This is a genomic window from Tepiditoga spiralis (assembly GCF_014701195.1).
Classification (GTDB): Bacteria; Thermotogota; Thermotogae; order Petrotogales; family Petrotogaceae; genus Tepiditoga; species Tepiditoga spiralis.
This window is the reverse complement of sequence record NZ_AP018712.1, coordinates 288,356-346,026: the sequence shown is the minus strand read 5'-3', so window position 1 is coordinate 346,026 and position 57,671 is coordinate 288,356. Positions and strand designations below refer to the sequence as shown.

Genomic DNA, 57,671 nt, shown 5'->3' with positions numbered 1-57,671 from the left:
TAAATCACCTGAGCTTTTTATTTGATTGTTTATATCCATAATAATATCGCTAACTTTGCTCATTGCAGCGCCCATTTCTTCAGAACTTGCACTTTGTTCTTCAGAATTTGCAGTTAATGTTTCTATCATCATTCCCATTTGATCTACACTATTTTTAATCTTTTCAAACTTTGTTACTACACTTTCTATATCTATTCCAGCTTTGTTCATCATATCAGATGTTTTTGAAGTTACATTATTTACGTTAAGCGACATTTTTTTAGTATCTTCTAATATAACACTTATTTTTTCTGTAGCTTTTTTAGATTCTTCAGCAAGTTTTCTTATTTCGTCTGCAACAACAGCAAATCCTTTACCAGCTTCTCCAGCTCTTGCTGCTTCAATAGCAGCGTTTAATGCCAATAAATTTGTTTGTTCTGTTATGGTATTTATTGCATCAACGACTTCTCCAATATTTTTTGCATTTTCTACAAGTTCATTTACCGTTGTTTTTGCAGAATTTGTTTGTTCAATAGCTTCATTAACCACATTTACAACATTTGTTAATGATGTATAGCCATTTTCAGCATCTTCATTAGTTTCTCCTGCCAATTCAGAAAGCTCTCTTGCAGATTCAGAAACATTTTGTGCTGCCATTGAAACTTCATTTACACCCGCACTTACTTCTTGAACATTTGCTGCAACATTTTCAGAGTTGTTTTCTATTATTTTACTTTGTTCTGCAAGTTTTTTACCCATTTCTGCCGATTCTAATGATACATCAGATAGTACTTGTGAATTTTTTTGAAGTTTTAAAGATGATTCTTTTATTTTCAATAGAGCTTCTCTTAAGTTTTCAGACATATTTTTTATTGAATTTGCCATTTTACCTATTTCATCTTTTGTTTTAACTTTTGGTATTATTGTAAGATCTCCTTCACCAAAATCATCTATATTTTTAACTAATTCTTCGAGTGGTTTTGTCATTTTTCTAGTAAAAAAGTAAGATAAAATAAATGCTATAATTAATTCTATTATTAAAATAATTACTGTCAATCTTATTATATTAGAACTTCCTTTATTTGCTTCTTTTAAGGTAACTTCACCAATTAATGCCCAATTAATTTCAAAGTGTTTAAAGTTTTTATAACTGCTTATTACTTTTTCATTTCTATAATTTTTGGTTATCATCCAACCTTCTTGCTTATTAAAGGCTTTTTCAATAGGTTCAGTTTCTATCTTTGTTTTTAATATTGTTGGTTCTTTTGAAAATCTCGAATTACTTCTCATTAATTTGTCAGTACCAACTATATAAGTTTCTCCTGTTTCCCCAAGTCCTATAGTACTTGTTAAAATATTGTTTATCTTTTCTATATGTTCTTCAATTATTAAGTATCCTTGTAATTCTCCATCGTCATTTTTTAAAGATATACCAGCAAACATTTCAGGATTACCCGTTGGTGAATATGTTTCATAATCAACCATGTGTACATTATTATCATTAGACTTTTTTAATATATTGTATAGTTTTGCCAAGTTAGTATTTTTTAATTCATTGGTAACACTTTTTATTAAGTCTGTATTTTTATTTACTGTATATAGTATTACGCCTTCTTTGTTTAAAAGCAGAATATCTCCATACCCCATTTTATTTATTACTTTTCTCAAGAAAGGTTGATATGTACTATGATTAATATCGTAAAGTAATAATTGATCTCTTTCATCATCTGTTATTTTAGAATCATCTATAGTATCAAGTTTGTTTTTAGGTTTAAATGGATTCTTTGTAATATAGGCTCTTTTAAATTTTTCAACTAACCCATCTTTTCCATAAGTATCAACTATAGTTACATAAGAGTCTTCAAAATCAAAAATTGCTTGCTTAATATTTTCAAGTTCTGAATATAATTTTAATTCTGATTCTAAACTTTCAAAAAAACCATGAAGAGTATCATGTGTTTTGGAAACTACTGCTGTCATTTTATCTGCATAACTGGAAGTTAATGAATTACTACTTATTCTTACTACAAAAAATGTGATAATTAACAATGAAAAAAATATCATTGTTATCATCAAAAGTGAAAATTTTCCCCTTAAATTCATCCCAATACCCCCTTGTATTAACATACAAAATAATTATATCATACAAGTTAAGTAAAAAAAAACAAAGAATTTAAAAATTTAATAGTAACAATTTACTCAAATTGTTCATTATTTAAAATTATATCTAAAAAAACATCAACTAAATTTGCATCAAACTGTGTTCCTCTATTTTTTTGCAATTCTTTTATAGCATATTCAATATTTAAGGCCTCTCTATAAGGTCTATTACTTGTCATTGCATTCCAAGTATCAACAACCGTTATTATTCTTGATTCTATTGGAATATCTTTTTCCAATAATCCATATGGATATCCCTTACCGTCATATCTTTCATGATGATGAAGAACTATTTTTGCTATTTCTTCAAGTTCTTCTGAAGTTTTTAAAATTTCATATCCAGATATTGGATGTTTTTTAATTTCTTCAAACTCTTCATTGGTTAATTTTGAAGTTTTATTTAAAATAGTACTTGGAACAAATATCTTTCCTATATCGTGTAAAAGTCCAGCCCAATATATTTTTTTACATTTTTCCATATTTAAGTTGAGTTTTTTAGCAACTTCAAATGAATATTTTGCAACAAATTCAGAGTGTCCTTTTGTATAAGGATCATATATTTCAAGTATTTTTATTAATGAATATATTATTTGAGAATGTAATTTTCCTTGTATTTTACTGTAATTTTTAACTGTTAAAATGGAAGAAGAAATAGTAGATAATGCTTTCATAATTCTTTTCGAATCATTTCCAAAGTGTTTATTACTTCCTTTTAAAATATCTACAGATAAGTTTCCTATATAAGTTTCTCCAACATAAATTGGAGAAATTAAGGATTCACTTATTTCCTTTGTGGCTTTTTTAAACTTTTCAAATACTTCTTTTGGCATAATATTTATATTTTTATAGTTTACATCTTTTATTATAGTAATATCCTTAACTTTTATCATGTATTCTTTTTTTAATTCAATCTTTTGTAATTCTTTTAAGTTGTGTCCAACAGCTGCAACAAATTCAAACTTATCTGTTAAAAGAGCTATACTTCCTGTATCTGCATTTGGAATTATATCTATTGCAAGTGTTAATAAATCTGAAAAAATTTCTTCTTCATGAACGTTTGAATTTATTTGAGAAATTATAGAAATTAGTTTTTCAAATATAGTATTTAACTCTTCGGTTTTTATATACATACTTTCTAATTCTGTATTTAAATCTGAGAGCTCTTCATTTGAATTTAAGATTTCTTGATTTAACTTTTCAAGTTTTTCATTTTTTTGTTCAACTTCGTTTAATAATTTTTTTATTGAAATAGTCATCATTCCCAATGATCTTTCTATTGTACCAATTTCACCTTCACTATTAATATCAAAAGTAATATCAAAATTATTATTTTTTATCAATTTTATTTTTTTTGATAAATTCTCCAAAGGTTTTGTTATACTTTTACTTGTTATTTCAGCGTAATATATTGAAATTATAAAAAATAAAGTAAACATAATTAAAAGATTTTTATTAAAGTTTAATATTTTTTTGTATATTATACTTTTATTACTAAAGATAATATATTTCCAATTTAAGAATTGAGAATTTTTTTTAAGAACTAAATATTCATTATTATCTATAAGAGCAGATTCTTTTTTTAAATTAAGATCTTTTGAAAGGGTAGAAACATCTTTGAGTATGTTAGAATTATTGTAAGTGTTTATTAAAATTCTATTTTTTTCATCTAATAATATTAAGTAAGTATCTTTAAAAGTATTAATGGTTTTTAATAATAAATAAAAATTTTTTAAACTAACTCCTATTCCCACAACGCCTAAATTATTAACATTTTTTACTATACTAACCATTAATTCTTTACTTGCTAAGGTTAAGTAAGGATCTATTATTTCAACATCACTGCTATTTATAGCTTTTAAGTACCATGGCCTTACTCTTGGATCATAATCTTTACTTAATTTGGGTATTGGATACTCTAAATATTCACCATTTGAGCTTCCAAAAAAAGCAAAAGTTGTATTTTTATGATTATTAACATAATTTTTAAATAAATTCATTGTTGTCGATGATACTTTTGTTTCTTTAATTATGGAAGATAAAGATGAAACATCTGCTTTTTTTCCTTCAATAAAAAAGTTTATTGCATTATCAATTAATTTAATGCTTAATTCTGAGTTTTTAATGAATTCATTATTTGTATCTTTTTTTTCATTTATATAAAATATTGTTTCATAAGCAATGGATATAAATAAAACAATTAAGATTATTGATAATAATATTTTATTTTTTATTTTCAATTTTGTTTCACCTCCACTATAAATATTATACAACATTTTAATAACATTAAAAAATACTTTAATTTTTTAATTAAAAGTACTCCATCTTTTCTAATAAATTCATACGTATTTTTTTGAAAATTTCACAAATATATAACTTGATTATGTTATAATTAATAAATAGTATTGGCAAAATTTATTTGGAGGAATTAAATGAATAAAATAAGATATGAATTATTACACGTAGATAAGTATACTGGAGCTAGACGCGGTCGTATACATACTAAAAGAGGAATTATTGAAACACCAGTTTTTATGCCTGTTGGAACTAATGCAACGGTAAAAGGTTTAACTGGAAGAATGATTGAAGAAGTTGGATCAGAAATAATATTGGCAAATGCATTTCATTTGTTTTTAAGACCCGGTCTTGAAGTTTTAAATCATTTTAATGGAATTCATAACTTTATGAATTGGAAAAAACCTCTTTTAACTGATTCTGGTGGATTTCAAGTTTTTTCATTGAAAGGGAGAAAAATAACAGAAGAAGGTGTAACCTTTAAATCTCCATTAGATGGTTCAACAATAATGATTAGTCCAGAAAAGTCAATGGAAATACAACAAACAATAGGTTCTGATATAGCAATGGCATTTGATGAATGTGTTGATACCAAAATTACTGATTATAATTATTTTAAAGAATCTGTAGATAGAACATTTAGATGGGCTAAACGTTCTTATGAAGCTCATAATAGAGATGATCAAGCATTATTTGGAATAGTGCAAGGGGGACTTTATTCAGATTTGAGACAAAGAAGTTTAGAACAAATAATTTCCATACCTTTTGATGGTTATGCTCTTGGTGGTTTAGCTGTTGGAGAACCTTATCAAGAATCTGAAAAAGTTTTAAAAGAGTTTGCAAATAAGCTTCCACAAGATAAACCAAGATATATAATGGGAATAGGATCTCCAACAATGATGCTTTTGTCTGTGGAAAATGGAATGGATATGTTTGATTGTGTATTGCCTACAAGAATGGGAAGGCATGGAACTGCTTTAACTTGGAAAGGCAAACTAAATTTAAAAAATTCAAAGATGACATTTGATGATAAACCTATTGAAGAAGGTTGTACATGTTATGCTTGTCAAAATCATTCTAGAGGTTATATAAAACATCTATACAAAAGAGATGAATTACTTGCAAAAACATTAATTAGTATTCACAATCTTCATTTTAATATTTCATTTGTAAAAGCTATGAGAAAAGCTATAGAAGAAGATAGGTTTAGAGAATTTAAAGAAGAATTTTTTAAAACATCAACATATCCTTTGAAAAATTAAATTTTAAGGAGGGATTTTTATGAAGTCTTTTGTTAAGTATTTTAATGATTTACATGGAGCTTTTCATAATGATTTAAACTTACAAAAAAACATTTATGAGATCCCAAAACTTTTTAATAAACATGTATCGATACTTTTAAAAAGTATTTATTCGGATTTATCAAAAAACATTTTAACTGATATTTATTTTGATGAAAGTTCAGAAAAACATTTTATTATTTCTGATGAACTTTTAGAAATAATAAAAGAAGATTGGAATAATAGTGATTTAAAAGTCTTAATTGAAAAGATGGCTAAAGAAACTTATGATAGAATAATTCATTTAAAAAAAGATAATGATAAAACAGAAACTTATAGAAAAATTTAAAAAGGCACATCTTTGATGTGCCTTTTAAGTTAAAACTTGAGGTGATTCTATTGAAAAAAGAAAAGTACTTTTGGATTTTTTCCACATTAATATATATTGCTTTAATAATATATTTATCTGTTTCAAAACCTATAGTAAATTACTCTGATTTTAAAGGTGAAGATAAAATAATACATTTTATAGCTTATTTTATAGGTGCTGATTTAACTTTCATGGCTGTTAGTGAACTTAAAAAATTTTATTTAAAAATACTTACTACACTTAGTTATTTATCATTGCCTATAATTACAGAATACTTACAATCTTTTTCAAAGTATCATGTTTTTGATATAAAAGATATGTATGCTGGCTTTTTAGGTATGTGCATTGGATTTTTTTATTTTTTATCTAAAAAGATAGCCTTTAAGGATGTGGTAAAATGAAAAAAGTATTGGTCTTTATATTCATATTAATAATTTGTTTATCATTCTCAAGTGTTTATATAAAAAATGGATATTTAAATTTTGTTATAACAGGAAGAGATACTTCAGAAAATATTCAATTGGTCTTTGAAGATAAAAATTATGATTTTTTTTATATAAATGGAAAATTAAAGTGTTATATTCCACTTCCAAAAGATGGAATATATTCGTTTTATTATTTGAAAAAAAATAATAAAATTTTAGAAAAAACTATATTTCAAAAAAACAATAAAAATATAATTTATATCATCAATGGAAAAATCAGTAACCCAAATAGCTTTGCAAATACATATTATGTTCTTGAAAATACTAATAAAATAACTGCTTATGTTGAAAAAAATGATTTAGATTATTTTTATGATACATCAATTTTTGGAAATATAAACTTAATATCTCCATATTTTACTTTTAAATCTAATTATGATTTTGGATATTCAAAAACTCCATATGCTTATATGAGTTTTATGGGTTTTCTTGGAAATGAAACTTTAAATCTTGGTTATAAAAATACATTAATGACTGGGAGAGGGTATTATTTAAAGTATTATACGAATTTTTTTGAAAAAAAGTATTTTTTTTCAATAAGAGATTATTCTGGTGCTGATAAAGTTTCAAAAGAAAATTATGAGATTATTCCAGTTTATTTTTTTAATTATGATGGTTTGTTTGATATAGAATATCGTGCTTATGACAATCCATTAAACGTTGGTTCCTTATATACTGTTGTGGGTAATGATTTTAAAGTTGGAATGCTTTGGTCATCTTCTAAACAGGCAGATTTAAATTATCTTTGTCCTGAAAAAGAAAAAAAATCTCCACTATTAATCTTTTATGCAGGAAATAATGATTTGTCTTTAAATTTTGGATATTATAATTATTCAGAGCCATATTATCTTGCAACAAAGTCTATAGTTAAAGAAGGAATGAATACTTATTACTATTATTTTAATGTGGATTTTTTAAAAAAAGGATTAACTTTATACTTTACAATAAATTGGATTCCAGAAATATATGCTTATATAAATTATGCAGATGAGCTATGGGGTTTTTCTAATATTGCTTATAATTTTTATTTAGATAATTTAAGAATTTATCCGCTTTTACAAGTGTACTATTATAAGGATATAAAACTTCAGTTTAAATTGTATGGTGAATTAAAAACAAACTTTGGAATTTTTAAAGGCGGTATAGGAACAACAACCTATAATTCTGTATGGGATGGATGGACAATAAAAGAAGAAAAACAAGATTTGAAATTTAATCTAAATTATGAATATTCATTTTAATGGAGGTGCACATGAAACCAAAATATTCAATAATATATATAGATTTAAAACCAGATTATGCTAAATTACATAATTTACCAATAAAATTACCAGTTTTACTTGAAGATTTTCAAAAAGCAAGTAAAACAAACAAACTACCTTTAGATATAATATTAAGGGGACTTGAGGCTGCAAACGAAGTTTCAAAAGATGATTATTATAGATCATATTTAGTTTTTTATTATTTTGAAGCTTTTAAAATGAATCTTGAAAAAGATTTAACTTTGGCAAAAAAATATCTTGAAAAAGCAAAAGAAACTTCTTATGATTATAGATATCATTTTTATAACGCTTTGTATTTGAAAAAAATAAAGGAAGTTGAACTTTCTGAATTTGAATTTAAACAATCAATTTCAATGAATGGTAACTTTGCTTATTCTTACTATGAACTTGGCAATTTAATGTTTGAAAGAAAAATTTACGATGAAGCGTTTGAATATTATCAAAAAGCAATAGATGTGAATAGAGAATTTGTTCTACCTAATTTGAAGATAGCGGATGTTTATGCCGAAAATGGTAGATTTACTGAAGCGCTTGAATATTTAAAAAAATGCTTAGATATGGATAAGAATTTTATACCAGCTTATCAAAGAATTGGGGTTATTTTTAATCAAATACAAAGATTTATTGATTCTGTGAATTTTCATGAAAAAGCTCTTAAATTAGATTCAAAAAACTTTGAACTATATTATAATTATGCTTATGCACTTTCAAAATTGGGAAGACATAGAGATGCTATTAAAGCCCTTGAAAAAGCTGCTGAGTTAAATAAAAAAGATTATATATTTCATGAATTATCTTTAGAATATAAAAATATTGGTGAATATATTTTAGCTTTTGAAACCGAAAAGAAAGCTTTTGAACTTGCAACTGATAAAAACAAAGAATTAATAAGGATTACATTATTAAAGTTATCAACTATAATGGAAGATGAAGAATTATTTTTTAAACTCTATAATGAAAATGAAGATTTGAAAAATAATTATAAAACATTTAAAATGATTTTTGAACTTTCTTCTGGAAATATTGAAGAGGCAATAAAAGATTTATCATTTTTAAATACAGAAGGTTTATTTTTATCTTTACCTTATAGATTACAAAATATAGAACAATTTGTAGAAAAGTTAGAAAAAAATGTAAATAAAGATATTGAAAAATCTATATTTGAAAGCTTCAATGAAGAAGGTATATTAATACCAGAACTTTTAGCAGAAAAACTAAAAGAAAATAAATTTAATGGAACACATATAGGATGGTTAAAAGAAAAAAATACTGATTCAAAAATGATGCCAAATGGTTTAGAAATAATAACAAACTCATTGCTTTTATCGGGATTTAACTATGGATTATCTGAAAGAATTTCAACTGTATTGTCTAAATATTTATGGAAGGATGGACTTGGAATTGCTTTTGGAAGAATTTTGTTGAGAATTTATCAAGATAGAATATTTGGAGAAAATTCTACTGTTGAAGTTTTTGTTCAAAATACTATTGAAGAAATTAAAGACTTAAGCTTTAAATTTGCTAAAGTACTTTCTGAATACGAAAGTTATTTTATGGACTTTGATACTTTATTAGAAATAAAAATTAAAAGTTTTGAAGATGCTTTAAAGGTTTTAATTTCTGGTATGACATTGAATTTGAGCTTACAAGAAATATTAGACTCTGAATTTAATGATGATAAAATAAAAGAATTACTTAGATTTTTAGTCGTAATAGACTTTTAGGAGTGTTTTATATGAAAAAGTTAGGGTTAATACTTTTTGTATTGTTTTCTACCTTTATATATGGAGTATCTATACAAGTAATTTCTCCAAAAAATAATGATAAAAATGTTGATATAAAAAGTATATTTAGATGGAATATAGATGAAAAATTAGATATCAAGTACGATTTATTTTTATCAAAAGATATTTCTGATTTAAATAAAAACATTAAGCTTGAAAAGACTTATTCTAACTTTTATGCAGGAGATGTTTTAGAACCTAATACAACATATTATTGGAAAGTAATTGGTTACTATGAAGATAATAAAATTGAAAGTAATATTTTTAAGTTTAAAACAAGAAACTTGAAAAAAGGAGATATTTCTTGGATTTTTTTTGGAAATTATAAAAATGTTTTTAAAATAAAAGACATGTTTATAGGAATTAAAGAGACTTCAATTGATATAATAAAAGATAAAAATGTAATTTTTACAAAAAAATATAAAGATAAAATTATTGATGTTTCAATAAAAGATAAAATATATGTACTATTCAATAATACTTTTTCTATATTAGATTTTAAATTAAATGAAGAATTATTAAAAAAATTCAATGATACTTTTATAAAAATTCAAGATAATTTTATTTTATCTAAAAATGGAATATATCAAATATATGATGATAACATTGAAAAAATATCTGATTTAAATGCAAAAAAAATTATAAAGGTAAAAGATAAAATATATGTATTTACAGAAAATTACTGTTATCTTTTAAAAAATAACATTAAAAAAAATGTTTATAATTTAAATGGCAAATATGTAGATTCTTTAAAATTATTTCAAAATAATAATATATTGGTAATGACGAATAATGGATTGACTTTATATAATCCAAACTTTGAAATAATTTCTAAATATGATTTTCAAATTAAATATGATTCTTTAAAAAGAAAAATTTTTGATTTTTTAGGAACTTCAGTAATAATATCTGGAGATAGAACATTGATATTTTTTGATTCTAATTTGCAAATACAAAGTTCTAAAACTTTAAATCAAAAAATAGATTACTTTGTTCCAATAAATAAAAAAGAGTATATAGTGTTTGGTGAAAGTATAAAGTCTTATGATATATCTGGAAAAACACTTTGGTACTATGGATCTATTAATTCTTTAAAAATAGTATCAAAACCAAGAGTTTATAAAAATTCTGTTCTTGTTGGTATAAAAGATTATGTAACAAAGTACATTGAATTTTATGATTTCTTTGACTACATAAAAGATGTAGATAGTGATTTAAAAATCAGCATTCCAACAGATACCACAAAAAATAGTTCAAATACAAATGTTTCAACTAAAATTACATTAAATAGCTCAACTACTAATATTTCAACAGATACCACAAAAAATAGTTCAAATACAAATGTTTCAACTAAAATTACATTAAATAGTTCAATCACTAACATTTCAACAGATACTATAAAAACATCAGAATTATCAACTCAAACGATAAACAAAGTAATTAACACTTTAAAGAATAATAAAGAAATAAATAAAACAATAATTTATGCAAATAAACTATTAAAATCTTTATTTGAAAATAATAAAATAAAGATACAAACAAATTTAAAAGAAAACATAAACACAAGAAAATTTAATTTAGAAATAAACTCATCAAAGATAAAAAAGTTTGTAATGTTGTTAGAAACAAAAGATTCTTCTTTAACAACAATTGTGGGAACAACTACAACCCTTAATTTAGATGAAGAAAAAACTTATACCTTAAAGTTAAAACCTTTAAAGTATAAAAAATTTATTTATGTTAAAACCTTTAAAACAACTTTTTTTAACATTGTAAAAGAATTTATAAAACCATATGATCAATATTCTTATGGAGCAATTGCTGATAATGATAATTTTTATATGTATGGATATGAAGAAAAAAATGATTGGAATGCAAAGTTATGGATATTTAATAAATATTTAGAACCTAAAAAAGAAATGACTTTTGGTGGTCCAAAAACAGAATTTTTTAAAGATGCAATTATAACTCACGATTCTACTGTATCAACAAATATAATATTGGTTGGAGATACAACATCAGTTGGATTAAATGGAAATGCTTATATGGTAAATACTACAACAGATGGTACTGTAAATTATGAAACAAATTATGGAGATATCGGAAGAGATAGTGGAATTATTGTAAAAAATATAGATGAAAATAATTATATTATGGGAGGAAATATTTTTGTAAATAATAGATTATCAGATATTTTCTTAACCAAATATACAAATGAAGGTACAAGAATTTGGATAAACACTTTTGGAGGAAAGAGTATAGAAATATTAACTGATGTCCTTCCAACTAAAGATAACGGATTTTTAGTAGTAGGAATGACGAAATCATTTGGATATGGTGGATATGATGTTTATGGAATAAAATTGAATTATTATGGAAAAGAAGTATGGTCTAATACTTACGGAGATTCAAATGATGATAAACCAGTTGGATTTTTCAAGTATAAAAATACAATATATATTTTTTATGAAAATTATTCTGATACAGTAAATCATTGTTATGTAAAAATAAGTTCAAAAAATGGATTTGGAAGTTCTGTAAGAATAAAATCAAATTATAATGAAAAGATAAACGGTATAAAAAATATAGATGGAACTATATATTTATATGGGTATAGAGAAGAAAATAATATGAAAAACGGTATAATTTATACGCTTAACGTAAATGAAGGTACCTTATCTTTGGTAAAAAAATACGAAAATTTTGAAATAACAAGTTTATCAAAAATGAATACTTCTTTTTATATAAGTGGAAATACTTTAAAAAATAATTCAATGAATTTAAAAATACTTAAAGTTAATACTATAAAAGATGAGGTGGATAATTAATGGATTTATGTTCAGCATATGGAAGATGTGGTGCTTGTTCAAAACTTGATATAGATTATGAAAATCAATTAAAGGAAAAAGAGGATAAAGTATTAAAAATATTTGAAAATTTAAAGCTATCTCCAAAAAGATACCATGGAATAATTGGTTCTCCAGAAATATATGCTTATAGGAATAAAATGGAGTATACTTTTGGAAATGAAGCAAAGGATGCACCACTTATTGTTGGTTTTAGAGGTAGGAAAAAAAAGTTCGATGTTTTTTATACACCAGATTGTAAACTTGTTGATGATGACTTTAATAAGATAGTTGTTTGTACAAAAGAATTTTTTTCTTCAAGAGATTATACTTTCAGAAATTATAGAAAACATACAGGATATTTAAGGCATTTATCTGTAAGAAAAGGTATAAATACAAATGAAATATTGATAAATATAGCAACTGATTTTACCGATGAAAATGATGGCGATATACAATTATGGGCAGAAGAATTAAAAAATTTAAAATTAAATGGAAAGATAGTATCCATTTTGCACAGTAAAACAACCTCAAAAGGAAATGTTTTAAAAGCTGATAAACTTGAAGTAATCTTTGGAGATATGTTTTTTCATGAAAAGGTTCTTGATTTAAGTTTTAAGGTTGGACCATTTTCATTCTTTCAAACGAATACGCATGGGGCTGAAGTATTGTATTCAACAGCTATGAAATACGTTGAAAATGCAGATGTTGCTTATGACTTGTATTCTGGAACGGGAACAATAGCTTCATTATTATCAAAGTATGTAAAAAAAGTGTATGCAGTTGAATTAGTTGAAGAAGCAGTTAAAATGGCAAAATTAAATGCTGAAATGAATAATATAAACAATGTTGAGTTTTTATGTGGAGATGTTAAAGACAAAATAAAAGAACTTCCAAAACCAGATTTTGTTGTTTTTGATCCACCACGTGCAGGACTCAATCCAAAGGTTATTTCATTTATAAAAAGACAATCGTTTAAAAAAATAATATATGTATCTTGTAATCCAGAAACCTTAGCACAAGATTTAAAAGCTTTAGAAAATTTTTATTCAATAGAAGATTTACACATAGTAGACATGTTTCCACACACTCCTCATGTGGAATCAGTTTGTTTGTTGGTGAAGAAATAAATAAAAAAATATAATAAATTCTAAAAAAAACAGGATGAAATCCTGTTTTTTATATTTTAAAGTAATTTTGATATAATAAAATATAAAGAATTAGAATTGAGGAGATGATTCTATGAAACGATTGCCAATAGGACAAAGTGATTTTAAAACTATAATAGAAGAAGATATGTATTTTGTAGATAAAAGTTTGTTAATCAAAGAAGTTATTGAAAGTGGGAATGTTTTATTAATAACAAGACCAAGAAGGTTTGGGAAAACTCTCAGTCAATCTATGATGAAGTACTTTTTTGATATTACTCAAAATAACGATTACCTCTTTAAAAACTTAAAGATATACAAAGAAAAGAACATAATAGAAAAACATTTGAACAAACATCCTGTTATATACATCACCTTTAAAGATTTAAAATCTAACAACTTAAAAAAGATGCATGATTTATTAATTTCTGAACTTTCAACTTTGTACATTGATCATAAGTATGTTTTAGATGTTTTAGATAATGAAGAAAAAATTATATATGATAAAATAATGGATAGAGAAGCTTTAGATGCAGATTATGAAAACTCTATAAGAAACTTATCAAAGTACATGGAAAGATACTATGGTAAAAAGGTAATAATATTAATAGATGAATGTGATATTCCTATAAAACAAGCATATTTGTATGGATACTATGATGAAATAACTCCTTTAATTGGAAACTTATTTTCCTCTGCGTTAAAAGATAACGTATACCTTGAAAAAGCAGTGTTAACAGGTATAACTGGTGTAACAAAAGGAAGTATATTTTCTGGATTAAATAATATTGAAGTTTCAATCGTACTGAGTAATTTATTAAATGATAAGTATGGATTTACAAAAGAAGAAGTTGAAGAAACACTTAAGTATTATGAGCTTGAATATGAAGAAAAAGAAGTTATAGATTGGTACAATGGTTATAACTTTGGCGGTGTTGAAATTTACAATCCTTTTTCTATAATAAATTTAGTAGATGAAAAAAAGATAGGTCTGTATTGGATGAATACGAGTGGAAATTATTTAATAAGAAAGTTAATAAAAGAAGGAAGTGCTGAATTAAAAGATAAAATAGAAAAATTAATAAATGGTGAAGAAATTGAAAGTAAAATAAATGAAACTATGGTTTATGGTGATTTATACTTAAATTCAAATGAATCAATATGGACATTATTTTTATTTAGTGGTTACTTAAAATGGATTAAAGAAACAAAAGAAGGTTATAGAAGATACACACTTGCTATTCCAAATAAAGAAGTAAGAATGTTTTATGAAGATACAGTATTATTAATGCTTGAAGAAGGAAATATACAATTAGATAACATACTAATAAACTTAATAAATGGACATATAGAAGAGTTTAAAGAAGACTTTCAAAAACTAACTATGAACACATTGAGTTACTTTGATGTTAGCGGAGAAGAACCAGAAAGGTTCTATCATGGACTGATACTTGGAATGAGCGTTGGTTTGAAAGAAAAGTATATAATAAAGAGTAATAGAGAAACAGGACTTGGAAGAGCAGATGTTGTTTTAATACCAAAAGATAAAACAGATAAAGGAATAATAATAGAGTTTAAAAAGTTCTATAAAAATGAAAAAACACTATTAAATAGTGCTCAAAATGGATTAAAACAGATAAATGAAAAGAAATATGAAGAAGAGATAAAAAGTTATGGAATAAATGACATAATAAAAGTTTCAATAGCTTTTGATAAAAAAGAAGTTGAAATTGTTAGTAATTTAGATAAAGAAGAAAATAATGAAAGAAAAGATTTAGAGTATGAATTAAAGTTAAAATCTATAGAAACAGCAAAAAAATTAAAAGAAATGGGATTAACAAAAGAACAAATAATTCAAGTGACTGGTTTGTCAATGGAAGAAATAGAAAATTTATAAAATATAAAATTAAATTAATAAAAAATAAAATATTGTTGAGTAGGTGAATTATGACTTTAGATGATCTTTTTTTTAAGTATAAAGCAAATATAACTAAAAAATTTGATAACTTTCCTAAGTATACAAGAAGACAAACTTTAGCACGTTTTCTTGCAAGATATGAATTGTTTAAAAAAATTCAAAATGTAAAAGGTAATATAGTGGAATGTGGTGTTTATCATGGTGGTGGAGTAATGAGTTGGGCAAAATTTTCTACTATTTTTGAACCATATGCATTGTATAGAAAGGTAATTGGATTTGATACTTTTGAAGGATTTCCAAGTATTCATGAAAATGATAAAGTTAGAGAAGATATAAAAAATAAAAATTTAAAACCCAAGGGATTAAAGCCGAATTATGATGTTTATGAAGAAATGAATGAATTAATGGAACTTTATAATATGAATAGATATTTAAGTAACTTTCCAAAGGTTGAATTAATTAAAGGTGATGCAATAAAAACTATACCAGAGTATGTTGAGAATAATAAACATTTAGTTATTTCTTTATTGTACCTTGATTTTGATTTATATGAACCAACAAAGATAGCGTTAGAATATTTGTTTCCAAGAGTAGTAAAGGGTGGGATAGTTGTTTTTGATGAAACAAATAATAATTTATGGCCAGGTGAAACTGTTGCAATAATGGAAAAGTTTGGCTCATTTAATAATTTAAAGGTACAAAAATTTGATTTTGAACCTAAATTATCTTATGTAATTTTGTAAAGGAGAAAAAATGGAAAAAAGAGATTATAGATTTTTGGAAATGGTATCAAAGTATGGTTCTTATTCAAAACCATTAATAAATTATACTAAAAAAACGACAAAAAATGAGAATATTTTATTTTATATAAGAGCTTTAGAATTAAAAAATGATGATGAGTTTAAAAATTTTATTATAAAAGCTTTAGATTTATGTAATGATAAGAATGTTAAATATTTATTGTTGGGAGAGTATTTATTTTATTTAAAAAAAGTAAATGTTAAAAAAGCTTCTATATTATATCAAAGATTAAAGTCTGAAATGCATAAAATACCTCCACTTTCAAGGAATACTTTGGTTGGAGGTTTTTTTAGTTTTGAGGCATCTATTGAAACTTCAAAAACTATTAGATTATGGGGTAAAAGTTATACTTTAGATGAATCTTCTTATATTTTTATAAATATAGGAAGAGCTAGAAAATTAACTTCTGAAAATAAAATAAAAAAAGCAATATCTACATATTTAAAGATGTTAAAAACATCTGTTAAAATTCCACATGTTAGTGCAATTTTAATAATTTTGAATAATGTTTCATGGTATTTAGCTTATGATCATCCCAAAATTTCGTATAAGTTTGTAAATTATTTAATGTATTATATAGGATATTATATTGAAAGTTTTAAAGATATAGAAATGTATATAGATACGTATATTCATGTTTTAAAACACAATAATGAAAATAAATTTTTTTATTTAACTTCATTTGTTTATGAAATAGATGAAGTTTTTTATAAAAAATATATTAATGAAAATTATTATTCTTTAAATACATCGTCTTATAAAAATAATAGTACTTTAAAAAATTTTATTAAAAATAATATAAAAAATATACATAATGCTTATAAAAAAACAGGAATTTCAAATAAAACTTTTTATTCTATACTGGATAATAAAACAGAAAAAATAAATTCAAAAACATTACAAAAATTAATTTTGAGTTTAAATATAAAATATAATAATAATCTTCCATTTGAAATTATAAATGAATTAAAGAAATTAAATATAAAGAATTATAAGTTAAAATTAAATTTTGATAATACTTTTATTATAAAAGTATTATCAAATTATATGTCAAAGGAAAATAGAAAGAAAAATTATCCTTTTATAAGTAAAAATATAAAAAATATAATAAATGACATTTTAAATAATAATATTGAATTAATTCAAGAAAATCTAAAATTAAAATTATTTATAATAGAGTCTATAGAAAACTCTCATTGTATATATGAAGGAAGAAAAAAGTTAGCAAAAATATTTCTCTATTCTTTAAAAGATGATAAATTAAAAAAATTTATAAATAATTATTTAGAATTAAAAGAAAAAGATAAAAAAATAATGGATATTTTTATTAGGAATTATTCAAGATATTTAAAAAATTCTTTTAGTATTGAAACAAATAAATATTTAGATGAATTTTGTAAAACTTTTAAATTAAAAAAGAAAACTGCTATTACAGCTTTTTGGTGTTTTAATGAAAATGATCAAAAAAAATTTTTAAGAATTATAAAAAAGTTTGATTAAAATTTTTATTTTTTTTTAAAATATAGTATAATTATATATTAATTCGAAAGGGGTGTTTGAAGTGAAAAAAATATTTTTATTGTTTACAATGATGTTATTATTCATTAATGTTTTTTCAATGGTAAAAGTTGTAGATAAAAATTTGAAGTTATATGGATCAACAGACGCAAATAAAGGTGATATTCTTGTAGAAAATGATGAAGTTGGTTTTATTGTTGGCGGTTTAAATAATAAAAATTCAGGTAGAATTATTGATGTATTTTCACAAAAGTATAAGTACGATACTTTAGATGTGATGAGATATTTTATATCTGGAGAAACATTAAAAAATACAGATTTAAAGTTTATAAATAATGGAGTTGCTTTAACACAACTCGGTTCAAAATATTCCATTGAAACAACTTATACGTTAAATAAAAACACAATTTTTGTTGTTTCTAAAATTAAAAATATTTCTAAAAAACAACAATTTTTAAAGTTTACAGATATTTTAGATTATACTTCTTCTATGCCTTACTTTGTATCTAAAAAGTTTAATGGTAAAAATAACTTTATGATTCAAGAGAATAATGTTGCTTTATATTATGATTCTTATAATTCAACTAAGATATTTAAAATAATAAATATAAAAAATACAACTGCAATAACTCCAAAATATCAAAAGCTAAAACCAAATGAAACAACAACAATTTCAAGATTTATTAAGATTGATAAAAGTATATCAAATTTTCAAAAAGAATTATTGAATGAAAGTAAAACTTATACAGTCAGTATAAAATTGAGGAATACAATTCCTGCAAGAGATATTTTAACAGAAGTAGTAGATTTTAAAGGGAATATAATTTCAACTGGATATACAAATGAAAATGGAGATGTATCGTTTAATCTTCCTAAAGATAATTATTATGTAATGCCAGTTTTTGGAACTTTAAACTTTGAAAAGATTTCGTTAAATGAAAAAACATCTTTAAATATAAATATAAAAAAAGAAAATGAATTTTTATATAAACCATTTTTAACTGCGAAAAACACAGATGGAGTTATAGTTAATTTCAAACTTTTATATCCAGATCTTGCAACTGTAGTTGTTTATGATAATCAAAAAGAAGTTGGAAGATATAAAACAAATTATACTACAAATGTGCATCATATAAGAATAACTGGTTTAAAACCAAATAAAAAATATGAATATATGGTATTTGTTGGAAATAAATATACAAAACCTCTTGAAAGTTCAATTTATTATTTTAAAACTTTTAGTGAAAAACCACAAAAATTTGTTTTTGATGTTTATGGAGATACTAGGAGTTATGAAAAAAAACATAAAGAAGTTGTTATTTCAATGTCAAAAACAAATCCGGATTTTGTTATAAATACTGGAGATTTAGTTGAAAAAGGTAATTATGAAAAAGATTGGATAAAGTTTTTTTGGGCATTAGAACCTTTAGCTCCTTATACGGCTTATTATCCAACTCTTGGAAATCATGAATATAACAATATTTTTTATTATAGAGCATTTGATTTACCAAATGGTGGAGGAGATTATAATAGAAGATGGTATTCATTTGATTATGGAAGTGTTCATTTTACCATGATTGATTCAAATATTTCACCTAATGATACGGCTTTTAAAGCTCAAATTAATTGGTTGAAAAATGATTTGAATTCAACAAATAAAACTTTTAAAATTGTATTTTTTCATCACCCATTCTGGACAACGTCTCAACAATATGGACCTATGGCAGAAAATAAAGAAGATGGAAATGAATTAATAAAGTATTGGATGCCAATATTTAAACAATATGAGGTTGATGCTGTAATGAATGGTCATATACATGCTTATGAAAGATATGAAAAAGATGGAATAGTGTTTATTACAACTGGAGGTGGAGGAGCTCCTTTAGATACAATTCATACTGCTACACCTTTACCATGGATAAAAAAAGATATAATAGATTATACTCATTTTGTACAAGTTGAAGCTACATCAAATACATTAAGTTTTACTGTAAAGGCCGTATCTCAACTTTTAGATGCTGATAAACTTGTTTATAAAAATGTTGAGGGGAAAATATTGGATGAATTTAAAATAAAAAAATAAAAAACAACCTTCAAACCATTGGTTTGAAGGTTGTTTTTTGGGGAGTATATATTTATGAAAAAAGTAATCGGTATATATTTTTTATAGTTCTAATTGATTAACTGTTTTTGGAATATCATTATTTGATAAGTTTAAATCTTTTACATTAGAAACTCCAGCAATTATAGCAAGTGCCATAATAAACATTAAAGTTTTTTTCATGTAATCACCTCCAAGTTACTTAAATAATACTCTTTGGAACTTAAAAGAAACTTAAAAAAAGACGTGAATATAAAATATTCACGTCTCCCGGAGTTTTAAGGTTTTATAGTTGCCGTCAAATTAACATTATAATTTTGGTTTGCTTTGAAATTGTAACTTCCATCATATCCCCAATAATCTCCTGAATCTATTTTTCCATTATTATTATTATCTTGCCATACACATACATAAGATGTATAACCTGTTTGAACTTCATTTAATTGATAATGACCGTTTACAACTTCTTGTGTATCACTTATTACTACATAACCACCTTGCCAATAATCATAACCTAAAACAAAAGCTTTTAATTTAGCTGTTGTTGGTGGTGTGCTACCTCCACCATTTCCACCATTTCCATTATCATTATATGTAAGAGCATTATAAGCATTAATTAAACCTGCGCCATAGTAATTATCATATCCAGTATCTCCTAAATCAGTTGCACTATTTCTTAGTACATTTCTAATATCTTCTGGATTTTTTATACCGTGAGCGTATAATAAAGCTGCTACTCCAGCTACGTGTGGTGATGCCATTGATGTACCTTGCATGAAAACATATGTGTCTCCAGTATCTGGTTTCCAAGTTGTACTTAAAACACCATCAGCATAGCCATCATTATTTTGATCAACTTGTGTATCTCCACCTGGAGCAACAACATCTAATTCTGGTCCATAATTTGAATACCATGCTCTTTTTAAATCATATCTTACAGAACCAACAGCTATAGTTTCAGGGTATTTTGCTGGATAAGAAATTGATCCATTGTCATTACCTGAAGCAGTAACTATTGTTACACCTTTATCATGAGCATACTTAACTGCATCTGCTAATGTTTGAGCGTTAGCTCCTCCACCAAGACTCATATTTATTATGTTTGCACCATGATCTGCAGCATATCTAATACCTAAAGCAACATTGTCAAGCGAACCTGAACCATCTGCACCTAAAACTCTTATAGGCATTATTTTTATTCCGTAACCACCCCAAGCTACACCTGATACACCATTTGAATTGTTTGTAAGAGCTGCTATAGTACCTGTTACATGAGTACCATGACTTTCATCTTTTGCAGGATCAGTAGGATCAGAGTCATTATCAACAAAATCATGACCAGTTACAAATATTCCTTTAAGATCAGGGTGTGTTAAACTAACTCCAGTATCTACTACTGCAACTATGACATTTTCACCTTTTGAAATCTCCCATGCTTTTGGAAGATCTATTGTGTTGTAATGCCATTGATATGTATAATAAGAATCATTTGGAGTTACTGAAAAAGCTTTATATACATAGTTTGGTTCTATATATTCAATATTTGAATTATTTTTTAAGCTTTTTACAGTTTGTTCATCTGCTTTTATAACAGAGAGTTTATAGCTGTTGTCTAATTTGTTTGTTTTTAAAACTTCTACATTTAAACCTCTTGTTTGTGGAAAAGAATTTTTATATTTTACAACATATTCACCTTTAATCCAATCTTTTCCAGCATAAGAATTTAACTTAGTTGAAACTTCAAAATTTTTTAAAGATAATGATATTTAATTTATAAAACTATTTTAAATAAAAGATTTTATGCTTTTTCAAAAAAATAATATTTTTATTTTTTTGAAAAAACTACACAAAAAATAAATTTAAGCTTATATTTAAAAGAATATATAAAAAATAATTAGAGTTTATTTTGATTGCTTTTTAATCTTTTTTTATCTTCATACATTTTTTGGTCAGCTATTTTTATTAATTCATTAATATTCATTTTATTTTGATATTCTTCTATACCATGAGCAACGACAACTTTAAATTTTTTTTCATTGGTTGAATTTATTTCTTCAAACTTTTTGTTTATTCTATTCCAAATTTTTTCAGCATTTTCTTTATCACATTTTGGAAATAAAATTAAAAATTCATCTCCACCAATTCTTCCTACTATATCTACTTCACGAACAGTTTCTTTAAGTATTCTTGCAACTGTTTTTATTAAATCATCACCATAATCATGACCAAGAGTATCATTTACTTTTTTTAAATTATTAACATCGGCAAAACAAACACAAAATTTATTATGTTCTCTATTAGATAATTTTATTAATTCATTTAAAAAATTCATTACAATTCTTCTATTGTATAAATGAGTAAGTTCATCATATGTTGCATATTCTTTTATTAATTCTTCATTGTATAATTTTTGATAATTATACCTTGTTATAATATATGAAACAATAAGTATTATTATTATCATAAATATATATAATATTAAGGTATTAAAAAATAAATTATTACTTATTTTTTTATAATCATCATTTTTTATGTATGAAACAACTTTCCATGTTGTTTTATTTTTTATATTTGAAAATAATTTTAAATCTATTGTATTAAATACATAGATTATATTTTTAAATTTTATAGTTCCACTTTTTTTTGAAAAAACTTCTTTTGAAACTTCTGGATAATAGTTTTTAAATGTTTTATCTTTTTCTCCAAACATAAATCCCCATTCATCTTCTTTATTTGGAGTTATTAAAAAGTATCCATCTTCATCTAATAAATACATTCTTTTTCTTATATTTTTAAATTCTTCTATAAAATTATTTCCAATATAGTTTAAAACTATGTAACCAATTTTTTCTCCATCATAATAATATGGTTGTAAAAATCTTATTGTTGGTTTATAAGGTACTTCAATTTCTTTTTTTTCAACATTCAAATCAAAATAAGAAACATAAATTTCATCTTTTTTTATATATTTCATATCTTTAAAATAATATCTATGAGATTTGTTTTGTAGCTCATCTTTTTTTAAAACTTTTATGTTTCCATTATTATAATTAACTCTCATTTGTTCGTTTCCATTTAAATCGATAAATCTTATTTGATCATAAACCTTTTTATACTTTGAAAAATTAATGATTTCTAATTGTGAATTTTTTAAAGAAGAAATATTTTTATTGAGATAAGATGCTCTATAAGGAATTTCACTATAAGATAAAAAATTTAAGTCTTTTGTTAAATCTTCCATAAAAACTTTTATAAATTCATTTTGAAGTGAAATTTTATTTTTTTCATTTTCTAATAGTATATTAATATAATTATTCATACGAACTTTGTATGTGAAAAACACTATAAATGAAAGTATAATTGAAGATAATATAAATATTTCAAAAAATAATTTTAAACTTTTCTTTTTAATTTGTTTTTTATACATAGATTGACCTCCCATTTTTGTTATATTTATATTTTATCACAAAACAAATATTTTGTTAATATTTAAGAAATACAAAAGAGTTATTATATGACCAAAAAGTCATATGACTTTTTGGTCATTAAGGGAGATGATAATTTTGCCAAAACAAACATTTTTTAACTTATCTTTAGAAAAGCAAGAAAGAATAAAAAATGCTGCAATTGAAGAATTTTCTAAATATTCTTTTTCAAATTCAAGTATAAATAGAATAATACAAGTTGCCAAAATACCAAAAGGAAGTTTTTATCAATATTTTGAGAATAAGGAAGATATATATATTTATATTATAGAAGAAATAGGAAAGGTAAAAATAAAATATATACAAAATAATATAAATGATTTTTCTAAAAAAAATATATTTGAAATTATACAATTATCTATTGAGTCTTCTTTAAAAATGATTTCAGAATATCCAAAATATGCTGAAATAGGTCTTAAAATGATGAATGAAGATACTAATTTTATAAATAAGATAATTAATAATTTAAAAATAAATATGTATGAATTTTTAAGTGTTCCAATTAAAAATGCAGTGAATGATGGATTAATTGATGAAAATTTAGATATTGATTTGTTAATTTTCTTCATTTCCAAGGTTTTATCATCAGTTTCTGAGTATGCAAAAGAAAAAGATATAAAAGATTTTAATGAAATTGCAGATTTAACAAATAAAATAATGTATATGATTGAAAATGGAATAAGAAGGAGGGAGCAAAATGATAAAAATTAGTAATTTAAAAAAGTATTATGGAAAAAATAGGGGAATAGAAGATGTTTCAATTGAGATTAAAGAGGGTGAAATTTTTGGATTGATAGGTCCTAATGGTGCGGGTAAAACAACAACTATTAGAATTTTAACAGGTTTTTTAAGTGAAGATGCTGGTGAAGCAAAAATAAATGGATTTAAATTGCCTGAAGATATAAATAAAGTAAAAAAGGATATAGGGTATATTCCAGGGGAGGTTAATTTTTATGGGGATATGAAAATAAAGGAGTTTTTAAAATTCAATAGAAATTTTTATGATAATGTGGATGTTAAATATGAAAAAGAAATAATAGAATTATTGGGTATAGATATAAATAAAAAGTTTAAAGAACTTTCACTTGGAAATAAAAAAAAGGTTGCTATTCTTCAAGCTCTTGTACATAAACCAAAGTACTTGATTTTGGATGAACCAACAAGTGGTCTTGATCCTTTAGTACAACAAAAATTTTATAGTTTAATTAAAGATCATAAGAAAATGGGATGTGCTATATTATTTTCATCACATATACTTTCTGAAATAGAAAAACTTTGTAATAACTTTGCAATGATAAAAGAAGGTAAGGTAATAAAGTCTGGTGCAATAGATGATTTAAGAGATATTTCAAGTAGAGTAATAACTGTTTATGGTTTAAATGATACATTGAATAATTTTAAGTTTACAGAAAAAAATAATGCAAAAGAGTTTTTAGTGAAAACAAAAGATATTCATTTTTTTATAAAAGAACTTTCAAACTTTAATTTTGAAGATATAGAAATAAAGAAACCGGATCTTGAAGAATTATTTTTAAAATATTATAAGTGAGGTGGTGAATTAAATGAATTTATTTAAAAAAGATTTTAAATATAATTTTAGAAGTCTTTTAATATGGTCAATAATAATTTTTTCTTTTTCATTACTATATATACCTTTTACAGAAAAAATACTATCAGATAGTGGTCAAATGGTAAAAATGTTGAATAAACTTCCAAAAATTTTTTTAAAATCATTTAATATAGATACAGAATCTTTCAGTACTCCAGAAGGTTTTTTTGGTTCTGAAGGTATGAGCTTTATTTTTATATTAACAGGTTTATTTTCTGCTACTCTTTCAGGAAGTTTATTTGCAAAGGAATTTGAAAATAAAACTATCGAATATTTACTTATAAAACCTTTTTCAAGGGTAAAAATTTTTATTCAAAAATATTTAGTATTGATTTCTAATATAATAATTTTAAATCTTATTTTTAATTTTAGTACTTTATATCTCTTTAGCGTTTTTGTTAGTAGTGAATATGATAAAAATATCCTTTTAGGTTTTGGTTTATATGTTTTTACCGTAGAGTTATTTTTTGGTGCTCTTGGAGTTTTATTTTCTATTTTATTTCAAAAGTCAAACTTAACAACAACATTATCTTTGGGAATTCTTTTTATAATGTATTTTGGAGAAACAACTGTATCTGAAATTAAATCAATAGAACCACTTGCAAAACTTAGTATATTTCATTATATGCCATTAATTGAAACAGTTAAAAATCATAAAATTTATTTAAATAATTCTATTGTGATAATACTTATATCTTTTATAATAATGTACATATCATTAAAAATCTTTGAAAAGAAAAATATTTTAATTTAAAGGGGATGAAAAATAATGAATTTATTTAAAAAAGAATTAAAGTATAATTTAAAAAGTTTTTTTATATGGGGTTCTGTTTTAATAATGTTTTCTTTACTTTTTGTTCCTTTTATAGATGGGATTTTACAAGATTCTGATTCTTTAAAAAAATTTATGGATAGTATGCCAAAGTTTTTATTAAAATCTTTTGGAACGAATACAGATACATTTTTTACTCCAGAAGGATTTTTTAGTACTAAAGGTATGACTATGGCTTACATATTAACAGGAATATTTTCTGTTTTAATTGCATCAAATATGTTTGCATATGAATATCAAAAAAAGACTATTGAGTATCTTTTGATAAAACCTTATTCTCGATTAAAAATATTTTTAATAAAATCTTTTTCTTTGATATTTTTTTATTTAGTTTATTTTTTTATCTTTGGTATTGCAAATTTTTTATTATTTAAATCATTTGTACATTATGAATATAATATAAATATAATAAATGGATTTGCTCTTTATTTATTTGTAATAGAAATGTTTTTTGGTTCTATTGCTGTTTTGTTATCCGTTTTATTTCAAAAAACTATATTAACTCAATCAATATCAATAGGTTTATTTGTTTTTATGTATTTTTCAGATATGCTTGGTTTTGCAATTGATAGTATGAGTTGGATTAGAAATTTTACAATTTTTAAATATTTTTCTTTAAATGAAACTGTTTCTAAAGGGCATGTTTTTGTATTAAATTCATTTATTATAATATTAATTTCTTTAACTATAATGTATGTATCTATGATTATATTTAAAAATAAAGAAATAGAGTATTAAAAAAATATTTGTTGGTTTTAATTTTATGTTAAAATCAACAAATGTTTTTGTATTTTAATGCTTTATTATTACCTTTTTGTGATATTATATATGTGTGAGAAGTATTTATTATGATAGACAGGATAGCTCAAAAATTGGGGGGAATGAAATGAAACAATCTAAAATTATAGTTGTTACTTCCGGTAAGGGCGGTGTGGGGAAAACAACTACAACAGCAAATATAGGTGTATCTCTTGCACAAAAGGGATTTAAAGTATGTGTTATTGATGCTGATATAGGATTAAAAAACTTAGATTTAGTTCTTGGTCTTGAAAATAGAATTGTCTATACAATAATAGATATAGTTAATGGAAATAAAAAAGTAAAAGATACTCTTGTAAAACATAAAACAGTAAAAAATTTAAATTTATTGGCTTCTTCTCAAGTTGCAAATAAAAATATGGTTGAACCAGAAGATATGGTTAAAATTGTTGATGAATTAACAAAAATGTTTGATTATATACTTATAGATTCTCCTGCTGGTATTGAAAGAGGGTTTTCAAATTCAATAAAAGCAGCTCAACATGCAATAGTGGTTACAACTCCAGATTTAACTGCTATAAGTGATGCTGATAGAGTTATAGGTCTTTTAGAAAATGAAGGCTTTAATGATAACAATATTTCATTAATTGTGAATAGAATAAAACCTAAAATGGTTGAAAAAAAGGAAATGTTATCTCCAGATGATATTAAAGAAGCTCTTGCAATTAATTTAATAGGGATAATTCCAGATAGTGAAGAAATAATTATTTCTACTAATGAAGGAAAACCTATTGCATTAGACTCTTCTAAATCAGTAGCTATAAACTTTAATAATATTGCTTTGAGAATCTCTGGAGAAGATGTTCCAATTGAAGAAGATATAAAAAATAATAATGTTGATACAGAAGGCTTCTTTTCATTTCTCAAGAAAATGATAGGAAGAAGGTGAAATGATGGGATTTTTTTCAAGAAAAGAAAAAAGTAGAGATGTTGCTGTTAAAAGATTAAATTCTTTTGTAAGGACTACAAGAGGTACTACAAGAACTATGGAAAATAAAAGTGATGAAATAAATTATATGGTTGAATATATAAAAGATTATGCTTATAGAAATTTAAATGTTGAAAAGAATGATGTGAAGGTTCATATAACAAAAGATGGGAGTTCAGTTACTTTAGTTGCAAATATTTTTTATGAAGGACGAAATTAATTATGGTTTATGAATATCCTGTTATTACTCACAAAAGAGAAGAATTGATAAATATAACAGATATGGTAAATGAATCTATTATAAAATCTAGAGTAAAGAATGGTGTATGTATTGTTTTTACAACACATACAACTGCTGCAATTACAATAAATGAGAATGCGGATCCGGATGTTAAGACAGATATAATAAAGTTTTTAAATGAAAAAATACCTTTAAATCATGGATTTAAACATTTAGAAGGAAATTCTGATGCACATATAAAATCATCTTTATTTGGATGTTCACAACAAATAATAATAAATGATGGAAAACCTTTGCTTGGAATATGGCAAGGTATTTACTTTTGTGAGTTTGATGGTCCAAGAAATAGAAGAATTTATATAAAAATATTAGAAGGGTAAAGACTCTTCTAATATTTTTATATTAAAGTACAATTTTTTCATATATTAATTGTAAAAGGACAGAAGCATATAAGATTGAACCTCGTAAAGTTATTAAATCTATATCAGATAAATAGTTTTCTTTGTTTTTTTCATTTCCAAAATATAGTGAAGATAATAAATTAAAGTTATACATATCAAATTTATTATTTCCAAATTTATCATTAACATTTGATATATAAGCAAAATCTGCATCAACTAATATATGTGTAAAACCTATTGAAAATGCATAAATTTTATCATTTTTTATTTCTATTCTATAGCTATAAGGTCTTAATCTTGATTCTGCTACCATGAAAGACAATAAAAGCTCAACAGGTATATCTTTTACTACAATTTTTTCTTTAAAAAAATTAGAAGATATATTATATTTTCTATAAAATGTTATATTTGAATTTAAATAAGTATAAGTATAATCAACGATAGCTTCTGCATAATTATTTAAATCATTCATATTTATTTTATAAGCTTTTAAAAGTTTATAAACCCTTTCTTTTAATATTTCTCTTTTTTTAAACTTTTTAATAATTGTTGGATTTAATTTTTTACTTTTTTTATTAAGAATTGGAATTTTTTCATAGATAATGTTTTTGTTTTTATCTATTATATTATTTAAATAAGTTTTAAATTCAATAGATCTTTTTAAATATGTTTTTGTTGGTATAAAAGGTTTGTCTGAAATTATTGTTTTGGATTTTAATACATCTTTTAATTCCATTTTTCCTAAAAAATAATTATAATAATTAAGTATAAAATCGTCGTATAAATAATTTTCTTTCATCGAGTATTTTTTTATTTCTTCAATACTCCTTGAAAATCCTTTATTATAGGCTGTTGCAATATATCTAATTTCATCATTAGTTAATGAGTATGCTACTATACTTAAAATCAATAAACTTAGAATTAGAAATTTTTTCATTCTTTCACCTTTCTTTCTAATTCAATTATAACAAACTTTTTTTAAAATCAAACTACAAAGAAGGAGATAAAATGTTTGTTTTTTCTTATATATCTTTAATATCATTTTTTACAGTTACAATAACAGGGTTTCTAGTTTATCTTAGAAATTCTAAAAATATTTTAAATATATTATTTGCAATAGCATGCTTTTTTGAGAGTATTTGGAATATAACGGAATTTATTATGCGAAGCACTAATAATTATTATACTGCTCAATCAATGTTAAAAGTTGTTTCTTTTTGGCCTTTTATTATAGCTCTTTCATTACATTTTTCTTTAGTTTATTCAGGGAGAATTATATTTAAAGAAAAGAAATTTATTTATATTTTTACGTATATTTCAGCCTTTATATTTTCTATTTATGGAATTTTTAATGAATCTATAATAATAAATCCAATTAAATATTCATGGGGTTGGAGATATATATTTAAAGAATTTAATGTTTTTAATGTAATAATGATTTTGTGGGCTTTAATATTAATATTTTTTATTTCATATCTTTCAATAGAAACTTTTAAAATACAAAAAAAGACAAAATATGAAAAACACTCAAAGTATATTTTGTTGGGTTTAAATTTACCTTTGATAATAGGTGTAATAACTGATTTTTTATTTCCTGCTTTTAATATAAAAAGTCCTGAATTATTTTCTTTATTTATGATAATTGGAAATTGTTTTATACTTTATGGAATGTTAAAGTACAATATTTTTTATTTTAGTTATGAAAAAACATCTTCTGAAATCTTGGAATCATTTACAGATTTTTTGATAATAACGGATAATGATAATATAATACAAAGAGTAAATAATAAATTAATAAAAGAAACTGGTTTTAAAAGAAAAGATATTATTTATACAAATATAAAAAATATTTTTTTTGAAAAAGCAAATGCAAAATTTGACAATAATTATAAAATAATAGCCGAAAAATTTTTACTAAAAACTTCTACAAATAAAAAAATACCAATATTGATGTCTGTTTCAGATTTATATAATGAGAATAAGGAAAAAACAGGTTATATATATTATGCAAGGAGTTTAAAAGATTTATCTAATATAAAAAATGAATTAAAAAAATCAGAAAAGAGATATAAGACTTTATTTAAAACCGCAAATGATGGTATTTTAATTTTAAAAGAAAATAAAATAATAGATTTTAATGATAAGATATTAACCTTATTTAAAACTACGTCAAAAAAAATTTATGGAAAAACTCCTATGGAATTTTCACCTGAAAAACAACCTGATGGAAAAAATTCTATTGAAAAAGGAGCTTATTATATAACAAAAGCTTTAAATGAAGGAAGCTGTTATTTTGAATGGGTTCATAAAGATACAAATGGACGTGAATTTTATTGTGAAATTAGTTTAAATAAACTAACTTTAAATGACCAAAACTATATTCAAGCATTGATTAGAGATATAAATGAAAGGAAAATTATAGAAAAAAAATTATTAAAAGCAAAAAAAGATGCAGAAAATGCAAGTAAAGCAAAGAGTATGTTTATTGCAAATATGAGTCATGAATTTAGAACACCAATGAATGCAATACTTGGAATTTCATCTATTTTACTAGAAAATAAAAATAAAAATCTTTCAAAAAAAGATTTGGAGTTTATAGAAATAATAAGAGAAAGTGGAAATCATTTACTTTCAATGATAAATGATATTTTGGACATATCAAAGCTGGAAGCTGGAAAGATGGAAAGAGTAGAAAGCCTTTTTTATTTAAATACCTTATTATTAAAAATTGAAAAAATAACCAAAGGATTATTAAATGGGAAAAAAATATCTTTTAACATAATTACTGAAAAAAACATACCTCAATATATTACTTCAGATATGAAGAAAATAGAAAGAATTTTAATTAATTTAATTGGAAATGCAGTAAAATTTACTGAAAAAGGTGTAATAATTTTAAGACTGTATAAAAAAGAAAAAAAATTATTTTTTGAAGTTTCAGATACTGGTATAGGAATAAAAGAAGAAAATTTAAAATTATTATTTAAAAGATTCAATCAAATTGATAATTCTTTTTCAAAAAAATATTCAGGAACAGGATTAGGACTTTATTTATGTAAAAGTATGGTTAATTATTTAAATGGAGAAATAACTATAAAAAGCACTTATGGTTCTGGAACAACTGTAATATTTTATATCCCATTAAAGGATAATAAATGATATTTAGGAGGGAATATGAAGAAAATTGACGAAAGAGATACTATGTTTGCAAGAATGAGTTATGATTTTAATGGTAAGGAATATAATGATTATTATTTTAGAAATCCAGATAAAAAGATAATAGACGATGAATTTAGAAATATGCCAGATTTTGGTTCAAAAGAAACTACAACTTATGATGAGGTTTTTACTCCTTTAGGAAATTCTAATTTTAAATTTTTAGCAGATATAAAACATTTAGTGAATGGAAAGTGTTCAGAAGAAAAAGTAAATGTTTCGCCTGAAAAAATAACAAAAGCAATAAAAAAATTAGGTAAGTACTTTGGAGCTGTTGAAATTGGTATTACAAAGATGGAAGATTATCATTATTATTCTTACAGAGGGAGAAATGGGCATTATGGTGAAAAAATAAAAGAGTATCATAAACATAAATATGGAATAGTTTTTGCAGTTGAAATGGAAAAAAATTTAATTAATAGAGCACCAAATGTTGAAGAAGCTATAACCGTAACTCAAGGTTATGTTAAAGCTGCAATTATTGGTATGCAATTGAGCTATTATATAAGAGAGCTTGGTTATCCTGCAAGAAATCATATGGATGGTAATTATTTAATTATTGCACCAAGAGTTGCAGAAGATGCTGGATTGGGTGAAGTTGGAAGAAATGGACTTTTAACTAATAAAAAGTATGGAAGTAGAATAAGATTGGGAGTTGTAACTACTGATTTGCAGCTTCTAGAAGATGAAAAAAAGTTATTTGGATTAAAAGAGTTTTGTGATTTATGTAAAAAGTGTTCAAAAAATTGTTTGGGACGTGCTATATCTGATAAGTCTTTAAAAGATAAAGAGTTTAACTTTTCTCAAGAAAACTGCTTTAAAGTGTGGAAGAAATTGGGAACAGATTGTGGTGTTTGTATTTCAAGTTGTCCATTTAGTCAAAATGTTCCTAATGAATTGTTAAAAAATGAAATTTTAACAAAAGAAGATATGGATAAAATTTTAGAATGGGATAAAAAAACAAATGGAAGACGTATGTATTTAAAAGAAAAAGATAATTTAATAATATAAAGGCAGTTACTGCCTTTATATTATTAATATTCAAAGGTTGATCTTCGAGAGTGTAAAATATTAAGTGTATAAGGAAAAAAAGATACAGATCTGGTGGTAAAATAAAACCAGAGGAGGTACGAAAAATGGGAAATGTACTACAGGAAATAATAAAGGAAATGGTAAGAAAAGGAGAAATCCGAACAATAAAGGATATAAAGGAATTAACAAAATCACTGACAGGAAATCTGATCCAGGAAGTACTGGAAGCGGAACTCGAAGACGAGCTGGGCTATGGAAAGTATGACAGAGAAAAGAAAAATACAGAAAATTCAAGAAATGGCTACAGGAAGAAGAATTTAAAGAGTAGTAGCGGTATGATAGAATTAATGGTACCTCGAGACAGAAAGGGAGAATATGAACCCAAAATAGTTCCAAAGTATTCGAATGATATTTCAGAGATAGAGGAAAAAATAATAAGTTTGTACGCAAGAGGAATGACCACCAGGGATATATCTGATCAGATAATGGATTTGTACGGATTTGAAGTATCAGCTGAACTGGTGAGCAAAATAACAAATAAGCTTATGCCATTAATAAAAGACTGGCAAGAAAGGCCATTACACGAAATATACACCTTCGTTTTCTTGGATGCAATATACTTCAACGTTAGAGAGGACGGAAGGATAGTAAAGAAGGCTGCTTATGTAATAATAGGTGTTGACATAGATGGAATTAAAGATGTGCTCGGGATATATGTTGGTGAAGTAGAAAGTGCCAAGTTTTGGATGGGAGTACTTAACAACCTCAAAAACAGAGGAGTTAAGGACATACTTGTAGCTTCAATAGATGGTCTTTCTGGATTCGAGCAGGCTATAAATGCAACCTTCCCGCAAACTATGATACAAAGGTGCATAATCCACCAGATTAGAAACACCCTGAAATATGTTCCTCACAAGGACAGGAAAGAGTTCGCAAAGGACTTAAAGACAATCTATACAGCACTGGATGAAAAGACAGGCTATGATAATCTAACCAATGTAATAAACAAATGGGGAGACAAGTATTACGCTTCATTGAGGAGCTGGGAGAAAAATTGGCACCTATTATCCACCTTCTTTCAGTTCTCAGACGGGGTAAGGAAGATTATGTACACCACGAACATCATAGAGTCACTTAACAGGCAATTCAGGAAGGCTACCAAGACCAAATCAATATTCCCTAATGACGATGCTGTCCTTAAAAGTTTATACCTTACTACCAAAAACGTGACAAAAAAATGGACAGCACGGTTTCACAACTGGAACGCTGTTATTTCCGAACTGGCCATCCTTTTCGAGGAACGTCTTAAAGACTACCTCTGAAAGTAGCTTGTAATCCTAAAAAACTTAATATTTTACACTCTCGGGAGATGGGTTGTCGCCCTTTCAGTCATTGCAGTTTTTTACTGTAAAAGGTTGGTTTTACCAATTTTGCCTTATTTAATTCATACTATTCAGGAACATTTTTTTCATTTTCTAATAACTACATTTTTTTAAGATTTTTGTCGTTGTTTTCCAATATTTATATGCTACCAGATATATCTAATACACACTAATCTTTACAGACTCTGATCTTCCTATAAATTCTCTTATTACAGATTTTTTAGGTATTTCTTCAAGTTCAGTTATTGGTAAGAAATAATCTAAAAATCTTAATAGTCTTTTTGCTTCAGAGTATTCTGGTACAGTATTATCTACTTGTAATAGTAGTGGTTCGGCAAAAATTTTTAAAACAGCTAATTCATATGCGAGATGTGAATTAAACATAATATCTGCTTCTTCTTGATAAGGGAAAATATTTTCTTCTTCACCTTTTCTTACACTTGGCCACATCTTCAATGTATCAAGTGCACTATGACCTCTAAAATTAAAATCTCTTACTATTCTTCTTATCAATCTTGTATCGGTTGTTGGAATTCTATTTACATCATCAAGGTTCATTTGAGTTAAAGCACTTACATAAATTTTAAACTTCCATTCTCTTGGAATTTTATTTGTTAATTTTTCGTTTAATCCGTGAATTCCTTCTACTATTAAAATTTGTCCTTTTTCTAATTTTAGTGTTTTTTGATGCCATTCTCTTTTACCAGTTACAAAGTTGTATTTTGGTAGTGTAACTTCTTTTCCTTCAAATAAATCCATCATATTTTGATTAAAAAGTTCCAAATCTAAAGCATTTATTGATTCAAAATCGTAGTCCCCATTTTCATCTCTTGGTGTTTTATCACGTTCTACAAAGTAATCATCGAGTGAAATAGGTATTGTTTTTATTCCATTTACTTTTAATTGTAAGGCTATTCTTTTTGCACTTGTTGTTTTTCCAGATGAAGATGGACCAGCTATTAATATTAATTTTATTTTATCATTTTTAATTATTTCATCTGCTATCATTGCATATTTTTTTTCATGAAGTGCATCGGCAACTCTTATTAATTCAACGGCAGATTCTTTTCCATGTGATATTAATTCATTCAATTCCCCTACTGTTTTTATTTCCATTATTTTTAGCCATTGTGTGTATTCTTTAAATGTAGAAGATAATTTTTCTAAATGTCTATATTCTGGCACTTCATCGGGTGATTCTTGATTTGGTTGCAATAAAACAATTCCATTACCTTGTTTTATTAAGTCAAATTTTTTTAAAGTTCCTGTAGATTCAGGCATGTATCCATAAAAATAATTAAAGTATTTTTTTATACTATAAATATTTACTGTTGATTTTTTTCTAAACTTAAATAAAAGTGCTTTATCATCTTTTCCAGCATCTTTAAACATTTTTATAGCCTTAAATTTTTCTATGTTTTCTTTTTTGAATGGAAGGTTTTGTTCAATTAATTCATTCATTTTTTCTTTTAATTTATTTATGAAATCTTCACTAGGATTTTTAGTTTCAAATTCACAGTATAGTCCATTTCCAATAGATGATTGAACATAAAGATTTTCATTTTTGTTTAATTCTTTTAAAGCTATTTCTAGTAAAAATAAAAGACCTCTTTGATAAATTTTAACTCCATCTGATGTAGATAGATCCAAAAACTCAATTATTCCATCTTCGTTTGGAATTTTAAATAGTTCCTTAATGTTGTTGTTGTATTTTACTGCAAAAACAGTTCTTCCTGTTTCTAATTCGTGTTTTTTTGCAAGTACTCCAAATGTACTACCTTCAGGAATTTCATATACTTTTTTTTCTTCAAGATTTCTTAACTTTATTTTCACGTTTTATACCCCCTTAACTATTGACAGAATGAATATTGTATGTTATAATTACTTACGTATGCGCTGGGACGTGGCCAAGCGGTAAGGCGACGGACTTTGACTCCGTTATTCCGTAGGTTCGAATCCTACCGTCCCAGCCATTTTTTATTCTCTTTTTTTTGAGAAACAAAAGCCGGGCTTTGCCCGGCATTTTTTTATCTAAATTTTTCTTCCTTATCTTGCTTTATTTTTTCATGCTGGATGCTTCATTTGAAATAGCTTTTTCTGTTTCTGCTATCATTTTATCTATGTCTTTGTAGTAGTTAGCGTCTATTTCTTTTGCTTTCTTTAAATAGTCTAATTTTAAATTATTATCTTTTAATGTTGTTGCGAAATCAATACCTAAGTCTATGGCATCTAATTTGTTTTTTGTAGATGCTTTTGGTGAAGCAATTACATTACTAATATTAACATATATTTCAGTAAATTGTTTTTGGAAATATTGTTTTATCATATCAGCACTCAAGTATCCCATATATTGTTTTAAACCGTTGAATTCAAGTTTTGTATATTGTACAACTGCATTTAAGTCGCTTGGGTTAATTTGATAGTATTCTTGAACTACTTTATTAGAAGTAGGATATTCATAGAATAAATCTTTTAATACTTTTAAGTTTTTATCTTGTATAGAATCAAAGTTTTTTTGTAGTTTTTCTTTTTCAGTTTTTGCTTCTTCAACTGTACTTATATTCATTTTAGAAACAGCTTCTTTTGCTTCTATAAATGATTTTGCATCAGTGTATTTGAATTTTTCTTTTGATAATGTTGAATCATTAGGATTTTCTTTTATTTTAGCTTCAATTTCAGATATTTTTTTATTTATAGTATCCATACCAAGAGCTATTACAGATTTATCTGTATCTTGTAGAGAAATAAATCTTTTTACTTCTAAAAGATTATTATTAACATTATTTCCGTGTGCTTTTAATAATGTTGCATATAATCCAAGTAGTTCTACATCAGCTTCTGGTAATACTTCGTTGTCATCTCCAAATATTGCTGGAGTTAATTCATCAATTAACTTTGAAATTTTTGTATCATCTGTTGCAGCAGAAGATAATTCTACCATAAATTCATATTTATTGTCAAGGTATTTTACTGAGAATTTTTCATCTTCTTTATATTTTTTTAGCCAATCTTTAAATTTTGTATTTTGTAAATCTTGTTCTATTTTACTATAAACATCTGTGTATAAGAAAACATCTTCTGGTTTATTAAAAACCTTTTTGTCATTTACTTTTATTAAATGATATCCAAATTGAGTTTTTACAGGTCCAACTACAACTCCAGGTGTTGCAGCAAATGCAGCATCTTCAAATTCTTTTACCATTTTATTTCTTCCAAAATAACCTAGGTTTCCACCAGATGTTGCATTTGATGTGTCTTTAGAGTATTTAGCAGCAGCATCTTCAAAGCTTATTTCTTTATTGTCTATCATTTTTTTAATTTTTAAAGCAGTTGCTTCATCTGATACAAGTATGTGTTGTGCATTAACTTGTTCATTTTCTGCTTTTATTTTATCAAAATCTTCTGTTATTTTTTTGAGTCCTTCTGCTCTTGTTACTGTTGCAACTTTTGAAAGAACTCTGTTGTATATTAAGTTGCTTTCTACTCTTGAATCTTGTCCATTAGTCAAAAGATCTCTTACCTTTTTTTCGCTTCCATAGTATTTAATAATTTTATCCCAATTTTCTTGATTGTTTTTCAAAGAAGCTATGTAAGAATTAACTTGATTTTCTAATTCTTTTTTGACTTCGTTTTTTGTTGGCATTAAATGATTTTTTTCTGCGAAGTATTTAACAATATCAAAATCTGCAATCTGATTTACCAAAGAATATTTTAATCCAAGTGCATCAAAAACAGGATCTATTTGTTGATGATACTGTTGTTCTAACTGTGATTTTCTTGTTTTATATTCAGCATCTAATTCAGTTTTCATAACCCAATATGGGTAGTCTAGTTCCTTACCATCCTTTTCTAAAACAGCTACTGCGTTTTGTTTTGTTGGTGTATTAACAGATTTTGCTTTAGTTGCACCAGTTGAAATATAAGCGCTTATACTCCATGCTACTGTACCTATTACGAAAAAAGCCACTATTAAAAATGAAATAACTTTTTCGTGTTTTACAAACCAATCTCTCATGTGTTTCCTCCTCCAATCTCCCTATGTTAGTATATCTATTTATTTTATCACAAAAAATAGAATTTTGTGTTAAAACATTTAATTATATATTTTTTCTCTTAAATAAAGCTTAAAAATATATTTTGGAAATTAAAAACCACGCCAAAGGCGTGGTTTAAATTACTTTCTCAAAGGTTTATCTTGAGATATTTCTTCAAGAGCTAAAAGTCTTTCCCATTTAGCATCAACGTATTCTTGCATTTGATCAATAACTTCATCAGCATGATCTGTTTTTAATAATTGTTTAAACTTACCAATTTTTTCTATGTATTCTCTAATTGGTTTAAAGTTTCTTGGTTTTTTAGTTACTTTGTAAACTCCTCTATCATATTCCCAAAGTGGCCAATATTTTGTTTCAACAGCAAGTTTAGTTACTGCTGGTCCAGTACTTTCTGGAATTCTCCAGAATCTAACACAAGGAGCAAGTACAGCTATAAAAGCTGGTCCTTTAAATTCAAGTGCTTTTTCCATTTTTTTCATGAAATCAAGTGGTTCAGATGTTGAAGCAGATGCTGCATAAACGCCTTCATGTCCAGCAATTATGTCTAATAATGATTTTTTAAATTGAACTTTTCCTGGTTTAACTTTACCAACTGGTTCTGTTGTTGTTTGAGCACCTGTTGGTGTTGAACCTGATCTTTGGTTACCTGTATTCATGTATCCTTCGTTATCATAAAGAACATAAACAAAGTCATGTCCTCTTTCAATTGCTCCAGATAATGATTGTAAACCTATATCATAAGTTCCACCATCTCCACCAAAAGCAATGAATTTAAGTGGTTTTTCTGATTTTATTTTTCCTCTATGTTTTAATGATTCGTAAGCTGTTTGAGCACCAGATATGGTTGCTGCAACATTTTCAAATGCATTATGTATATAAGGAACATTCCAAGCTGTATATGGATAAATTGTAGAAGAAACTTCGAGACAACCTGTTGCAGCACCAACAACCGGTTCATAACCGAGAGCTTTAGCTGTTAAAGTTGCCCATTTTGCTACCATTGGCGCATTACATCCTGGACATAATCTGTGTCCTTGCGTAAATGGCCAGTCATTTTTTTCAACATATTCTACTAATTGTTTAACGTTTAAAGGCACCTTCATCCACCTCCATTAATCTCTTAAACCGAGGTATCTTTGTTCGTCGGTAATAAGGTTTCCTGAAATAGCTGCTTCAAATGCTTCGTGAATCATTTCAGGAGTTACGTCTCTTCCACCTAAACCATAAACATAAGATCCCATGGTTGGTCTTACTGCAACTTCATAAAGTGATGATTTAACAAGTGAGTACAATGGTGCTTCTTTACCAAAAGACATAGCTCTATCTAGAACTACTACTGCCTTTTTACCATTGAGTGCTTGTTGGAATTGTTTCTTAGGGAATGGTGTGAAAACCCATGGTTTAATGAGTCCAGCTTTTATTCCCTTTTCTCTTAATTCATCAACAACATATTTAGCTGTAGATGCTGTTGAATTTAAAACAACCATAACATATTCTGCATCTTCAACTTTGTATAGATCTAAATAATCGTATTTTCTTCCAGATATTTTTTCAAATTCTGCAAATACTTCAGGTAACAATTTATAAGCATTTTGCATAGCTTCTTCTTGTTGTCTGTGATGTTCATAGTAGTAATCAAATAAGTCTAATGAACCGTGAGTAACTGGTTTTGCAACATTTACTAGTGGGTATTTTGGTTCCCATTCTCCAACGAATTTTTTTGCAACGTCATCATCAAGCATTTCAAATGAATCTGCACCGTGTGATGTTATAAATCCATCTAAATTAACCATTGTTGGAAGAAGAACTTCTTCTTTTTCAGCTATTTTACAAGCTATTAAAGTCATATCATAAGCTTCTTGATGGTTTTCACAGAATAATTGTAACCATCCAGAATCTCTTACAAGCATAGCATCAGAGTGATCACAGTGAATATTTATAGGTCCAGAAAGTGCTCTGTTTACAACTGGCATTACTATTGGAAGTCTATAAGATGCAGCTATATATACTATTTCTGCCATAAGTGCAAGACCATTTGCAGCAGTAGCTGTCATTGTTCTTGCTCCAGCAGCAGCCGAACCAACTGTAGCACTCATTGCAGAATGTTCTGATTCAACAGGTATTGTCATTGTATCTACTACACCGTCTGCTACAAAATCAGCATAATATTGTACTATTGGTGTTTGAGGAGTTATTGGGTATGCTGCAACAACATCTGGGTTTATTTGTCTCATTGCATGAGCAACAGCAGCAGCACCCGTAGTTTCTAGTCTAACAGGCATTATTTTTAACCTCCTTACTTTTCAAATTCAGTTTCTGGTTTCATTTCTATTGCTTTAACAGGACAAATTGCAGCACAAGTACCACAACCTTTACAATAGTTAAGGTCAAATCCTGTCATTTCCATACCATTTTTAGTTTCGGTTGATGTTTTACCACCTATTGCCATATCAGGGCAGTATAACCAACATTGCATACAATTTATACATTTGTCTTTATTTACAACAGGTCTCATTACTCTCCATGTACCAGTGTGATATTCTCTTGCTGATGCAGGTTTATCAACAACACCACCGATTGGTACTTCTTTCCAATTTTTAAGGTCAGCCATTGATTTTCACCTCCTGATGTCCTCTATCAACAGCTCTCATGTTTGCATCAACAATTTCTTTTGAAAATTTCTTTGCAAAAGCATGATTTATTTTAGTTTTTACTACATCAAGTGGAACAATATCTGTTAATTTTACAAGAGCACCAATCATAACTGTGTTTGGTATACCTCTTCCTATTTCTTCTAAAGCAATGTTAGTTGCTTCTATTGTAGCGATTTTCCCATTAAAACCTGTAATTTTTTTTACTTCTTCTGGTGTTTTTACAGTGTTGACAACGAGTATCTTTTCTTCTTTTAATCCATCAGTTATTTCTGGATTTCCAAGAAGTGTGTCATCTACAACTAAAACAACATCAGGATGCTGAACGTTGTTTCTTAATCTAATAGGTACTTCAGCTATTCTGTTGAAAGCTTTCATAGGAGCACCAGCTCTTTCTGCTCCATATTCTGGGAATGAAGTTGCGAACTTTCCTGCTTCAACTACTGCTTCAGCTAAGAATTGAGAAGCTGATTTTGCTCCTTGACCAGCTCTTCCATGCCATCTTACTTCGAAATATTTTTCTGGCACGATTATGCCCTCCTTTCAAATTGCGAATTCGTTGTTTCTGTATATCCTAAAGTCCATATTTTTAAAGATTTTGTCTAACCACTCATATTTTGATAGTGTTTCTTCGTTTATAGTTTTGTTTTTAATCATTTCTTCAAGTTCAAAGAATCTTTTTACATGAGTTTGAAATCTGTTTTTGGCATATTCAACTGTTGTATTTGTTGACATTATAAAAGCCCAATCACTCGATTGAGCAAGTAGTAATTCTCTTGCCATTTGATTTAATGTTCTTTCTTCTATTTTTGAAATATTACTTTTGCTTTTTGCATATTTAATCATTTTTTCAATCATTTCATTTAAATAAGGGTAGATCCAATCATTAGAATCATTTATCCAAACTTCATTGTAACCATTTTTTCCCCAAGTAGACGGAGCAGGTTCTAAAATTTGTATTTTTTTTGAACTTTTAATTATTTCAGTTGGTATTGAGGTACTTAATAAATTTGATTTTGAAATTTCTTCAAATAATTTTTCTAAAAACATAGGTCCTTCATACCACCAATGACCAAATAATTCTGCATCAAATGGAGCAACTATTATGGGCTCTTCTTCAAAGTTTTGCATATTTTCTATTTGTATTGTTTTTTTATTAACAAAGTCTTTTGCATGTTGAACAACAGCTTGCATTGATTCGTCTATATCATAATAATCTTTTTCGTTTGAATTAAGTGTTTTATCTGTTATCTTGTAATACTTTATTCCAGTGTTACTTCTTATACCGCTTTTATCTATGTATGGTTTTATATATGAATATTCTCTGTCAAAACCTATATCTCTATAAAAATCTCTGTATCTTGAATCTCCAGGATACCCAATATCTGCACTCCAAATTTGTTCGCTTGATTCTGGATCTCTTGCAAATGCAAAAATATTATTTGGAGTTATTATCGGTCTGTAAACATTGTATCTTGCTGGAATTTCAGAATACCAAAAAGCGTGTGAATCAACAAAAAAATATTTTAAATTTTCTTCTGATAAATATTTATCTAATCCTTTAAAATAACCACATTCAGCTAACCAAATTCCATTTGGCGCTTCATTGAAATATTTTTTATAAGTGTTTATTCCAGTTTTTATTTGAGCACGTATAGCTGCAGGATATTCTATCATGGTTGGTAAAAACCCATGAGTTCCATTACATGTTACCATTTCAATGTAACCTTTTTCTTGAAATTCTTTAAAGCCTTGAAGTATATTTTGATTAAATTTATCTAAATAAAGTTTTAGATTTTCATTGAATAGTTTATTATAATATTTAGCCATTTTGTGTTTTCTTGGATCTTCAGTTTTAGTTTTTTCTATTTCTTTTTTGCTTAAATCTATTAAATTGTGCATATAATTTAAAAATTTTTTATTTAAGTTTTTAGAAACGAGCATTTCCATTAAAGGTGGAGTTATGCTTAAAGTTAATTTAAAATCTATATTCTTTTTATCTAAAGAATCAAAAACTTTTAATAGCGGTATGTAAGTTTCATTTATTGCTTCGAATAACCAATGTTCTTCCATAAAGTCATCAAAGTTTGGATGTCTAATATATGGAAGATGTGCATGAAGTACTAATAAAAATTTTCCTTTCATATATTATCATATCCTGTCCATAAAAAAGAGCTACTGGCAGCATTATTGTTTATAGAATAAATTGGATTTATTTTTTCTATTATTAAATCATATTCTTTGCTTTTTATTGTTTTAATGTTTTTTGTTTTTAAGTCTAACCATAATTCATCTTTATTGTGTGATGGATAATTTTTTGGAGTATTAATTTTATTTGAAGTTAATATTGATACAAAAGTAGTTGTTTTTTCTTTGTATCCTATTTCTGAGTAATATGTTGAATTTGGTTTTACATTAATATAAAGTTTTTTTGTTTTAAATATATCTACAGGAGTTTCTAATATTCTTATTAGATTTTCTAAGGGATCGTTTTCAAAAATTCTTAAAAAAAAGTTTTTTTCTTTTTTATTTTTTAAAACATTGATTGTTTCTTTAGAAAAAGACCAATAAACATATATTAGACTTGCGTTTACATACATGTTTTTTAATGAATCTTTGTCATAGTATGTGTTTGTAGCAAAATCTAATATGTTTTTATTTTTATTTGTATGTATTAATCCTTCTTGTTCTAATTTTCTTAATTCTTTTTGTATTTCTTTTATTATAGTTTTTTTCTTCATTGATCTTCTTAACTTTATATTTAATTTTTTTGATATATGTCTTAATTCTTGTATGCTTGGTTCTTCTAAATCTAGAATCTTTAATATATTTTCATCAAGAATCAAAATTAATCCTCCTTTGTTTGTTTAACTTATTAATATATTTTATCATAAAAAGATTAACAAAAAATATAACATTTTTAAAATAAAGATTTTAAAGTATTTAAGTCTATATAATTTTTAAGTTAGAATAAATTTTTTATTGAAATTTTAAGGAATTTCGAGTATAATTAATAGGAAAATAAATTGGAGGTGGAGTATGAAAAAAATAGTTTTAATGAGTATGGTTTTATTAATGGGTGTTGTAATGTCGTTTTCAAACGAATTGAAGATTGGTTTTGTAAATCTTGAAAAGGTAACTAAGAGTTATTATAAGTGGACAGATCTTCAAGATAAATATAAAAATGATATGGCATATTATCAAAATAAAATTGAAAAAATGAAAGAAGAATTACAAACTATGGAAAAAAATGGTGCATCAAAAGAAGACTTACAAAAAAAGTATCAAGAAGTTCAAGTAAAAGTAAATGGTTATAATACTGCTATACAAAAAGAATATACTACAAAATCTAATGGTTTAATTTCAGAATTAAAAACTTTTATTCAAAAGTATGCACAAGACAATAATTATGATTTAATTTTATTTGAATCTTCTGTTATATTTGCAAGCGAAAAGGTTGATATAACAGATACTATTTTAAAAATGGTTAATGAAGAAGTAAATACTGAAAAAAATACAACTGAGAATAAAAAATAAATGGATTCAATTGTTAAATGCGAAAAAATATTTAAAAGATATGGAAAAAAAGAAGTTTTAAAAAATGTTGATTTTGTAGCTACTTCAGGAAAAGTAACTGGACTTTTGGGGCCAAATGGAGCTGGTAAAACAACACTTTTTAAATCAATATTGGGTTTAGTTGTTCCAAATAATGGACAGGTTTATTTGGATGGAGAAAAAATAACTCATTTACCAATACACAGAAGAGCTCTTAAGGGAATGGCATATCTCCCTCAAGAACCTTCTGTTTTTCGTAATGCTACTGTAAGAGATAATTTGTATATGATATCAGATTTATTAAAAATAAAAGATAAAGAAAAAAAAATAAAAAATATTTCAAAGGAGTTTGGAATAGAGTCTCTTTTACATCAATTATCAGATTCTTTATCTGGTGGTGAAAAGAGAAGACTTGAAATAGCAAGAACTCTTTTAATAGATCCTAAGGTAATTCTTTTAGATGAACCTTTTGTTGGGATAGATCCAATAACAGTAAAAGATATACAAAGTATAATTGCAAAGCTTGCTAAAAGTGGAATTTCAGTTATAATAACAGATCACAATGTAGATGAACTTGCTGAAGTTGTAGATGACTTATATGTTATGCATAAGGGTAATGTTATAGCTCATGGTAAACCTTCTGAAGTTCTTGAGCTTAAGGAAGTTAAAGAAAATTATCTTGGATGGTGAATTTGATGAATGTTGGAGTAATAGGCTACTCTGGAAATAAAGAATTAGAACCAGTAAAATCATTAAAGAAAATTTGTATAGAAGTTGGTAAGGTTATAGCAAAGAACAATTGGATTATGTATAATGGCGGTAGAGATGGAATAATGGATTTAGTTTCTGAAGGAGCTAAAAAAAATGGTGGTAAGGTTATAGGGGTTATGCCTTGGGAAGAAAATGGAAATGAGTATCTTGATCTTGAAATAAAAACGGGATTAGATTTTTCTATGCGTTCATTTGTTTTGTTAAAGAGTGTTGATGCTGTTGTTAGTATTGGCGGGGAAATTGGTACAGCATTGGAACTTGTTGGTGCTTATGCTTATAAAAAACCTTTAATTTTGTTAAAAGGAACAGGTGGATGGACAGAAATTGCAGAAAAAATTTTAATAGATGGAAAATATTTAGATAATAGAAAGATGATTGAGGTTAAGGTGGCAAAAGATTTAAATGAAATGGAAGCATTATTAAAAGAAATTGAAGGTGAATTGAGTGACTAGAGTAAGATTTGCACCGAGCCCAACTGGATATTTACATGTTGGTGGAGTAAGAACTGCTTTATTTAATTGGTATTATTCTAAAAAAAATAATGGCAAATTTATTTTAAGAATAGAAGATACTGATATTGAAAGATCTAAAAAAGAGTATGAAGATATTATATTAAATGATTTTAAGTGGTGTGGAATTGATTATGATGAAGGTCCTGATAAAGGTGGAGAGTATGGACCTTATAGACAAAGTGAAAGATTCGATATTTATAAAAAGTATATTAATAAATTAATAGATGAAAAAAAAGCATATTATGCTATTTATTCTAAAGAAGATAATACACAAATTATAAAAAAAAGTTATGAATATCCAAAGGAGTATTATAATAAAGGATATTCAATAACAGTAAATTTTAAAGTTGAAAAAAATAAAAAAATAATTTTTGATGATTTAATAAAAGGTAAAATGATATTTGATAGTAACACTTATAATGATTTTGTTATTTTTCGATCGAATGGAGTTCCAATGTACAACTTTACAGTAGTTGTAGATGATTATTTGATGAATATAACGCATATATTTAGAGGTGAGGATCATCTTTCTAATACACCAAAACAAATTATGTTGTATGAAGCTCTTAACTTTGAAAAACCAAAATTTGCTCATATTCCTTTAATTATTGGAGAAGATAAGTCTCCTTTATCAAAAAGACATGGTGGAACTTCTGTTGCTTATTTTAAAGAAGAAGGATATTTACCATCAGCTTTAATAAATTATTTGGCTGTTCTTGGTTGGTCTACAGAAGAACAAGTTTTTGATTTTAAAGATAAGATTGATGAGTTTGATATAACTAAAGTTTCAAATAAAGCTGTTGTTTTTGACTATAAAAAATTGATGTGGATAAATTCTGAACATTTAAGAAATAAACCTTTAGATGAAATCTTTACCCATTATATGAATTGGTGTTCAATAAATAATATAAAAATTAATGCTTCTGATAATTATATAAAAGAGGTAATTGATATATCAAGGCAAAAGGTTAGTACTTTAAAACAACTTCATGAATTTTCAAAGAATTTTTATGATGAAGAGTTTAATTATGAAGAAAAATATTTAAAGTATACTAAGAAAGATTGGTTTAAATTACTTATAAGTGAAGCAATAAAAAAACTTGAAAGTTCGGAATATGATATAGAAAAAATAGAAAATACAATGCAAAGCTTAGCTGATTTAAAAATAACTGGTAAAAAAAATACTTATCAATCTGTAAGAGGTGCATTGCTTGGTGCTTTAGTTACGCCAGGACTTTATGAAAGTATAGTTGTTTTGGGAAAAAGGAGAGTTATAAAAAGACTTAAAAAAATTTTAGAAAATGTATGATATAATTTGAATAAACTAATAAAGGAGAATCTATAATGAATTATCCTTATTTAAAAAATAAAAATGTTCTTTTGGGAGTTAGTAGTGGAATAGCTCTTTATAAAGCCGTTGATTTAGCTTCTAAATTAAGAAAATTAGATGTTGGATTAAATATAATATTAACTCCAAATGCTGAAAAATTAATAGATAAAACGGTTTTTTCTGCTGTAGGGGATTGTAATGTTTATACCAGTATAAAAAATGATGTAAATGGTGGATGGATACCTCATACATCACTTTCGGCAGATGCTGATGTGTTTGTTGTAGCTCCTGCAACTACAAATACAATAGCAAAATTAAATGCAGGATTTGCTGATAATCTTTTAACGGCAACTGCTTCTGCATTTGATAAGGAAGAAAAAATAATTGTTGCTACAATGAATACAAGAATGTTTGAAAATAAGGCAAACTTAAGAAACTTAAAAGGATTAGAAGAAATGGGCTGGAAGATAATGTTTCCAGATGAAGGTCACCTTGCATGTGGAGAAGTTGGTAAAGGACGTTATCCAGATAATGAAAATATTTTAGAATTTATAGATGGAGTTCTTGCTCCAAAAGATTATGAAGGGAAAAAGGTTGTAATAACTGCTGGACCTACAATTGAACCAATAGATCCAGTCAGAAGTATTACAAATCGATCAAGTGGAAAAATGGGATATGAACTTGCAAGAGAATTAGCTGCAAGGGGAGCTGAAGTATACTTAATTTCCGGTCCAACAAAGTTAAAACCTCCATTTTTAGTAAAAAAATTTTTTAGTGTTGAATCAGTTGATGAGATGTTTAAATTAACCTTAAAGTTTTTTAAAGAAGCAGACATTGCAATAATGGCAGCTGCTGTTAGTGATTACAAAGTAAAAAACTATTCAAATAAAAAAATAAAAAAAAGTAGTGAGAACCTTATCATTGAATTAGAAAAAAATCCAGATATATTAAAGGAACTTGGAAAGATAAAAAATAATACTCAAATAACAGTAGGTTTTGCAGCAGAAACCAACGATGTTATTGAGTATGCAAATAAAAAATTGATAAATAAAAATGCTGATATAATCGTTTCTAATGATGTATCAAGAAAAGATATAGGTTTTGATAGCAATCAAAATGAAGTTGTTTTGATTTCAAAAGATGGTGAAAAACATGTTGAAAAAAGTAGTAAAAGAGATATTAGTGTTGCTATTTGTAATTATATCTCTAGTAAGTTTTCCAAATAATTTTTCTATTTCAATAGTGGATTATGATGAAGAAAAGCAGTTAGTTAATATAAATTTGAGTTGTAAATTTATACCGGTGGAAAAACCATCGGTAATAGTTTTTTATGGGGATTTTCAAAAGCATGTGGATTTACTAAAAAGAACAAATAAAAAGTATAATTTTTTTATATCTTTAAAAGATAAACCAGAAACTTTTTTTTCCATTTTTATAAAAGGAATGGATGTTATTGGAAATAAAAAAATAGATACGTTTATGAATTTTTTTAATACATCTGATTTTATTCCAAAAATAAAGTTTTTAGTTGTTTCAACTATTGAAGAAAATGGAATTAATTATCATATTTCATATGAGGCAAATGCGAAATTAAGTTATTATAGTTTTGATTTTGATGAGAAAAATGTAAGCTCAATAGAAGAATTAAAAGATGAATTTTTTAAAAGTAATGAAGGATTTCATAAAATACATATAGAGTTTAAAAATAGATTTGGTTTTATAAGTTCAATAGATACTAAAGTTTTAAAAATAAAAAATTATGTTTTTTCAGAAAAAATACTTAAACCTATGGCTAAAGAAAAAAAAGTTGGATTTCATATTGTAAAAAAAGGTGAAAGTATATACAAAATTGCAGATGAATATAAAATAAATCCTGGAGAAATAGTAAAGTTAAATAATATAAAAGACCCTTCAAAAATTTATGTTGGACAACCTTTAATAATTGGAAGAGTTAAATACTTTGAAAGTCCAATCCAACTTAAAATAAATATGGCGAAAAATTTAATGAAAATGTATTATGGAAGTACTTTATTGAAAGTATATCCTGTTGCAGTTGGAAGAAGTGACTCTACTCCACCTGGATATTATAAAATTATGTATCAAGAAAAGGAACCAGCTCTTTATTGGTATGGTGAATATATAAAGCCTGGTTCTATTATAAATGGAATAGGAAGTAGATGGCTTCAACTTTCTGAAAAACAGTATGGTATTCATGGTACGACTAAACCTTGGGAAATAGGTAAAAGAATTTCTCATGGATGTATAAGAATGCTTAATAAAGATGTAGAAGAAGTTGAATTTTTATGTGATTTAGGAACGGAAGTTTATGTAGAAAAAGGTGAAGAGTAAAATGTCGAGAGAGTATATTATACCAATATTTATTCCACATGCTGGATGTAAGAAACGCTGTGTGTTTTGTAATGAATATTCTGCAACTGGAATAAAAAAATATCCTGATTTAAATGAATTAGAAAAAGAGTTTAATAGATATAGTTCTTATTTTAAAGAAAAAAATAATGTTTATATTGCATTTTATGGATCTACTTTTACTGGAATTAAAGATGAATTAATGAAGTTCTATTTGAATTGGGCACAAAAAAAAATAAATGATGGTTTGGTTTCTGGAATAAGGTTTTCTACTTCTCCAGAAGAGATAAATGATAAGAAGTTTGAAATATTAAAAGATTTTGATATTTCGGTTATTGAGGTTGGTGTTCAATCATTTTTTGAAGACGTTTTAAAGAGTGCAAATAGACCACATGATTTAAATGACGTTTACAATGCAATAAATGTGTTAGATAAATATAATGTTAAGTATGGATTGCATCTCATGACAGGACTTCTAAACTCTTCTTATGAGAAAGATATAAAATCTGCTGAAATAGCTTCAAAAACTAAAGCCGATTTTTTTAGAATTCATCCTTCTGTTATTTTAAAAAATAGTACTCTTGAAATTATGTATAAAAAGAATACATATATTCCCGAATCCATTGATAGGGCGGTTGAAAAAGTAGCGAAAATGACAGTTATACTTGAAAGAGAAGGAAAAAAAGTTATAAGAATGGGACTTTGTTTGTATGGTGATGAAATAAATAATGTTGTTGCAGGACCTTATCATCAAAGTTTTGGTGATTTAGTAAGAAGTCATATAGCAAAATTAATTTTAACTAAAATAAAATTCAATGAATTGTCAATTCCTATGGCGTATAAATCAAATTTTATTGGTTATAAAAAGTCTAACAAGAAATATTTAATAAATAATATAAGTTTTAATGATGAAGAAAAATTTTATTTAGATAAAAAAGAATTTGATTATATTGAATTATTAAGAAAAATCAATTTTGATAGTTAATGAGGTGAAATAAGATAAAAGAAAGACTCGATAAGTATATCGTAAAAAATAATCTTGAAGAATCAAGGCAAAGAGCACAAATATTAATAAAAGAAGGCTATGTATTTGTAAATGAAAAAGTTATAAAAAAACCTTCGTTTCTTGTGACGGAAAAGGATATTATAAAAATAACTGGAACTTTAAATTATGTTGGAAGAGGAGCTTTAAAATTATTAGAAGCTATAAAAAAGTTCAATATAAATATTGAAAAGAAAATTTGTATGGATATTGGAGCTTCTACAGGCGGATTTACGCAGGTACTTTTAGAAAATAAAGCTAAAAAAGTTTATGCTGTTGATGTTGGAACTATGCAGCTTCATAATAAAATAAGAAATAATAAAAATGTTGTTATTATGGAAAATACAAATGCAAGAAACTTAATTTTAAATGAAAAAGTAGATATAATAACTTGTGATGTGTCTTTTATTTCTATAAAAAAAATGATTGATACTTTTAATAATAATTTGAAAAAAAATGGTAAAATAATTGCTTTAATAAAACCTCAATTTGAAGTTGGTAGAGAAAATATAATAAAAGGTATTGCAAAGGATAAAAATATTCATGTTAAAATGATAAATGAAATAATTGAATATTTTTCTAAGAATAATATTTTTGCTTCTAAATTAATAAAATCTCCAATTAAAGGTGGAAGTGGAAACACAGAATATTTAATATTGTTTACTAAGACAAAGAGTTCAAATGACAAATTAAAAATAAAAAAAGTAGTTTTTGGTGAAAAAAAATGAAAATAAAAATATCTTTAGTTTTTTTAATTATTTCAGTTGTTATAGGATATTCTAATGAAAATTATATAAAAATAAAGAGTTTAAGAGGATTTTATGATGAAGTAATAAATAAAGTTCCTCTCTTTCGTTATATAAATTCTAAAGAAGGTATGGGAATGGAGTATACTTTGGAAGTTTTAAGTAAAAGTATTACTTCTAATTCTACTGATTTAAATATTTTTTTAAATTCACCAGTTGAATTTTTTACTAATAAAAGTATGAACTATGAATATCTTTTAAATCCAAATTATATACATTTTTTAAACGACCTTTTAAAAACATCATCTTCTATTTATATTGGAAATACAAAGATAAATGTTTTAAAAGACGTATTTAATATATTTAATATAAAAAACTTAAAGATATCAAAAGATTCCTCTGAAATGTGGATTGGTGATCAAAAACCTGTATCAAATTCAAAGTATATAGTATCTGGAAAGATAAATAATTTTTTAAATGAAAAAAAAGATTGGTATTTTGTTGGAAATGAATATGACAAAAGTTTTTCAGCGACATTTACAACTTTAGAAAAGAATTTTGAAAGTAAAACAACTTTTGATATAGATATTTTAAAGGATAAAAAAATTTTTGGTGAAGTATTAGATATATTTCTTTTACAAAAAAATAAGTTTTTAAATTATATAAGAGAATTTTTTGTACCTATGGATGAAGATTCTTCTAAAGCTTTGGAAGAACTTACTGAGAGTATTGATTCAAAAGAATTTTTAACAATTACATCAAGAAATATTTCAAATTTAAATGATATAACACTTTTTATACAAGCAAATCTTAACAAAAACAAACTAAGTATAATAGCCAATAAGAGAAGAATGAAGAGTGGTAAGATAGGTACTTATTATTATTATGAATTTACATATTCAAAAGCTGGAACACAAATTTATGTATATTATAATGATGAAGATTTTTTAATATCAACTATTAAACCATCAAGAATGAAAATATACTTTGGAGAATCTCCAAGATTTAAATTGTTAAATAGTTATAAAGCTTTAAAAAATAGGAAAAACCTTGAAAGAGTTTTAATGATAGATTTAGTAAACTATATAGAAAAAAATTTTTATGGATCGATTAATTCTTTTGTAAATGTTTCATTTTTTAAAAAAGAAAAAAATTATATAGTTAATGTAACTATAAAGTAGGAGGATAAGATGATATTTTTTGATAAAAATAAAAGAATTATAAAAAAGTACCAAAAGATAGCAAATAAAATAAATGATATTGAAAAGGAATTTGAAAAACTTTCAGACGAGCAATTAAAAAATAAAACTATCGAATTTAAAGAAAGACTAGATAAAGGTGAAACTCTCGATGATTTATTAGTTGAAGGTTTTGCAACAGTACGTGAAGCATCTAAAAGAGTATTGGGTATGAGACATTTTGATGTTCAATTAATAGGTGGAATTGCTTTACATGAAGGTAATGTAGCAGAAATGAAAACTGGTGAAGGTAAAACTTTAGTTGCAACTTTGCCAGTTTATTTGAATGCTCTTACTGGTGGAAATGTACATCTTGCAACACACAATGATTATCTTGCTCAAAGAGATGCGAAATGGATGGGGCCAGTTTATGAATTTCTTGGAATGAGTGTTGGATTTATATATTCTGGTATGGATAGCGAAGAAAGAAAAAATGCTTATAAGTGTAATATAACTTATGGTACTGCAAATGAATTTGGCTTTGATTATTTAAGAGATAATTTAGTTTATGAAATTGAAAACAAATCTCAAAGAGGTCATTATTTTGCCATAGTTGATGAAGCTGATTCTATTTTAATAGATGAAGCAAGGACTCCTTTGATTATTTCTGGACCATCTGATACTCCTTCACATTTGTATAAAAAGTTTTCAACAATGATTAATAAATTTGAACTTGAAAAAGATTATACAATGGAAGAAAAACATAAAACAGTTTCTCTAACAGAAGAAGGAATAGCAAAAGCTGAAAAATTAATAGGAGTAGAAAACTTATATGATCCAAAAAATATAAAGTATTTATACCATATAATGAATGCTTTGAAAGCAAAATTATTTTTTATAAGAGATAAAGATTATATAGTTCAAGATGGAGAAGTTGTAATTGTAGATGATTTTACTGGTAGACTTCTTCCAGGAAGAAGATATTCTGAAGGACTTCATCAATCAATAGAAGCTAAAGAAAATGTAAAAATAAAAGAAGAGTCCGTAACTTATGCAACTGTAACTTTTCAAAATTATTTTAGAATGTATGACAAACTTGCTGGAATGACTGGAACGGCAAAAACAGAAGAAGATGAATTTAGAACAATTTATAATTGTGAAGTTATAGTTATTCCAACCAATAAACCAGTTATAAGAAAGGATAAAAATGATTTAATTTATAAAACTAAAAAAGAGAAGTATGCAGAAGCTGTTAAAGTTATTGAAGAAAGGCATAAATTAGGTCAACCATTACTTGTGGGAACGGCATCCATTGAAAGTTCAGAATATTTAAGTTCTTTATTAAAAAAGAAGGGAATTACTCATGAAGTTTTAAATGCTAAACCTGAAAATCAAGTAAGAGAAGCAGAAATAGTTGCAAAAGCAGGTGAGTTAAATTCTGTTACCATAGCAACTAATATGGCAGGTAGAGGAACTGATATAAAACTTGGTGAAGGTGTAAAAGAAGTAGGTGGATTATTTGTTTTAGGAACTGAAAGACATGAAAGTAGAAGAATAGATAACCAACTTATTGGTAGATCTGGAAGACAAGGAGATCCAGGAGAATCAAGATTTTTCTTATCTTTTGAAGATGATATCTTGAGGCTTTTTGGTGGAGAAAAATTAAAAGGAATAATGAATACTTTAAAGATAGAAGAAGGAGTTCCAATAGAACACGGGCTTTTAACCAAAATAATAAGAGATTCTCAAAAGAAAATAGAAGGAATAAACTTTTCTATTAGAAAGAGACTTTATGAATTGGATTCAGCAATGGATAGTCAAAGAATTTCAATTTATGGTCATAGAGATTGGATATTAAAGCAAGGAAATTATGATGAACATTTGAAAGAAATATTTGAAGATGTTGTTGATAGATTAGTTGAAGCATCATGGAATGAAAGAGAAGAAAAAATTGATGTTAAATATTTAAAAACAAAATTAGAAGCATATATGATAGAGTTGAGAAAAGAATTTGAAACTGTTGAAGATGCAAAAAATGAAATACAAGATCTTCTTTGGGAAAAATACAATAGTAAAAAAGAAGAGTTTGGAGAAGAATTTACACAAATTTCAAAGTATATAATGTTGAGAATAATAGATGAAAGATGGAGAAATCATTTAGATTCAATAGAAGCATTGAAAGATGCTGTTGGACTTAGAGCTTATGGACAAAAGAATCCTGTTCTTGAATTTAAGAGAGAATCTTATCATATGTTTGAACACTTAGTTGACGAAATATATGATGATACAGTTGCTTACTTAATGAGAATTGTAAAAATAGATCCTCAAAAAGAAGCTGAAATGGCAAGAAAAGAAGCTTCAAAACTGAATTTTAATCATAGTGATGTATCAGTTTTAGGAAAAGAATCCGAAAATAAAAAAATAAAAAAACATAAAAGAATAAAGGTTAAAAAATAAAAAATAAAACACTTCCAAATTTTTGGGAGTGTTTTATTTTTTTGAATTTTTCATTTTATACATTTTTTTATCCGCTTCTTTCAAAGTTTCCAACCAATCTTTTTCATTTGTTATAACTGAAATTCCACAGGATATAGTTATTTTAAAATCAAAATTTAATTTAGATAATTTTGTTTGAATTAAATTCATTCTTTCTTTTGTTTGTTTGAAATCAAAATTATCAAATACTATTATAAATTCATCTCCACCAAATCTTGAAGCTAAATCAGAACTTCTAATATTATTTAAAATTACTTTAGCAATACTTTTTAATACTTCATCTCCAACTATGTGACCATACTTATCATTAATAAATTTAAAATTATCAACATCTATCATAACAACCGTTGAAGTTTGATTATTTCTTTTTAATTTTTCATAATGATTTAAGATCCATCCATTAAAAAAGTATCTTGTATAAAGGTTTGTTAAAGTATCAAATAGAGCCATTTTTTTATAATGTTCTTTTTCTTCATAAAATTTTTTTGACAAGGTTCGATAATTTACTGCAAAAGAAATTTGTTTTAGAAGTATGTTTAAAAGGTGTAAATCTTCTTCAGAATATTTATCGATTCCTATCTTTCCAAATATAACTATACCTCTTGTATTTTTTAATTCTATTGGACAAATATATAGTGTAGAAGGTTTTCCAACAAGAGATTTATCAGCTACTTTTATAGAATAATCATCTTCATGCCATTCTAAATTATTTGGTATATAGAGTTTAGTATTTTTGTTTAAAACAAACCAAGACACTGTTTTTTCTTCTCTGATTAACTTTATTTTATTTATTCTGCCATCAGGCATTCCAATATTTAAATTTAATTTTTGATCATCTAATATTCCAAGTCCAAAAAAATCTGCTATATTTTTTTTTAATATACTTTTGAATAAATTTTCAATAAAGATTTCATAATCATAATTTTCAGAGTTCATTAAATCAAAAACTTTTTCTAATATATCTATATCTACTTTATTCATTATTTTTTTTTCAGTTTTTACAAGTTCATTTAAGTTTTCAAAAAGAGTGAAAGAAAGATCTTTGTTTTTTGAATATAGATGTATTGTTATTATTTTATAGTAAATACCATTAATTTTTTGAAATAATTCATTATTTTTATTTGAAGTGTTAAATAATTTTTCTTTAAATTCTTCATTTAAATTTAATTTTTTGAGTAAAGTGTCTAAAGAATCTAATTTTTCTTTTGAAATATTATAAAATAATTTATTTTGATAATATATATTTTTTTTGTCATGCAACAAGATTCCCAATGGAATTTGATCAATTATAGTTTTTAACTTTAAAAATTCTCTTGTATTTTTTAATTTATAAAAATGGAAAATTATTAATAAAAATACTGCTATAAAAAATATGAATATAAAGATTAAATATGTTGGTATTTTATTGCTTTTCACAAAAATATTTCTATACTTTTGTAAAGTAATATAATACATTGAAGTTTTATCTTTTTTTAATTTTTTAATTGTTTTATCAAATAAAGATAAAAAGTTTTTATGTTCGTCTTTTTTTGATGAAGCAATAGTTAAATTTACTGGAAACATTAAAATTGGAGATATGTTAAGAAAATTGTTTTTTTTATATATACTTTGTGGAATTAATCCAACATCTATTTTCTTATCTTTTAAAGCTTTTAAAAGATTATCAAAAATAGTAAATTCTATAAATTCCATTTTTATATTGAATGAGTCTTTTATATTTTTTAAACCTTTATTTCCAATATAACAAACATCGTTTTTTAAAACTCCTATTTTTTTATTATTTAAATCTGATATTTTAAAAATATTTTTATATGAAATTAATTCAGACCATTCATTTGTTATATATTGTTCTGGATAGTTTAAAAACTCTTTTCTTTCATTTAGGATAGAAACTGAAGTAATTATATCTATTTCATTATTTTTTATTTTTTTTAATAAATTAGGAAATGTATCGTAAATCCAATTTATCTTTATATTATTTCCTTTTCCAATATAATCTATTATTTCAACAAAAATACCAGAAGGTTTGCCATTGTCATTAAAACACAATGGATAATTTTCATAATATCCAATTTTTATAGAAAATGAAATTATAGAAAAAAATAATATAAGTATTGTTAAAAATTTTTTCATAAACAATCCCCCAATACTTTTACTATTAATATTATACATTTTTTTTTAAAAAATAACAAATTTTTGAATCTTTAGTTTCTTTATCGTTGACAAAGATGAGAGTATGTGATAAAATTAAGAAAATTGTTGAGGAAGTGAGATTATGAATTTATTTATAAAAAAATTGATTATAAAAAAAATGAATAATCCGAAAAGCATGTGGTATTTTATTTGATACCATAAGTTTTTTGTATTTAAACTTATGAAACAGTAAAAGACCACATTATTTTATAAATAATGTGGATTTTTTTTATATAAATGGAGGTGTGAGATGAATATAGGAATAATTGGTGTTGGAACAATAGGTGGAATGTTATTAGAAAAATTAAGGGCAGATTCTTTTTATGTTGTAAATAGAACTAAGGAAAAGTTAGAAAAATATAAAGGAATGAATAATTTAAATATTTGTGATACTGTTAAAGAAGTTTATAATAAATCAGATATCATTTTTTTAGCAGTAAAACCACAAAATATAGATGAAGTGTTGTATGAAATAAGAAAAACACAAATTTTTAATAAAATAATTATTAGTACAGTGGCAGGAAAAGATTTAAAAGAAATTCAAGAAAAAACAGGAAAAGATGGAATAATAAGAATAATGCCTACAATACTTTCTAAAACAGGAAATGGAGTTACTTCAGTAACCTTTAATGATACGATAAATAATAAGTTAAAAGAAAAAATAATAAACTTATTATCTTCACTTGGGAAAATTGTAGAAATAACAGAAGCAAATTTAAATGCTTTTACTATTTTAAGTAGTAGCAGTCCAGCGTTTATCTCTTTAATCGTTGAGAGTTTTATTGATGGTGCTGTAAATATAGGTATAAAGCCAAAAGTAGCAAAAGAAATATTTTTTGAAACGCTAAAAGGAACAATTAAACTT

At 25.3% G+C, this 57,671-nt stretch carries 46 protein-coding genes and 1 tRNA gene (2 of these 47 running past the window's edge); 33 read left to right on the top strand and 14 right to left on the bottom strand.

The window, feature by feature from the left end; translation table 11 throughout:
• Positions 1-2,082 carry the 5' portion of a methyl-accepting chemotaxis protein gene (locus IGS63_RS01550; protein ID WP_190615294.1) on the bottom strand. 105 nt of this gene lie to the left of the window's left edge, so the window shows 2,082 of its 2,187 coding nt (coding positions 1-2,082); the start codon lies at positions 2,080-2,082; its stop codon lies beyond the left edge, outside the window.
• 92 nt (positions 2,083-2,174) lie between these two features.
• Positions 2,175-4,376: an HD domain-containing phosphohydrolase gene (locus IGS63_RS01545; RefSeq protein WP_190615293.1), complete on the bottom strand. Its 2,202-nt coding sequence runs from the start codon at positions 4,374-4,376 to the stop codon at positions 2,175-2,177.
• Between the two features lie 192 nt (positions 4,377-4,568).
• On the opposite strand from IGS63_RS01545, the gene tgt reads away from it, so the two are divergent.
• From tgt to IGS63_RS01490, 11 genes are all read left to right on the top strand, one after another.
• A complete protein-coding gene (gene tgt / locus IGS63_RS01540) occupies positions 4,569-5,693 on the top strand; it encodes a tRNA guanosine(34) transglycosylase Tgt (RefSeq protein ID WP_190615292.1) in 1,125 nt (374 codons plus the stop codon).
• A gap of 19 nt (positions 5,694-5,712) precedes the next feature.
• Entirely contained in the window at positions 5,713-6,060 is a 348-nt protein-coding gene (locus IGS63_RS01535; protein ID WP_190615291.1) for a hypothetical protein, read from the top strand.
• A 50-nt stretch (positions 6,061-6,110) separates the two neighbouring features.
• Positions 6,111-6,482, top strand: coding sequence for a VanZ family protein (locus tag IGS63_RS01530; RefSeq protein ID WP_190615290.1), 372 nt, complete (start codon positions 6,111-6,113; stop codon positions 6,480-6,482).
• The gene (locus IGS63_RS01525; RefSeq protein WP_190615289.1) at positions 6,479-7,807 is read left to right on the top strand and encodes a hypothetical protein; all 1,329 of its coding nucleotides are present in this window, start codon (positions 6,479-6,481) and stop codon (positions 7,805-7,807) included. Before IGS63_RS01530 ends, IGS63_RS01525 begins: the two co-directional genes overlap by 4 nt.
• A gap of 11 nt (positions 7,808-7,818) precedes the next feature.
• Positions 7,819-9,573 carry a tetratricopeptide repeat protein gene (locus IGS63_RS01520; protein WP_190615288.1) on the top strand — a complete coding sequence of 585 codons (1,755 nt, stop codon included), beginning with the start codon at positions 7,819-7,821 and terminating at the stop codon, positions 9,571-9,573.
• 11 nt (positions 9,574-9,584) lie between these two features.
• A complete protein-coding gene (locus IGS63_RS01515) occupies positions 9,585-12,461 on the top strand; it encodes a hypothetical protein (RefSeq protein WP_190615287.1) in 2,877 nt (958 codons plus the stop codon).
• The gene (gene rlmD / locus IGS63_RS01510; RefSeq protein WP_190615286.1) at positions 12,461-13,609 is read left to right on the top strand and encodes a 23S rRNA (uracil(1939)-C(5))-methyltransferase RlmD; all 1,149 of its coding nucleotides are present in this window, start codon (positions 12,461-12,463) and stop codon (positions 13,607-13,609) included. The genes IGS63_RS01515 and rlmD overlap by 1 nt, the downstream gene beginning before the upstream one ends.
• Positions 13,610-13,721: 112 nt before the next feature.
• Positions 13,722-15,524: an AAA family ATPase gene (locus IGS63_RS01505; protein ID WP_190615285.1), complete on the top strand. Its 1,803-nt coding sequence runs from the start codon at positions 13,722-13,724 to the stop codon at positions 15,522-15,524.
• Positions 15,525-15,574: 50 nt separating this feature from the next.
• A complete protein-coding gene (locus IGS63_RS01500) occupies positions 15,575-16,288 on the top strand; it encodes a TylF/MycF/NovP-related O-methyltransferase (RefSeq protein ID WP_190615284.1) in 714 nt (237 codons plus the stop codon).
• Positions 16,289-16,298: 10 nt separating this feature from the next.
• A complete protein-coding gene (locus IGS63_RS01495; RefSeq protein ID WP_190615283.1) occupies positions 16,299-17,846 on the top strand; it encodes a hypothetical protein in 1,548 nt (515 codons plus the stop codon).
• Between the two features lie 61 nt (positions 17,847-17,907).
• A complete protein-coding gene (locus IGS63_RS01490) occupies positions 17,908-19,947 on the top strand; it encodes a purple acid phosphatase family protein (protein ID WP_190615282.1) in 2,040 nt (679 codons plus the stop codon).
• A gap of 296 nt (positions 19,948-20,243) precedes the next feature.
• Here the strand turns inward: IGS63_RS01490 and IGS63_RS01485 are convergent, their stop codons facing one another.
• Positions 20,244-21,371, bottom strand: a complete 1,128-nt coding sequence (locus IGS63_RS01485; protein ID WP_232521336.1) for a S8 family peptidase — start codon at positions 21,369-21,371, stop codon at positions 20,244-20,246.
• Positions 21,372-21,859: 488 nt separating this feature from the next.
• Positions 21,860-23,392, bottom strand: a complete 1,533-nt coding sequence (locus IGS63_RS01480; RefSeq protein WP_190615281.1) for a sensor domain-containing diguanylate cyclase — start codon at positions 23,390-23,392, stop codon at positions 21,860-21,862.
• Positions 23,393-23,528: 136 nt separating this feature from the next.
• Between IGS63_RS01480 and IGS63_RS01475 the strand changes: the two genes are divergently transcribed.
• The 7 genes from IGS63_RS01475 (at position 23,529) to IGS63_RS01445 (ending at position 28,259) form a co-directional block, all read left to right on the top strand.
• Complete coding sequence (locus tag IGS63_RS01475; RefSeq protein WP_190615280.1) at positions 23,529-24,161, top strand: TetR/AcrR family transcriptional regulator; 633 nt, start codon at positions 23,529-23,531, stop codon at positions 24,159-24,161.
• Positions 24,148-24,999 (top strand): ABC transporter ATP-binding protein, encoded by an 852-nt coding sequence (locus IGS63_RS01470; protein WP_190615279.1) that lies wholly within the window; start codon positions 24,148-24,150, stop codon positions 24,997-24,999. Before IGS63_RS01475 ends, IGS63_RS01470 begins: the two co-directional genes overlap by 14 nt.
• A 13-nt stretch (positions 25,000-25,012) precedes the next feature.
• Positions 25,013-25,813 carry an ABC transporter permease subunit gene (locus tag IGS63_RS01465; RefSeq protein WP_190615278.1) on the top strand — a complete coding sequence of 267 codons (801 nt, stop codon included), beginning with the start codon at positions 25,013-25,015 and terminating at the stop codon, positions 25,811-25,813.
• A gap of 15 nt (positions 25,814-25,828) precedes the next feature.
• The gene (locus IGS63_RS01460) at positions 25,829-26,629 is read left to right on the top strand and encodes an ABC transporter permease subunit (protein ID WP_190615277.1); all 801 of its coding nucleotides are present in this window, start codon (positions 25,829-25,831) and stop codon (positions 26,627-26,629) included.
• Between the two features lie 148 nt (positions 26,630-26,777).
• Positions 26,778-27,599, top strand: a complete 822-nt coding sequence (gene minD / locus IGS63_RS01455) for a septum site-determining protein MinD (RefSeq protein ID WP_190615276.1) — start codon at positions 26,778-26,780, stop codon at positions 27,597-27,599.
• Between the two features lie 4 nt (positions 27,600-27,603).
• The gene (locus IGS63_RS01450) at positions 27,604-27,858 is read left to right on the top strand and encodes a hypothetical protein (RefSeq protein WP_190615275.1); all 255 of its coding nucleotides are present in this window, start codon (positions 27,604-27,606) and stop codon (positions 27,856-27,858) included.
• A 2-nt stretch (positions 27,859-27,860) separates the two neighbouring features.
• Positions 27,861-28,259 (top strand): secondary thiamine-phosphate synthase enzyme YjbQ, encoded by a 399-nt coding sequence (locus IGS63_RS01445; RefSeq protein ID WP_190615274.1) that lies wholly within the window; start codon positions 27,861-27,863, stop codon positions 28,257-28,259.
• Positions 28,260-28,281: 22 nt separating this feature from the next.
• Here IGS63_RS01445 and IGS63_RS01440 read toward each other — a convergent pair whose 3' ends face one another.
• Positions 28,282-29,217 carry a hypothetical protein gene (locus IGS63_RS01440; RefSeq protein ID WP_190615273.1) on the bottom strand — a complete coding sequence of 312 codons (936 nt, stop codon included), beginning with the start codon at positions 29,215-29,217 and terminating at the stop codon, positions 28,282-28,284.
• Between the two features lie 71 nt (positions 29,218-29,288).
• Here IGS63_RS01440 and IGS63_RS01435 point away from each other — a divergent pair, with 71 nt between their 5' ends.
• From IGS63_RS01435 to IGS63_RS01425, 3 genes are all read left to right on the top strand, one after another.
• Positions 29,289-31,439 carry an ATP-binding protein gene (locus IGS63_RS01435; RefSeq protein ID WP_190615272.1) on the top strand — a complete coding sequence of 717 codons (2,151 nt, stop codon included), beginning with the start codon at positions 29,289-29,291 and terminating at the stop codon, positions 31,437-31,439.
• A gap of 15 nt (positions 31,440-31,454) precedes the next feature.
• Positions 31,455-32,507: a reductive dehalogenase domain-containing protein gene (locus tag IGS63_RS01430; protein ID WP_190615271.1), complete on the top strand. Its 1,053-nt coding sequence runs from the start codon at positions 31,455-31,457 to the stop codon at positions 32,505-32,507.
• 125 nt (positions 32,508-32,632) lie between these two features.
• A complete protein-coding gene (locus IGS63_RS01425; RefSeq protein WP_190613348.1) occupies positions 32,633-33,850 on the top strand; it encodes an IS256 family transposase in 1,218 nt (405 codons plus the stop codon).
• A 219-nt stretch (positions 33,851-34,069) separates the two neighbouring features.
• Here the strand turns inward: IGS63_RS01425 and IGS63_RS01420 are convergent, their stop codons facing one another.
• Entirely contained in the window at positions 34,070-35,743 is a 1,674-nt protein-coding gene (locus IGS63_RS01420; RefSeq protein WP_190615270.1) for a nucleoside kinase, read from the bottom strand.
• 64 nt (positions 35,744-35,807) lie between these two features.
• Between IGS63_RS01420 and IGS63_RS01415 the strand changes: the two genes are divergently transcribed.
• Positions 35,808-35,883, top strand: a tRNA-Gln gene (locus IGS63_RS01415).
• An 83-nt stretch (positions 35,884-35,966) separates the two neighbouring features.
• Here IGS63_RS01415 and IGS63_RS01410 read toward each other — a convergent pair.
• From IGS63_RS01410 to IGS63_RS01380, 7 genes are all read right to left on the bottom strand, one after another.
• Positions 35,967-37,925: a peptidylprolyl isomerase gene (locus IGS63_RS01410; protein ID WP_190615269.1), complete on the bottom strand. Its 1,959-nt coding sequence runs from the start codon at positions 37,923-37,925 to the stop codon at positions 35,967-35,969.
• Between the two features lie 159 nt (positions 37,926-38,084).
• On the bottom strand, positions 38,085-39,062 hold the full coding sequence (locus IGS63_RS01405) for a thiamine pyrophosphate-dependent enzyme (protein WP_190615268.1): 978 nt from the start codon (positions 39,060-39,062) through the stop codon (positions 38,085-38,087).
• A gap of 15 nt (positions 39,063-39,077) precedes the next feature.
• On the bottom strand, positions 39,078-40,247 hold the full coding sequence (gene porA, locus IGS63_RS01400; RefSeq protein ID WP_190615267.1) for a pyruvate ferredoxin oxidoreductase: 1,170 nt from the start codon (positions 40,245-40,247) through the stop codon (positions 39,078-39,080).
• A 14-nt stretch (positions 40,248-40,261) separates the two neighbouring features.
• Entirely contained in the window at positions 40,262-40,576 is a 315-nt protein-coding gene (locus IGS63_RS01395) for a 4Fe-4S binding protein (RefSeq protein WP_190615266.1), read from the bottom strand.
• On the bottom strand, positions 40,569-41,144 hold the full coding sequence (locus tag IGS63_RS01390) for a 2-oxoacid:acceptor oxidoreductase family protein (RefSeq protein WP_190615265.1): 576 nt from the start codon (positions 41,142-41,144) through the stop codon (positions 40,569-40,571). The genes IGS63_RS01395 and IGS63_RS01390 overlap by 8 nt, the downstream gene beginning before the upstream one ends.
• A 15-nt stretch (positions 41,145-41,159) precedes the next feature.
• Positions 41,160-42,761 carry a glycoside hydrolase family 57 protein gene (locus tag IGS63_RS01385; RefSeq protein WP_190615264.1) on the bottom strand — a complete coding sequence of 534 codons (1,602 nt, stop codon included), beginning with the start codon at positions 42,759-42,761 and terminating at the stop codon, positions 41,160-41,162.
• Positions 42,758-43,462: a DUF4912 domain-containing protein gene (locus IGS63_RS01380; protein ID WP_190615263.1), complete on the bottom strand. Its 705-nt coding sequence runs from the start codon at positions 43,460-43,462 to the stop codon at positions 42,758-42,760. The genes IGS63_RS01385 and IGS63_RS01380 overlap by 4 nt, the downstream gene beginning before the upstream one ends.
• Positions 43,463-43,655: 193 nt before the next feature.
• Between IGS63_RS01380 and IGS63_RS01375 the strand changes: the two genes are divergently transcribed.
• The 10 genes from IGS63_RS01375 to secA are packed head-to-tail and all read left to right on the top strand — an operon-like array spanning position 43,656 to position 54,574.
• Complete coding sequence (locus IGS63_RS01375; RefSeq protein ID WP_190615262.1) at positions 43,656-44,153, top strand: OmpH/Skp family outer membrane protein; 498 nt, start codon at positions 43,656-43,658, stop codon at positions 44,151-44,153.
• Complete coding sequence (gene lptB, locus IGS63_RS01370) at positions 44,154-44,861, top strand: LPS export ABC transporter ATP-binding protein (protein WP_190615261.1); 708 nt, start codon at positions 44,154-44,156, stop codon at positions 44,859-44,861.
• A 2-nt stretch (positions 44,862-44,863) separates the two neighbouring features.
• Positions 44,864-45,394 (top strand): TIGR00725 family protein, encoded by a 531-nt coding sequence (locus IGS63_RS01365; protein ID WP_190615260.1) that lies wholly within the window; start codon positions 44,864-44,866, stop codon positions 45,392-45,394.
• Positions 45,387-46,763 carry a glutamate--tRNA ligase gene (gene gltX, locus IGS63_RS01360; RefSeq protein ID WP_190615259.1) on the top strand — a complete coding sequence of 459 codons (1,377 nt, stop codon included), beginning with the start codon at positions 45,387-45,389 and terminating at the stop codon, positions 46,761-46,763. The genes IGS63_RS01365 and gltX overlap by 8 nt, the downstream gene beginning before the upstream one ends.
• A 35-nt stretch (positions 46,764-46,798) precedes the next feature.
• Complete coding sequence (coaBC, locus tag IGS63_RS01355; protein WP_190615258.1) at positions 46,799-48,010, top strand: bifunctional phosphopantothenoylcysteine decarboxylase/phosphopantothenate--cysteine ligase CoaBC; 1,212 nt, start codon at positions 46,799-46,801, stop codon at positions 48,008-48,010.
• Positions 47,937-49,133, top strand: a complete 1,197-nt coding sequence (locus IGS63_RS01350) for a L,D-transpeptidase family protein (RefSeq protein WP_232521257.1) — start codon at positions 47,937-47,939, stop codon at positions 49,131-49,133. Before coaBC ends, IGS63_RS01350 begins: the two co-directional genes overlap by 74 nt.
• 1 nt (position 49,134) lies before the next feature.
• Positions 49,135-50,136: an elongator complex protein 3 gene (locus tag IGS63_RS01345; protein ID WP_190615256.1), complete on the top strand. Its 1,002-nt coding sequence runs from the start codon at positions 49,135-49,137 to the stop codon at positions 50,134-50,136.
• Between the two features lie 14 nt (positions 50,137-50,150).
• Positions 50,151-50,921 (top strand): TlyA family RNA methyltransferase, encoded by a 771-nt coding sequence (locus IGS63_RS01340; RefSeq protein ID WP_190616073.1) that lies wholly within the window; start codon positions 50,151-50,153, stop codon positions 50,919-50,921.
• The gene (locus IGS63_RS01335) at positions 50,918-52,120 is read left to right on the top strand and encodes a hypothetical protein (protein WP_190615255.1); all 1,203 of its coding nucleotides are present in this window, start codon (positions 50,918-50,920) and stop codon (positions 52,118-52,120) included. Before IGS63_RS01340 ends, IGS63_RS01335 begins: the two co-directional genes overlap by 4 nt.
• A gap of 9 nt (positions 52,121-52,129) precedes the next feature.
• Entirely contained in the window at positions 52,130-54,574 is a 2,445-nt protein-coding gene (gene secA / locus IGS63_RS01330) for a preprotein translocase subunit SecA (protein ID WP_190615254.1), read from the top strand.
• Positions 54,575-54,607: 33 nt separating this feature from the next.
• On the opposite strand, the gene IGS63_RS01325 is transcribed toward secA, so the two are convergent.
• Positions 54,608-56,746: a GGDEF domain-containing protein gene (locus tag IGS63_RS01325; protein ID WP_190615253.1), complete on the bottom strand. Its 2,139-nt coding sequence runs from the start codon at positions 56,744-56,746 to the stop codon at positions 54,608-54,610.
• A 310-nt stretch (positions 56,747-57,056) separates the two neighbouring features.
• Here IGS63_RS01325 and proC point away from each other — a divergent pair, with 310 nt between their 5' ends.
• Positions 57,057-57,671: the 5' portion of a pyrroline-5-carboxylate reductase gene (gene proC, locus IGS63_RS01320; RefSeq protein ID WP_190615252.1), read on the top strand. It continues 159 nt past the right edge of the window; only the first 615 of its 774 coding nucleotides appear in the window; it begins with the start codon at positions 57,057-57,059; the stop codon falls past the right edge of the window.

Coding starts and splice junctions, on each gene's coding strand:
- tgt (WP_190615292.1), top strand. CDS start 4,569: ATGAATAAAATAAGATATGAATTATTACACGTAGATAAGTATACTGGA.
- IGS63_RS01535 (WP_190615291.1), top strand. CDS start 5,713: ATGAAGTCTTTTGTTAAGTATTTTAATGATTTACATGGAGCTTTTCAT.
- IGS63_RS01525 (WP_190615289.1), top strand. CDS start 6,479: ATGAAAAAAGTATTGGTCTTTATATTCATATTAATAATTTGTTTATCA.
- IGS63_RS01520 (WP_190615288.1), top strand. CDS start 7,819: ATGAAACCAAAATATTCAATAATATATATAGATTTAAAACCAGATTAT.
- IGS63_RS01515 (WP_190615287.1), top strand. CDS start 9,585: ATGAAAAAGTTAGGGTTAATACTTTTTGTATTGTTTTCTACCTTTATA.
- rlmD (WP_190615286.1), top strand. CDS start 12,461: ATGGATTTATGTTCAGCATATGGAAGATGTGGTGCTTGTTCAAAACTT.
- IGS63_RS01505 (WP_190615285.1), top strand. CDS start 13,722: ATGAAACGATTGCCAATAGGACAAAGTGATTTTAAAACTATAATAGAA.
- IGS63_RS01500 (WP_190615284.1), top strand. CDS start 15,575: ATGACTTTAGATGATCTTTTTTTTAAGTATAAAGCAAATATAACTAAA.
- IGS63_RS01495 (WP_190615283.1), top strand. CDS start 16,299: ATGGAAAAAAGAGATTATAGATTTTTGGAAATGGTATCAAAGTATGGT.
- IGS63_RS01480 (WP_190615281.1), bottom strand. CDS start 23,392: ATGTATAAAAAACAAATTAAAAAGAAAAGTTTAAAATTATTTTTTGAA.
- IGS63_RS01470 (WP_190615279.1), top strand. CDS start 24,148: ATGATAAAAATTAGTAATTTAAAAAAGTATTATGGAAAAAATAGGGGA.
- IGS63_RS01465 (WP_190615278.1), top strand. CDS start 25,013: ATGAATTTATTTAAAAAAGATTTTAAATATAATTTTAGAAGTCTTTTA.
- IGS63_RS01460 (WP_190615277.1), top strand. CDS start 25,829: ATGAATTTATTTAAAAAAGAATTAAAGTATAATTTAAAAAGTTTTTTT.
- minD (WP_190615276.1), top strand. CDS start 26,778: ATGAAACAATCTAAAATTATAGTTGTTACTTCCGGTAAGGGCGGTGTG.
- IGS63_RS01450 (WP_190615275.1), top strand. CDS start 27,604: ATGGGATTTTTTTCAAGAAAAGAAAAAAGTAGAGATGTTGCTGTTAAA.
- IGS63_RS01445 (WP_190615274.1), top strand. CDS start 27,861: ATGGTTTATGAATATCCTGTTATTACTCACAAAAGAGAAGAATTGATA.
- IGS63_RS01440 (WP_190615273.1), bottom strand. CDS start 29,217: ATGAAAAAATTTCTAATTCTAAGTTTATTGATTTTAAGTATAGTAGCA.
- IGS63_RS01435 (WP_190615272.1), top strand. CDS start 29,289: ATGTTTGTTTTTTCTTATATATCTTTAATATCATTTTTTACAGTTACA.
- IGS63_RS01430 (WP_190615271.1), top strand. CDS start 31,455: ATGAAGAAAATTGACGAAAGAGATACTATGTTTGCAAGAATGAGTTAT.
- IGS63_RS01425 (WP_190613348.1), top strand. CDS start 32,633: ATGGGAAATGTACTACAGGAAATAATAAAGGAAATGGTAAGAAAAGGA.
- IGS63_RS01410 (WP_190615269.1), bottom strand. CDS start 37,925: ATGAGAGATTGGTTTGTAAAACACGAAAAAGTTATTTCATTTTTAATA.
- porA (WP_190615267.1), bottom strand. CDS start 40,247: ATGCCTGTTAGACTAGAAACTACGGGTGCTGCTGCTGTTGCTCATGCA.
- IGS63_RS01395 (WP_190615266.1), bottom strand. CDS start 40,576: ATGGCTGACCTTAAAAATTGGAAAGAAGTACCAATCGGTGGTGTTGTT.
- IGS63_RS01385 (WP_190615264.1), bottom strand. CDS start 42,761: ATGAAAGGAAAATTTTTATTAGTACTTCATGCACATCTTCCATATATT.
- IGS63_RS01375 (WP_190615262.1), top strand. CDS start 43,656: ATGAAAAAAATAGTTTTAATGAGTATGGTTTTATTAATGGGTGTTGTA.
- lptB (WP_190615261.1), top strand. CDS start 44,154: ATGGATTCAATTGTTAAATGCGAAAAAATATTTAAAAGATATGGAAAA.
- coaBC (WP_190615258.1), top strand. CDS start 46,799: ATGAATTATCCTTATTTAAAAAATAAAAATGTTCTTTTGGGAGTTAGT.
- IGS63_RS01350 (WP_232521257.1), top strand. CDS start 47,937: ATGTTGAAAAAAGTAGTAAAAGAGATATTAGTGTTGCTATTTGTAATT.
- IGS63_RS01345 (WP_190615256.1), top strand. CDS start 49,135: ATGTCGAGAGAGTATATTATACCAATATTTATTCCACATGCTGGATGT.
- IGS63_RS01335 (WP_190615255.1), top strand. CDS start 50,918: ATGAAAATAAAAATATCTTTAGTTTTTTTAATTATTTCAGTTGTTATA.
- secA (WP_190615254.1), top strand. CDS start 52,130: ATGATATTTTTTGATAAAAATAAAAGAATTATAAAAAAGTACCAAAAG.
- IGS63_RS01325 (WP_190615253.1), bottom strand. CDS start 56,746: ATGAAAAAATTTTTAACAATACTTATATTATTTTTTTCTATAATTTCA.